51 protein-coding genes and 1 other annotated feature (1 of these 52 running past the window's edge) are annotated in these 57,671 nt (G+C 54.7%); of the genes, 5 read left to right on the forward strand and 46 right to left on the reverse strand.

Going from position 1 to position 57,671, the window contains the following annotated elements:
* Positions 1-325: 325 nt before the first annotated feature.
* From ETR37_RS12465 to ETR37_RS12575, 22 genes are all read right to left on the reverse strand, one after another.
* The gene (locus ETR37_RS12465) at positions 326-1,186 is read right to left on the reverse strand and encodes a site-2 protease family protein (protein ID WP_063193079.1); all 861 of its coding nucleotides are present in this window, start codon (positions 1,184-1,186) and stop codon (positions 326-328) included.
* Entirely contained in the window at positions 1,179-1,946 is a 768-nt protein-coding gene (locus ETR37_RS12470; RefSeq protein WP_060787742.1) for a M23 family metallopeptidase, read from the reverse strand. The genes ETR37_RS12465 and ETR37_RS12470 overlap by 8 nt, the downstream gene beginning before the upstream one ends.
* Positions 1,947-2,206: 260 nt before the next feature.
* The gene (gene minD / locus ETR37_RS12480) at positions 2,207-3,013 is read right to left on the reverse strand and encodes a septum site-determining protein MinD (RefSeq protein WP_014196423.1); all 807 of its coding nucleotides are present in this window, start codon (positions 3,011-3,013) and stop codon (positions 2,207-2,209) included.
* A 2-nt stretch (positions 3,014-3,015) separates the two neighbouring features.
* Positions 3,016-3,708, reverse strand: a complete 693-nt coding sequence (minC, locus tag ETR37_RS12485; RefSeq protein ID WP_013144614.1) for a septum site-determining protein MinC — start codon at positions 3,706-3,708, stop codon at positions 3,016-3,018.
* Positions 3,709-3,748: 40 nt separating this feature from the next.
* Positions 3,749-4,267 carry a rod shape-determining protein MreD gene (gene mreD, locus ETR37_RS12490; RefSeq protein WP_129447329.1) on the reverse strand — a complete coding sequence of 173 codons (519 nt, stop codon included), beginning with the start codon at positions 4,265-4,267 and terminating at the stop codon, positions 3,749-3,751.
* Positions 4,264-5,130 (reverse strand): rod shape-determining protein MreC, encoded by an 867-nt coding sequence (mreC, locus tag ETR37_RS12495; protein ID WP_020278405.1) that lies wholly within the window; start codon positions 5,128-5,130, stop codon positions 4,264-4,266. Before mreC ends, mreD begins: the two co-directional genes overlap by 4 nt.
* Positions 5,131-5,149: 19 nt before the next feature.
* The gene (locus ETR37_RS12500; RefSeq protein WP_011232093.1) at positions 5,150-6,172 is read right to left on the reverse strand and encodes a rod shape-determining protein; all 1,023 of its coding nucleotides are present in this window, start codon (positions 6,170-6,172) and stop codon (positions 5,150-5,152) included.
* Between the two features lie 157 nt (positions 6,173-6,329).
* A complete protein-coding gene (gene radC / locus ETR37_RS12505; protein ID WP_013144611.1) occupies positions 6,330-7,010 on the reverse strand; it encodes a RadC family protein in 681 nt (226 codons plus the stop codon).
* 136 nt (positions 7,011-7,146) lie between these two features.
* Positions 7,147-7,722 (reverse strand): Maf family protein, encoded by a 576-nt coding sequence (locus ETR37_RS12510; protein ID WP_129447330.1) that lies wholly within the window; start codon positions 7,720-7,722, stop codon positions 7,147-7,149.
* A 437-nt stretch (positions 7,723-8,159) separates the two neighbouring features.
* Positions 8,160-9,275 (reverse strand): stage II sporulation protein D, encoded by a 1,116-nt coding sequence (locus ETR37_RS12515; RefSeq protein ID WP_129447331.1) that lies wholly within the window; start codon positions 9,273-9,275, stop codon positions 8,160-8,162.
* A 116-nt stretch (positions 9,276-9,391) separates the two neighbouring features.
* A complete protein-coding gene (locus ETR37_RS12520; protein ID WP_011232097.1) occupies positions 9,392-9,853 on the reverse strand; it encodes a type II secretion system protein in 462 nt (153 codons plus the stop codon).
* A gap of 21 nt (positions 9,854-9,874) precedes the next feature.
* Positions 9,875-10,594 (reverse strand): pilus assembly protein PilO, encoded by a 720-nt coding sequence (locus tag ETR37_RS12525; RefSeq protein ID WP_129447332.1) that lies wholly within the window; start codon positions 10,592-10,594, stop codon positions 9,875-9,877.
* Positions 10,591-11,166 (reverse strand): fimbrial protein, encoded by a 576-nt coding sequence (locus ETR37_RS12530; RefSeq protein ID WP_129447333.1) that lies wholly within the window; start codon positions 11,164-11,166, stop codon positions 10,591-10,593. Before ETR37_RS12530 ends, ETR37_RS12525 begins: the two co-directional genes overlap by 4 nt.
* The gene (gene pilM, locus ETR37_RS12535) at positions 11,156-12,094 is read right to left on the reverse strand and encodes a type IV pilus biogenesis protein PilM (RefSeq protein ID WP_082825830.1); all 939 of its coding nucleotides are present in this window, start codon (positions 12,092-12,094) and stop codon (positions 11,156-11,158) included. The genes ETR37_RS12530 and pilM overlap by 11 nt, the downstream gene beginning before the upstream one ends.
* Positions 12,095-12,115: 21 nt before the next feature.
* Positions 12,116-12,871, reverse strand: a complete 756-nt coding sequence (locus ETR37_RS12540) for a prepilin peptidase (protein WP_129447334.1) — start codon at positions 12,869-12,871, stop codon at positions 12,116-12,118.
* Between the two features lie 42 nt (positions 12,872-12,913).
* The gene (locus ETR37_RS12545; RefSeq protein WP_129447335.1) at positions 12,914-13,444 is read right to left on the reverse strand and encodes a prepilin-type N-terminal cleavage/methylation domain-containing protein; all 531 of its coding nucleotides are present in this window, start codon (positions 13,442-13,444) and stop codon (positions 12,914-12,916) included.
* 85 nt (positions 13,445-13,529) lie between these two features.
* Entirely contained in the window at positions 13,530-14,741 is a 1,212-nt protein-coding gene (locus tag ETR37_RS12550; RefSeq protein ID WP_129447336.1) for a type II secretion system F family protein, read from the reverse strand.
* Positions 14,728-15,783, reverse strand: coding sequence for a type IV pilus twitching motility protein PilT (locus ETR37_RS12555; RefSeq protein WP_041470558.1), 1,056 nt, complete (start codon positions 15,781-15,783; stop codon positions 14,728-14,730). Before ETR37_RS12555 ends, ETR37_RS12550 begins: the two co-directional genes overlap by 14 nt.
* A 12-nt stretch (positions 15,784-15,795) precedes the next feature.
* The gene (locus ETR37_RS12560; RefSeq protein WP_023633503.1) at positions 15,796-17,460 is read right to left on the reverse strand and encodes a GspE/PulE family protein; all 1,665 of its coding nucleotides are present in this window, start codon (positions 17,458-17,460) and stop codon (positions 15,796-15,798) included.
* Positions 17,457-18,827 carry a G5 domain-containing protein gene (locus ETR37_RS12565; RefSeq protein WP_129447337.1) on the reverse strand — a complete coding sequence of 457 codons (1,371 nt, stop codon included), beginning with the start codon at positions 18,825-18,827 and terminating at the stop codon, positions 17,457-17,459. Before ETR37_RS12565 ends, ETR37_RS12560 begins: the two co-directional genes overlap by 4 nt.
* A gap of 16 nt (positions 18,828-18,843) precedes the next feature.
* Positions 18,844-19,623 (reverse strand): PRC-barrel domain-containing protein, encoded by a 780-nt coding sequence (locus ETR37_RS12570; RefSeq protein ID WP_053532384.1) that lies wholly within the window; start codon positions 19,621-19,623, stop codon positions 18,844-18,846.
* Positions 19,613-21,229, reverse strand: a complete 1,617-nt coding sequence (locus tag ETR37_RS12575) for a hypothetical protein (RefSeq protein ID WP_129447353.1) — start codon at positions 21,227-21,229, stop codon at positions 19,613-19,615. Before ETR37_RS12575 ends, ETR37_RS12570 begins: the two co-directional genes overlap by 11 nt.
* 143 nt (positions 21,230-21,372) lie before the next feature.
* Here ETR37_RS12575 and ETR37_RS12580 point away from each other — a divergent pair, with 143 nt between their 5' ends.
* Genes ETR37_RS12580 through ETR37_RS12590 form a run of 3 tightly spaced genes read left to right on the forward strand, consistent with a single transcriptional unit; the run spans position 21,373 to position 24,305 of the window.
* On the forward strand, positions 21,373-21,993 hold the full coding sequence (locus tag ETR37_RS12580; RefSeq protein WP_013144597.1) for a type IV pilus modification PilV family protein: 621 nt from the start codon (positions 21,373-21,375) through the stop codon (positions 21,991-21,993).
* Positions 21,977-22,555 carry a PilW family protein gene (locus tag ETR37_RS12585; protein WP_044744827.1) on the forward strand — a complete coding sequence of 193 codons (579 nt, stop codon included), beginning with the start codon at positions 21,977-21,979 and terminating at the stop codon, positions 22,553-22,555. Before ETR37_RS12580 ends, ETR37_RS12585 begins: the two co-directional genes overlap by 17 nt.
* 43 nt (positions 22,556-22,598) lie before the next feature.
* Complete coding sequence (locus ETR37_RS12590; RefSeq protein ID WP_081132369.1) at positions 22,599-24,305, forward strand: hypothetical protein; 1,707 nt, start codon at positions 22,599-22,601, stop codon at positions 24,303-24,305.
* Between the two features lie 94 nt (positions 24,306-24,399).
* Here ETR37_RS12590 and ETR37_RS12595 read toward each other — a convergent pair whose 3' ends face one another.
* From ETR37_RS12595 to ETR37_RS12605, 3 genes are all read right to left on the reverse strand, one after another.
* Complete coding sequence (locus ETR37_RS12595; RefSeq protein ID WP_129447338.1) at positions 24,400-27,324, reverse strand: VWA domain-containing protein; 2,925 nt, start codon at positions 27,322-27,324, stop codon at positions 24,400-24,402.
* A 68-nt stretch (positions 27,325-27,392) separates the two neighbouring features.
* A complete protein-coding gene (locus ETR37_RS12600) occupies positions 27,393-28,688 on the reverse strand; it encodes a bifunctional folylpolyglutamate synthase/dihydrofolate synthase (protein ID WP_129447339.1) in 1,296 nt (431 codons plus the stop codon).
* Positions 28,689-28,905: 217 nt separating this feature from the next.
* Complete coding sequence (locus tag ETR37_RS12605) at positions 28,906-31,548, reverse strand: valine--tRNA ligase (RefSeq protein ID WP_129447340.1); 2,643 nt, start codon at positions 31,546-31,548, stop codon at positions 28,906-28,908.
* 100 nt (positions 31,549-31,648) lie between these two features.
* Positions 31,649-31,981, reverse strand: a binding site (T-box leader).
* Positions 31,982-32,120: 139 nt separating this feature from the next.
* On the opposite strand from ETR37_RS12605, the gene ETR37_RS12610 reads away from it, so the two are divergent.
* Positions 32,121-32,309 carry a hypothetical protein gene (locus ETR37_RS12610; protein WP_011232115.1) on the forward strand — a complete coding sequence of 63 codons (189 nt, stop codon included), beginning with the start codon at positions 32,121-32,123 and terminating at the stop codon, positions 32,307-32,309.
* A 38-nt stretch (positions 32,310-32,347) separates the two neighbouring features.
* On the opposite strand, the gene ysxE is transcribed toward ETR37_RS12610, so the two are convergent.
* The 8 genes from ysxE to hemA all read right to left on the reverse strand — a co-directional run bounded on the left by ysxE (position 32,348) and on the right by hemA (position 40,783).
* Positions 32,348-33,379 carry a spore coat protein YsxE gene (gene ysxE, locus ETR37_RS12615; protein WP_015375521.1) on the reverse strand — a complete coding sequence of 344 codons (1,032 nt, stop codon included), beginning with the start codon at positions 33,377-33,379 and terminating at the stop codon, positions 32,348-32,350.
* 43 nt (positions 33,380-33,422) lie between these two features.
* Complete coding sequence (gene spoVID, locus ETR37_RS12620; protein ID WP_129447341.1) at positions 33,423-34,478, reverse strand: stage VI sporulation protein D; 1,056 nt, start codon at positions 34,476-34,478, stop codon at positions 33,423-33,425.
* 118 nt (positions 34,479-34,596) lie between these two features.
* Positions 34,597-35,886, reverse strand: coding sequence for a glutamate-1-semialdehyde 2,1-aminomutase (hemL, locus tag ETR37_RS12625; protein ID WP_011232118.1), 1,290 nt, complete (start codon positions 35,884-35,886; stop codon positions 34,597-34,599).
* Between the two features lie 16 nt (positions 35,887-35,902).
* Positions 35,903-36,877 (reverse strand): porphobilinogen synthase, encoded by a 975-nt coding sequence (gene hemB, locus ETR37_RS12630; RefSeq protein WP_013144588.1) that lies wholly within the window; start codon positions 36,875-36,877, stop codon positions 35,903-35,905.
* A complete protein-coding gene (locus tag ETR37_RS12635; RefSeq protein ID WP_020754244.1) occupies positions 36,878-37,645 on the reverse strand; it encodes a uroporphyrinogen-III synthase in 768 nt (255 codons plus the stop codon).
* Positions 37,642-38,574: a hydroxymethylbilane synthase gene (gene hemC / locus ETR37_RS12640; protein ID WP_129447342.1), complete on the reverse strand. Its 933-nt coding sequence runs from the start codon at positions 38,572-38,574 to the stop codon at positions 37,642-37,644. Before hemC ends, ETR37_RS12635 begins: the two co-directional genes overlap by 4 nt.
* 15 nt (positions 38,575-38,589) lie before the next feature.
* Positions 38,590-39,408, reverse strand: a complete 819-nt coding sequence (ccsA, locus tag ETR37_RS12645) for a cytochrome c biogenesis protein (protein ID WP_013144585.1) — start codon at positions 39,406-39,408, stop codon at positions 38,590-38,592.
* A gap of 10 nt (positions 39,409-39,418) precedes the next feature.
* Positions 39,419-40,783, reverse strand: a complete 1,365-nt coding sequence (gene hemA / locus ETR37_RS12650) for a glutamyl-tRNA reductase (RefSeq protein WP_129447343.1) — start codon at positions 40,781-40,783, stop codon at positions 39,419-39,421.
* A gap of 166 nt (positions 40,784-40,949) precedes the next feature.
* Here hemA and ETR37_RS12655 point away from each other — a divergent pair, with 166 nt between their 5' ends.
* Positions 40,950-41,435, forward strand: coding sequence for a LiaI-LiaF-like domain-containing protein (locus tag ETR37_RS12655; protein ID WP_129447344.1), 486 nt, complete (start codon positions 40,950-40,952; stop codon positions 41,433-41,435).
* 41 nt (positions 41,436-41,476) lie between these two features.
* On the opposite strand, the gene yihA is transcribed toward ETR37_RS12655, so the two are convergent.
* From yihA to ilvB, 13 genes are all read right to left on the reverse strand, one after another.
* Positions 41,477-42,064 carry a ribosome biogenesis GTP-binding protein YihA/YsxC gene (gene yihA / locus ETR37_RS12660; protein WP_129447345.1) on the reverse strand — a complete coding sequence of 196 codons (588 nt, stop codon included), beginning with the start codon at positions 42,062-42,064 and terminating at the stop codon, positions 41,477-41,479.
* The gene (gene lon, locus ETR37_RS12665; RefSeq protein WP_031212304.1) at positions 42,061-44,403 is read right to left on the reverse strand and encodes an endopeptidase La; all 2,343 of its coding nucleotides are present in this window, start codon (positions 44,401-44,403) and stop codon (positions 42,061-42,063) included. Before lon ends, yihA begins: the two co-directional genes overlap by 4 nt.
* Before the next feature lie 230 nt (positions 44,404-44,633).
* Entirely contained in the window at positions 44,634-46,307 is a 1,674-nt protein-coding gene (lonB, locus tag ETR37_RS12670; RefSeq protein WP_014196454.1) for an ATP-dependent protease LonB, read from the reverse strand.
* A 143-nt stretch (positions 46,308-46,450) separates the two neighbouring features.
* The gene (clpX, locus tag ETR37_RS12675) at positions 46,451-47,716 is read right to left on the reverse strand and encodes an ATP-dependent protease ATP-binding subunit ClpX (protein WP_011232128.1); all 1,266 of its coding nucleotides are present in this window, start codon (positions 47,714-47,716) and stop codon (positions 46,451-46,453) included.
* Between the two features lie 230 nt (positions 47,717-47,946).
* Positions 47,947-49,233: a trigger factor gene (tig, locus tag ETR37_RS12680; RefSeq protein WP_063193096.1), complete on the reverse strand. Its 1,287-nt coding sequence runs from the start codon at positions 49,231-49,233 to the stop codon at positions 47,947-47,949.
* A gap of 164 nt (positions 49,234-49,397) precedes the next feature.
* Positions 49,398-50,378 (reverse strand): tetratricopeptide repeat protein, encoded by a 981-nt coding sequence (locus ETR37_RS12685; protein WP_033004982.1) that lies wholly within the window; start codon positions 50,376-50,378, stop codon positions 49,398-49,400.
* Positions 50,379-50,582: 204 nt separating this feature from the next.
* A complete protein-coding gene (gene leuD / locus ETR37_RS12690; protein WP_011232131.1) occupies positions 50,583-51,176 on the reverse strand; it encodes a 3-isopropylmalate dehydratase small subunit in 594 nt (197 codons plus the stop codon).
* 96 nt (positions 51,177-51,272) lie between these two features.
* Positions 51,273-52,688, reverse strand: coding sequence for a 3-isopropylmalate dehydratase large subunit (gene leuC / locus ETR37_RS12695; RefSeq protein WP_020754257.1), 1,416 nt, complete (start codon positions 52,686-52,688; stop codon positions 51,273-51,275).
* Between the two features lie 20 nt (positions 52,689-52,708).
* Positions 52,709-53,824 carry a 3-isopropylmalate dehydrogenase gene (leuB, locus tag ETR37_RS12700; protein ID WP_011232133.1) on the reverse strand — a complete coding sequence of 372 codons (1,116 nt, stop codon included), beginning with the start codon at positions 53,822-53,824 and terminating at the stop codon, positions 52,709-52,711.
* 16 nt (positions 53,825-53,840) lie between these two features.
* Positions 53,841-55,388 (reverse strand): 2-isopropylmalate synthase, encoded by a 1,548-nt coding sequence (locus ETR37_RS12705; protein WP_011232134.1) that lies wholly within the window; start codon positions 55,386-55,388, stop codon positions 53,841-53,843.
* Complete coding sequence (ilvC, locus tag ETR37_RS12710; RefSeq protein WP_011232135.1) at positions 55,375-56,400, reverse strand: ketol-acid reductoisomerase; 1,026 nt, start codon at positions 56,398-56,400, stop codon at positions 55,375-55,377. Before ilvC ends, ETR37_RS12705 begins: the two co-directional genes overlap by 14 nt.
* Before the next feature lie 105 nt (positions 56,401-56,505).
* Positions 56,506-57,024 (reverse strand): acetolactate synthase small subunit, encoded by a 519-nt coding sequence (gene ilvN / locus ETR37_RS12715; RefSeq protein WP_013144574.1) that lies wholly within the window; start codon positions 57,022-57,024, stop codon positions 56,506-56,508.
* Positions 57,003-57,671, reverse strand: the end of a protein-coding gene (gene ilvB, locus ETR37_RS12720; RefSeq protein WP_033004993.1) for an acetolactate synthase large subunit. Its footprint extends 1,071 nt past the window's final position; only the last 669 of its 1,740 coding nucleotides appear in the window; the start codon falls outside the window, past its right edge; it ends in the stop codon at positions 57,003-57,005. The genes ilvN and ilvB overlap by 22 nt, the downstream gene beginning before the upstream one ends.

Genomic DNA, 57,671 nt, shown 5'->3' on the forward strand with positions numbered 1-57,671 from the left:
GGGAATCATTCCTGAATGTCACCCACAAATATTTTACTCACACCTTCGTCCCCCGGCGGGCGATGATGAAACGGTGCAAACGACTATATAGATGCCATTTGAAGCTTTCACATTTGCAGCTTTTGCCGAGCATTGGATCGACTGTCGAGCGACCGAACAACGCCGCTGTCAGACCCATGTATGAGTCTGTGAAGCGAGCGGCTGTTCGGCCTCCCGTCACGCCAAGGTGTGACGAGGGCAAGCCTGTGGCTTGCCTTCATCAGTCGAAAAATAGATAAGCGACTTTTCCATCAAGGATATGTGAAACTTTTATATATAGCCACGATCAATAGATGAGAGCGCCAAGCGGCGCATCGGCTTGTTTTTCGGCAAAAAACGCATGCAGCAGCTCGTTTTCATCGAGCGTCGCCCGTTCGCGCCCGTCGCGAACGACGATGATCGCATGCTTTTGTCCGCGGTAAAATCGCTGCAGCACGGCCGAGATGCGTTCGTCCGCCGGCGCCGTAATCGTCCGCAGCTTTGTATAGCCGCCTTTGTTTCCATAATACCGCTCAAGCAAAAAGCGCATGACGACATACGGATGCTGCTTTTGCTCCTGCCAAAGAGCATGCGCCAAAAAGGCGGCGATCGCCCATAAATCAAGCTGGCGCGGCGCCAACACAAACAAAAGAACGACGCCGACAGCAAGCACGGCGGCCGATATGGCGACCGTGTTCCGGTGCGCTTCGCTGAACGGGCGGCGGTAGGACAGCAGCAAAAACAATAGCTTGCCTCCATCCAGCGGCCAGATCGGCAGCAAGTTCAAAGCGAAAATGGCCGCATTGTAGCGAAAAAAGAGCTCCCAGCTCCCGCCATCCATCATGCCGGCCTTCCACAAAAAAAACGCCGCCGCTGTGAGCCACAGATGCTGGGCCGGCCCGGCGAGCGTCACGATCCACTCCTCGCCAAACGGCCGGTTGCCGTGCTCTTCGACTTCCGCCACTCCGCCGAACGGCAGCAGCAAAATCCGCTTCACCCGCCAAGAGAAAAACGCGGCTGCCGCCGCATGGCCGAGCTCATGAACGAGGACGATGAAAAACAGCAGGCAAAGCTGCTTGAAATGGGCGGTAAGCACCGCGATGCCGCCGATCAGCCATAACAGCGGGTGGACGTGCAGCTTCCCGAGCAGCGCCATATACTTATTCAAAGGAGATCACCTGAATCGGATCGATAAATTCATCTCCTTGTTTAATCGCAAAATAAAACAGCCCTTTCTGTTTATTTGCCTCGCTCGCCTCGGCCGTGCCAACTTCCTGCCCCATTTCAACAAAGTCATACAATTTCACTGAAATGGCCCCCAAATGTCCGTACCACGTCTCCGTGCCGTCCGCATGTTGGATGATGACCGTTTTGCCAAGACGGTCTTTCGTACCGGCAAAGGTGACAATTCCTTCTTTCATCGCTTCCACTTTGGCTCCATTCTCGGTTTCGATCATCACTCCTTGCCCGTTTTGGTCAAAGCTCTCCAACACCCGGCCGGAAGCGGGCACAGCGTAGGAAGGCGCCGGTTTCGTCTTCGTTTCTTTTTGCGGTGCAAAAAAAGCGAGCGGCTCACCGAACGCTTTCTCATACCACGCTGAGACAGCCGCAAACTGAAACTCCGTTTCCATCGTCCGGGCAATAAACTGCCGCGCCGGCTCGAGCGAAGCGGAAGGATGCCGGAACACAATGGCCGTCACGAGCACGAGACAAGCGGCGATGAGGGTTTGAAAAAGAAACCACTCTTTGCGAAACAGCGGATGCGGCTCTGATTCAAACGAATAGCGGTCGTACGTGACGACCGGCAGCCCGTACCGCTCCTCATCAGCGGCGCTCCATCTAGATTCTTTTGGAACCTGCCCCTTATATTGACGTTCCCTTCTTCGTTTTTCAATGCGTTTTTTCATCTCACGGACGCGTCGATCCATACGTCCCCCCTCCACCTTTCCAACAACGTTTGTACTAATTTATGAGACAACCTCATGGAATATGAACGAGCGTTTTTCGCCGCGCCTCGCCGAACACGTCCGCGAACAAATCCCTCAAACGGTTTCACACCAACGTTTCGGCTGAGCGCCGCAACCGATCGATACCATCTGCTTCCGTTGTTACAGATCAGGAATTCCAAACAGCACAACAATTATGAATAAAAAAAGAAGGCCCATTCAACGGCCTTCTTGCGCCAACTTCATGATTTCAAACTAAATATTTTCCGAATCTTTGAAAACAGCCCCTTCTCCTCTTCCTCAAGCGGCGGCAGCGGCACCGACTCGCCGAGGATGCGGCGGGCAATGTTGCGGAAGGCGATCGACGCTTTGCTGTTTGGGTCCAGCACAATCGGCTCGCCGCGGTTCGACGCTTTGATCACGTTTTCATCGTCGGCGATAATGCCGAGCAACTCGATCGATAAATGCGAGATGATTTCGTCGACATCCAACATATCGCCGTTTTTCACCATATGGCTGCGAATGCGGTTGATGATGAGGCGCGGCGGTTTGACGTGCTCCTCCGCTTCAAGCAAGCCGATGATGCGGTCGGCGTCGCGGACCGCCGACACTTCCGGCGTCGTGACGACGATCGCTTCGTCCGCGCCGGCGACAGCGTTGCGATAGCCTTGTTCGATTCCAGCCGGACAGTCGATGAGCACATAATCGTATTCCTGTTTCAGCTCCTCAATGAGCTGTTTCATTTGCGCGGGGTTGACCGCCGACTTATCGCTCGTTTGCGCGGCCGGCAACAAATACAAATGGTTATCGAACCGCTTGTCTTTCACAAGCGCCTTCTGCACCGTGCAACGCCCTTCAACGACATCGACCAAATCATAAATAATTCGGTTCTCAAGCCCAAGCACGACATCGAGGTTGCGCAGCCCGATGTCGGTGTCGACAAGGCACACCCGCTTCCCTAGAATGGCGAGGGCCGTCCCAAGGTTCGCGGTCGTCGTCGTTTTGCCGACGCCGCCTTTTCCGGAAGTGATGACGATCGCTTCTCCCACGGTCACATTCTCCTTTCTAAGCGCGTCAAATTCGGCCGCAAATGCATAAGCAGCTGAAGGCGGTCGACAACAATTTGGTTATGCTCATCAATATAGGCGCATTCCATTTCATTTCCTTCATCCGTTTTCGAATCGGGCGCTCGGCTCATGATGTCGCCGATGCGCAGCTGCATCGGTTTCATGACCGATGCAGCGATGATCGCCTGTTTATTGCCGGCATACCCGGCATGGGCGATGCCGCGCAAGGCGCCGAGAATGAAAATGTTGCCTCCGGCAATGACCGTTCCGCCAGGGTTCACGTCGCCGATCAGCAGCAAATCCCCTTCGACATGAAGCACTTGTCCCGAACGGACAATGCGCGAAACGGGCACAATTTCCGTTTTTCTCATCCATTCTATCGCTTCTGCTTTCGACATGACATTGCTTTCGATCGAATCGACGACCAAATTTTTTGAACGGCGGATGAGCGCACGCACCTCTTCCTCTTGGGCAGGCGTCAAATAGCGGTTCCCAATTTTCAGATGAACAGAGACAAGGGGGCTGTCTGGCGCGACGCCAGCTTGTTTGACAAGCCGCTCCTCGATTTCTTTCAATAAATCGTCATACGAGCAGCGGTCGTCGAGATGCAGCGTCAGCCCATCTTTCGTCCCTTTAATCGTCACATACTGCTGCTTTTGTTTCGCCACAACGTTCACCCCAACGAATAATTCTACAAAACGGGCCGTTTTTCCTCTTTTATTCTTCCTGCTCAAACCGGCGAATTTTGGCCAATCGCCGTTCGAGCGGGTACGAAAAGACGAGCAAAAACGCGACGTTCAGAAGCAGCGTCGGCCATAGACGGCGGTCCCAAAAAACAGAAAACGACCAATCGGTCCGCCCGATCAACAGCTGGATGCCGTAGACATAACTGTCAAGCAGCACAATGGAAAGCAGCGACAAGAGCGATGCAACGAACCAGTTTTGGTGGAACCATTTCATCGCTTTGCCCGCCAAGTAGGCGATAAGCGTATAGGCAAACGCATAAACACCGAGCAGCTCTGTGTAGACGCAGTCATACAGAAACCCGAAGATAAACCCGTACCCCATCGCCCGCGTCCCGCCGAAATGCATCGCTGTGAACACGAGAAAAACAAGAAAAAACCGGGGAACAAAAAAATAGTGGACATACAAGTCGCCTTTTGGCCATATATCAACAAAAAGGCTCTCACTCACAAAACATAACACCGCAAGGAAAGGGAGACGCCACTTGTTCACTTTGCCTCCTCCTTTTCCTGCAGTGCTGCATCGATGGTTCGTTTCACAATCATGACGTCGTCAATATCATACAAGTTGGCAAACGGCTTGACATAGACGACTTTCGTCAATCCGTATTGGTCCGGCTTGACTTCAGTCACCTCACCGATCGGCAGCCCTTTCGGAAACACGCCGCCAAGGCCGGAAGTCAACACTTTTTGCCTTTTTTCCACTTTGGCGTCAATCGGAATTTCTCCGAGCAGCAACTCGCGCCGCTTCTCATCGTAGCCTTCGATCAACCCAAACACGTTTTCCTTTCCTTGGATATAAGCGGAAATGCGGTTGTTTTGGTCAAGCGCGCTTAACAGCTGCACAGTGGACGTAAATTGGGAAGCGTGCTGCACCTTGCCGACAAGCCCCGCTGGGGTGATGACGGCCATATCTTTTTTCACGCCGTGTTGCTCGCCTTTGTTGATGATGATCGTTTCCCGCCAACGATCCGGGTTCCGCCCGATCACCGTCGCCTGAATCGAAACAAAATCACGCAAGCTCTCTTTTTTATCGAGCAACGCGCGCAGCCGTTCGTTTTCTTGCCGCAGCGCCTCGACCTCGGTCTCAAGCGCCGCATATTCCTCAAGTCTTGCCTTCAGCAGTTCGTTTTCCTTATATGTACGGCGAAGATCGCTCACATTTTCAAAGAAGCCCGCGACTTGCTGGGCGGGCTTCCCAAACAGAAGCTGAACAAAACCGACCGTATCTTTTACAAACTGCTCCGGCCACGTCAATTCTTCGCGGCTGCGCAGGGAAAAGCCGATCAACATGACAAGGATGACGATGCTGACGAGCAAAAAAATGAGACGCTTATTCCCAAAAAGCTGTGGCATGCGTCACACCTTCTTACCGTCAGCGATGGTCTCTCGCCTTGTTTTTAAACAAGTCGATGTGGTCGAGCGCTTTCCCGGTGCCAATGGCCACGCAATCAAGCGGATTTTCCGCGACGATGACCGGCATGTCCGTCTCTTTGCTGATGACCTTGTCCAAATTGCGCAACAAAGCGCCGCCGCCTGTCAGCACGATGCCGCGGTCCATAATGTCAGCCGCTAGCTCCGGCGGTGTTTTTTCGAGCGTGTTTTTCACCGACTCGACGATCGCATAGACCGTATCGTGCAGCGCCTCAGCCACTTCTTCGGCGCTGATTTCGATCGTTTTTGGCAGCCCAGTGAGCAAGTCGCGGCCGCGAATTTCCATGTTTCCGATTCCTTCCGGATTTCCGGCTGAGCCGATCTCGACTTTAATCGCCTCCGCCGTCCGTTCTCCGATCATCAAATTGTACGTTTTTCGGATGTATTGAATGATCGCCTCATCCATTTCATCGCCGGCGATGCGAATCGACTGGCTCGTCACGATGCCGCCGAGCGAAATCACGGCCACTTCAGTCGTACCGCCGCCGATGTCGACGACCATGCTCCCGGTCGGCTCCCACACCGGCAAATTGGCGCCGATCGCGGCCGCAAATGGTTCTTCAATCGTATAGGCATCGCGTGCTCCAGCCTGGCGAGTCGCATCGATGACCGCGCGCTCCTCCACGGCTGTGATGCCGTACGGCACGCATACCATCACATACGGCTTGCTGGCAAACAACCCTTTCGTTTTGACGGCCTTGCGAATGAAATATTTCATCATCGTCGCCGTCGTTTCATAATCGGCGATGACGCCGTCTTTCATCGGACGAAGCGCCACGATGTTGCCCGGCGTGCGCCCGATCATGTTTTTCGCTTCATTGCCGACGGCGACGATTTGCTTCGTGTCGCGCTGAATGGCGACAACCGACGGCTCGCGCAAAACGATCCCTTTTCCCTTCACATAAACGAGCGTATTCGCTGTTCCTAAATCAATCCCGAGATCTTTCGTCCCAATTCCAAACATATGATCGATCTTCCTTTCCGAAACGAAATGCATATGATTTTCTATTGACAACATGGATCAGATGTCAAGTCATTTATAAATTGTACAACACCGCCCGAACGGATTCGGAAAAACCCATAGTTGATATTATAACTGATTCGACAAAAAATGAGAACCGTCAGACATAGCCTTTTTCTTTCAAACTGATGAATTTTTGATCGCCGATGATGAGGTGATCCAAGAGCTCGATGCCGATGATGCGGCCGCATTCCGCGAGCCGTTTCGTCACATCGATGTCTTCGCGGCTTGGAGTCGGATCGCCAGAAGGGTGGTTATGCACACAAATGACTGAGGCGGCGGAACGTTTGATCGCCTCTTTAAACACTTCGCGCGGATGGACAATCGAGGCGTTTAAACTGCCGATGAACACCGTTTTGCGGTAGATGACTTGATTTTTCGTATTTAAATAAATGGCGACAAAATGTTCTTGCGATAAAAAGCGCATATCTTCCATGACGTATTTCGCTCCGTCTTCCGGGCAACGAATCACATAGCGGTCGGCGCAGCCGGACTGGTGGATGCGTCGGCCGAGCTCGAGCGCCGCCAAAATTTGCACGGCTTTCGTCGGCCCGATCCCTTTGATGTTCGTCATTTCTTCGACCGTTGCGTCTTTGAGCGACCTCAGCCCCTCAAAATGGCGAAGGAGACGCTGGGCGAGCTGCACGACCGACTCCTCCTTCGTGCCCGTGCGCAACAAAATGGCGATCAGTTCATGGTCGGATAAACTTTCTGGCCCTGATGACAGCAGCCGTTCACGCGGCCGGCTGTCTTTCGGCACATCGCGGATCATCCACGCCATCATACTCCCCCTTTTTTGTTTTGCTTCATCGAAAGATGGAGAGGCTTGAACCGCCCCTCGGTACGACAGCAGAATCCGTTTGCGGGGGCGTTCTTTTGCCAAAAAGGCGCCAGACGGCGGCCGCCTGTGCTTTCATCTATGCCGGCGGCCACCCGAGCCGGCGCAATTCCCTCACCGTCCGCGACAGCGGCAGGCCGACGACCGTCAAATAGTCGCCTTCGATCCGTTTGACAAACAGGGCGGCGCGGCCTTGGATGCCATACGCCCCCGCCTTGTCCATCGGCTCCCCGGTCGCAATATAGGCGGCGATTTCCTCGTCTCCCAGCTCCCAAAACGTGACGGCTGTTTTTTCCGCAAACGATGTGATTGATCCATGAGGGAGTGCGATGGCGACGCCGGTCCATACGTCATGCGTTCGCCCGGACAAGAGCCGCAACATGGCGAATGCTTCTTCTTCCGTGCGCGGCTTCCCTAACAAGCGGCCATCGCACACCACGATTGTATCAGCGCCAAGAACGTACGCATCAGGGACAGACGGCGCCACCGCCTCAACTTTCCGGCGGGCAAGCAGTTGAACCGCTTCATCAGGGGGCGTTCCGGGGGCGATCGTCTCATCGGCTTGACTTTCTTGAACGTCAAACGGCCAACCGGCCAGCTCGAGGATCTGCCTGCGGCGTGGGGAGCGGGAAGCAAGCACGAACCGTGGAGGCATCGTTCATTCTCCTTTCGCTCGTTTCGGCTCGGAAGATTCATTTGTATCGTAGCAAATTTTGCGGTGAAAGGCAATTTTCTGTATAGATGCCATTTGAAGCATGAACCGTTGCAGCTTTTCCAAGTCATTTGAGCGACTGTGGGGCGGCCGAACAACGCCGCTTTCAGATTCATGTATGGGTCTGTGAAGCGGGAGGTTGTTCGGTCGTCCAAGCCACAGGCTTGCCTTCGACAGTCGAAAAATGGACAAACGGCTTTTCCGTCAAGGATATGTGAAACGTTTTCGTTGCCATCTATCTATAATAATTTGTTTTACATCCAGCCGGTCACTCGCCACGTTATATCATAGTCGACTTGTATGGAGATAAATGTAGAAACGAAAAAATCGGAAATTCTTTATTGCAACTTATATGCAATAGGCAAAAAAAAACGGGGCTCCTAGCTCCCTAGCGGCACCAATTTGATATAAGCGGCGAGCGCCTCGAGCAGCTGTTGCTGGGCTTTGGCCAACAGCGCTTCATCCCGTTGCTCTTTGTATGCGGCAAGGGCGACATACGCCTGCTTCAGCGCTTCAACATACCGCCCGACTGTTTTGTCGCTTGAAGCGTTGCTTTTTTCTAACGCGTCATACGCCTTTTGGAGCGCCTGCCAGTCATCTTCTCCTGCTTTCCTGCCGCCAAGCAAAGCCGCGGAGACCGCTGCCATGTTTTCATACAAAACCTCCCCTTTTTGGATGGCCTCCGACCGGCGCGCCGCCGCTTCGGCGGCAAACGACAGCTCTTTGACATACGTGCTTGGCACCCTTTGGCGGTATTGGTCGTTGACCGTCCGCAACGTTTCCTTATCCGCGCCGACGGCGATATAGAGCGCTGCCGGTTTTTGCCCCGCGACGACGACCGGCACGCCTGCTGTTTTGATCGATTCGGACGCCTGCTTGGCCGCCGCCGCATTCGAATAGACGCCAGCTTGAATGACCGCAATGGAAAACGGCGCTCGTACGACGCTTTCTCTTCCTTCTTCGCCCGCCGCTGTTTCAGGCTTTGTCAATTCCGTCATCGCTTCAGATGCCGGCGACGAAGCCAATTTTTCCTTCGGAATGATGCGCAGCACCGTCATGCCAAACGCCATGCCGACCAACGCAGCGACCAACGCGGCGGCGAGCAGCGACTTGGCTTGAGCCGGCAGCCGCCATGTCCGACGTCTGGCGCTTTTCTTTTGTTGCATCGCCTCGGAAACGGAAATGACCCGTTCATCCGCCTCAAGGGCGGCCGCCTCTTCCCAACCCGTCGTTTCAACATCTTCTCGAACTTGCCCATCCTCCACAACCCACAGGCCTGTTGATGGCTTGCCTGCGGATGGCCCGCCTTCTTGAAACGCGCTCACTTGGCGGCTGTCATCCGCCTCGTTTTTGGCTCGCTGTCCTTTCCCTAGATGGCTGTCCACCGGATATCCACCCGACTCCTCGGACGGCCGTCCTTCCGACGAACGCTCCACGGTAAATGGGCGGGGCTTGCCGTTGATATTCACCATAATGCGCATGCGCTGCTTGTCCATTTGGCCACCGTCCTTCTTCATGCTTCGATTTCTTTCGCCTATCTTACCACAAACGGAAAAAAAAAGAACAAGACATTTGTCGTCTTGTCCCCGCTTCTGTTCTTCATTTTCCGACATCAACGGTTGCGAATCGCCTCGGTCCCCAGCGCTTCGACAGGAATCGGCTGCTCGCGCCCCTCATAGGTGCAAAGCTGCTTTGTCTCGCCTTTTAAGCAAACGGCATAATCGATCCCGCCGTCTTCCCGCTTCGTGGCAAGCACGTACGATGGATTCGTTTCCGGCGGCAATACATTTCCGGTAAACGGATCTTCGATTGGATCCAGCAAACCGTTGCCCACCAATTCTCCATACGACAATATGGCAGAAGAACGGGCTGGCAAAAATTCCACTTTCTCGGCGCCGACATACAGCCGCGCCGCTTCATATAGTCCATACGCATCGGAAACAAACGCCCGCTCGCGCGCACGGTCGATCACCGTCCACATGGCAAGACCGACGATCATCGCCACAATACCGATGATGACGAGCACAGCCAAAAGCTCAATGAGGGTCATCCCCCGCTTCATGCGAATGAGCATATCGGCCTTCCACCATCCCCGCTACCGTCCCGAAGGCGGCGCCACTTCCACGAGCGGATTGTCTTTGCCGCTTGGCGGAGGGACATCGCGGATGGGAATGAGCTGCTTCCATTTCTCAAGCTGCGGCGCGTAAAAGGCGCGGACATTGATGGAATAGGCGAGCGGTTGCACGTCGACAGCGGTGGACGTCAACTCCGGCGGGCCGGTAAACGTCAATCCTTCCACCGCCAAAATGCGCTCAGAGTGCTCAAGCACCTCTAAAAACCGTTCAAGCTGATAATAGGAGGGAGATTCCACCGTCAATTGGGCGGTAATAGACTGGATGCCGCTTGGAGGAATCAACGCCTTGTCTCCGGACGCCTTGCTTTCCGCTCCATTCGCGTTCCCTTGCGAAGGAGATTCTCCGGTTCCTTGCCCTTCAGCGAAGCTGACGCTCAATAACCGGCTGTCAGAAATATATTCCGCTTTTTGAAACGCCAGCAACAGTTGGTCGGCGAACGGGCGCACCGGCACTTTCCTCTGCAAAGCCGCCAGGCTCTCTGCCGTTTCTTCTCGATTCCCCGCCGCCTGCTTTTTCATTGCAGCCAACACGTTTTTCTCGCTTTGTACGACCGACTCGAGCCGATCCATTTGTTCGTAGCGCGGCATGAGCACAAAAACATAGAAAGCGGCAAACAAAAGAGCGGCAAGAAGAAACACCCCGGTAAACACGAGCGGCCATTTGCCAAAACGGCCCATCATTCGTTGTCCCCCTCTTTTCTTGTCGGCTGAAGTTCCAGCTCATATTGCGCGATATACCGCGGCACGATCGTTTCCCCCTCTGCCCCGCCGCTTTCGCCGCTGGCCGAGATGCCGGTCAATTTGACGGCTTTGACCAAATGAACTTCCTCAAGCCGATCTAAATAATAGGCCGCTTCTTCCGCCGCATCAAACTGCACTGTCATCGTCACCGTCTTTTGACCGGCATACGAAAAGTTCATGATAAAGCCGCGCTCCGGCAGTTGTTTGGCCAACGCACGCAACAGCGGCACCGTTTTGAGCGGATAACGGTTCGCCCATTCGACCGCTTTAGCAAGCTCTTGCTCAGCTTGCTGCTGCTCCGTCGTTTTTCCCTTCGCCTCCATCGCCGCCTGCTCGGCGCGCACTTGCCGAAGCTCCCCTTCAAGCGCCGCGAGCCGTTGATTCGCACGCTCCATCAGCCAGTAGCCTCCCCCAGCGCCAAGCAGCAGAAGCAAAACGGCGAAGGCCGCCAGCACGGCGCCCGCCGCACGGCGCGGCTCTTTGCGCGGCAGCAAGTTGATGTCAACGATCATGGTCAGCCATTCCTTCTTTCAACGCCAATCCCCAGGCGAGATGATAACGGTCCGGCAACGGATCAAGCGAGCGAGAAAGCCGCTCCGGCGGCACATCAAGCCGCTCTGACATAACGGCAAACACATCGTCAAGCCGCGGATGGTCGCCGGTGAGGAAGAGGCGCGTAATTTGCTGTTTTCCTTGCTGGATGGAAAACGAATAAAAGCTCATCATCCGCTCGATTTCTTTATACACGTCAATAAACGGGTCGACGATCGCCGCCGTCGGCTCCCCGGGCGCCTCAAGCGGCACATGGCGCATAAACTGCGGCAAATGGCGGTGGAAGACGCTCAAATTGACAGCCGATTCGTCAAACTGGACAAGCAAAATGTGGTCGTCCGCCGCGGCTTGTCCGGCAACAAAAAACGGGCGATAGGCGCAAAGCGGGGACACATCGGCCGCCACCGGGCGCAGGCCGGCGTCTTCCAAGAGCGCCGCATATTCGGCCACCGCCTCTTCCGGCGCGGCAAACAACAGCACGTTCAGCACCTCGTTTGTTCTCTCGGCCACGACGTAGTCAAACACCGGATCGGCGAACGGAAGCGGGATCGATTCGCCAAGCTCCATAAACAAATAGCCGCGGATGTCCTCGTCCGGCAAATGAGCGGGAAGCGGCAAATGGCGGATCATCACAAACGGATCGGGAACGACAAAGCGGACACGCCGCCCGTCAAGTTTCCATTCGTCAACACATTCGTCCAAAATCATCGCCAACGTTTCCCGATCGGCGATTTTTCCATCGCGGATGATGCCGGGCGGCAAGGCTCGCTCGCCCCATCGCCTCGCCTCGGGCGGCTGCCCCGGCTTTGCTTCCACATAGCGCAGGACATGATCTTTGATGATGATGTTCGCCTGTTTCGCCTTTCGCCGCCATAACGCCATCTTCATTCCGCTTCCTTTCTGCCGTCTTTACATCATGAGTGAAATATACGCGCGCACGATCGCTTCTCCGAAGAAAAACGCGGTCAACGCCCCGAGTGCGATCGCCGGCGCAAACGGCATCGGCTTGCCGCGCCGCACGCGGCCCAACGCCATGCCGACAAGCCCGATCACCGTTCCGTACAACGTCGCCAAGAAAAACGCGAGCAACACCATTTTCCAACCGAGCACAAACCCAAGCACGGCAAACAGCTTCACATCGCCGCCGCCCATCCCGCCTTTGGACAAAACGGCGATCAGCCATAAAAGCGAAAATCCGACCGCCGCCCCAAGGAGCATATCGGCCCACGGCAAAAACGGAATCACAAGCCGCTCAACCAAAAACAAACCGGCAAACACCAAAAGCACCCGGTCGGGGATGAGCATGTAGCGAAGATCGGAGACGACAATGATGGCAAACAAGCTGATCAACGTCCACGCCACAACGAGCCGCCCGCTCCAGCCGACCCACATCGGCGCGGCCGTAAACAAGGCAGCGGTGGCCAATTCCATCGCCGGGTAAAGGGGAGAAATGCGCCCCCCGCACCCTTTGCACCGCCCGCGCTGCACGACATACGACACAACCGGAATGAGCTCCCCCGCCGATAGCGTCCGTCCGCACGCCGGACAATGCGACCGCGGGCGGACGATCGACTCCCCGACCGGCACCCGCAGCCCGACAACGTTGAAAAATGAGGCGAGGAGGAGGGAGTAGAGGAAAACCAAAGTTAAGGCAATTTGATTCATAGATATTAATTCCTAACGCTTTTTCTATTTCCAGCTATCTTCTTAACTTCCACTTGCGTTGTTGGTCGTCGCAGGCCCAACTACACTGCGTTTAAGATTTTGTTCTTCGACAGCTGCCCCACTATTATGTACCCCCCGTTCATTGTTAATTAATTTGACAAAGTAACTTAGTTTATTATTATTATTTTTGATAAGTACGTAAGAATAATCAGCCTTAGGATCACTACTCAAGCCTGTCTGCATTTGCTGTGCACCTGTACCTTTTTCATACGAATTGGTGCCTCCATCCGGGTCTTTTACTGTTTCTAAATATCCCTTATCTTCTAAGTATTCAAGCGTAACAAGTGTATACTTCCCATTCGCCGGTATCAAATCCTTATCCGCCGTCACGGCGATTTTCGCTGCATTGATCATTTGTTGCGCATTCGAAACGTGCGCGTCTTTTTTCGAATTGTCAATCAACCCCCCGATCGCCGGAATGGCAATCGCCGCAACGATCCCCAAAATGACAATGACGGCGAGCAGTTCGATGAGCGTCAAGCCGCGCTCGTTTTTCAACATCCGTTTGAACATGGTTCACTCTCCCTTTCTTTCATTTTTATCTTGTTTTCTCTATTATTCTACAACATAGGAAGAAAAATAGGAATATATTCTTATCTTATTGTTGAATATGGTTGAAAATATCATACATCGGCACGATGATCGAAGTGACGATCGTCCCGACGATGCCGGCGAGAAGCACGATCATAAGCGGTTCGATGAGCGATTTCAATCGGTCGGTGGCCGCATCGACTTCCGCTTCGTAAAAATCGGCGACTTTGCCGAGCATGGCGTCAAGCGCACCGGTCTGTTCGCCGATCGTGATCATTTGCGCAACAAGCGGCGGAAACGCCCAATGGCGGCGGAGCGGCTCCGAGAGCGATTGCCCGCGCTCGAGGGAGGTTCGCGCTTCAGCCAGCACAGATGCGATCACTTCATTTTCCACGACGCGCCCGGCGATAGAAAGCGCCTCTAAAATCGGCACCGAGCTTGCAACAAGCGAGCTGAGCGTCCGCGTCAGGCGGGCGAGCGCCGCCTTTTGCACGAGCGTGCCAAAAATCGGCATCCGCAGGGCGGCATAATCCAAATAGTACTTCGTTGTCTTTTGCCGCCGAAGAACCACAAACGATGCGTACACGCCGGCAAAAAGCAGGACGACGGCCCACCAATACCGCTGCATCACACTGCTTGCTTTGAGCACAAACTTCGTAATCGCCGGCAGTTCAGCGTGGAACTCGGCGAACATCTCGACGAACGTTGGCACAACGGCGACAAGCAAAAAAATAACGACCGCGGTGGCAATGATGGCAACAGCAATCGGATAGGCGAGCGCCGAGGCGATTTTTTGCCGCGTCCGATGCATTTTTTCAAAATGATCGGCCAAGCGGTCAAGCGTCTCGTCAAGCGTCCCGCTCGCTTCACCGGCGCGCACCATGTTGACAAACAGCGGCGGAAAGATGCGCGGATGATTCGCCGCTGCCGCTGAGAGCGGGTTCCCGCCGCGCAATGACTGTTCGATGTCAAGAAGCGTCTTAGCGAGCGGCTTGCTTTCCGTTTGCTCCGCCAAAATGCGGATCGAATCGACGATCGTCACTCCGGCGCGCACAAGCGTTGCGAACTGGCGCAAAAAGATGACAAAGTGCTGCAGTTTGACGGCGCGGCCAAACGAAATTTCTTTGTTCCATATGGACGGCGGCACTTCGGCAAGCGCCAGCGGGCGAATTCCTTTTTCCCGAAGCTTTGCCGCCGCCTCGCGCCGCGAAACGGCAGTGATCACCCCAGCTTTTTTCCGTCCGCTTCGGTCGCGCCCCTCGTACTTAAACTGCGCCATCGTCCCCACGCTCCCCTGCCAAATACACTTCAGCCGCCAGCGGATCGATGCGTCCAGCGGCTGCAAGTTCCTTAACGCTCATTTCCATCGTCTGCATGCCGAGGCTGCGGCTCGTTTGCATAATATTGATGATTTGATGTTCTTTTTCGTTGCGGATTAAGTTGGCGACGGCCGCATTGTTCACTAAAATTTCCAGCGCTGCCGTCCGCCCGGTTTTGTGTCTGTTTGGAAACAAGCGCTGAGCGATGATGGCCACGAGCACGGAAGCAAGCTGCAGCCGGATTTGCGCCTGCTGGGCCGGCGGAAAGACGTCAATCATCCGCTCAATCGCCGCCGGCGCGCTCGCCGTATGAAGCGTGCCAAGCACTAAATGGCCCGTTTCCGCGGCGGTGATTGCCGTTTGGATTGTTTCCAAATCGCGCATTTCCCCGACTAAAATGACGTCTGGATCTTGACGAAGCGCAGCACGCAATCCGGCGGCAAAACTGCCAGTGTCGAATCCCACCTCGCGTTGGTCGATGATCGATTTCCCGTGTTTATGCAAATACTCGATTGGATCTTCCAGCGTGATGATATGTTTCGACATCGTTTTGTTCATATAGTCGATCATCGCCGCCAATGTCGTCGATTTGCCGCTGCCGGTCGGTCCGGTGACAAGCACGAGTCCGTGCGGCTTTTCGGCGATGCGCTTTAAAACATCCGGCAGGCCAAGCTCCTCCAGCGTCGGGATGCGCACCGGGATGAGGCGCACGGCGAGCGACACGCATGACCGCTGTTTAAACACGTTTAAGCGAAAGCGGGAAACGCCGGCAATGCCATACGAAAAATCAAGCTCTCCGGTTTCCTGAAACTGCTGCCAAAGCGGCGCCGGAATGACGGCTTTCGCCATTTGCTCTGTTTCCTCCGGGTGCAGGCGCTCATGGCCGTAAGCTCTCAACTCCCCGTTCACGCGAAAAATCGGCGGCGCACCGACGGTCAAATGCACGTCGGAAGCGCGGCATTCAAAGGCCGCGCGCAATAACGCCTCAAGCTTTTCCTTCATCCGTCTCACCCATCAATGCAAAATGGCCACTTTCAGCACTTCTTCAAGCGTGGTCAACCCTTGCTTCACTTTCAACAGCCCATCATCCAGCAAAAAAATCATTTTGTTTTGCAGGGCAAGCTCTCGCAATTTCGAAAACGGCTCGTTGTTTAAAATGACGCGCCGCATCTCATCGGTGACAACAAGCAGCTCGTGAATCGCCAGCCGTCCGCGGTAACCGGTCATGTTGCACATCGGGCAGCCGCGGCCGCGGACAAGTTGATGAACCTCAATGCCGCGGCGGGCGAAAATGTCCCGCTCCCGCTTCGTCGGCTCATACACCTCTTGGCAGTCGCGGCAGACGCGGCGCACAAGCCGCTGCGAGACAACGCCGGCGAGCGATGTGGCCACTAAAAACGGCTCAATCCCCATATCGATCAGGCGGGTGATCGTGCTTAATGCATCGTTCGTATGGAGCGTGCTCAACACTAAATGACCGGTGAGCGAAGCGCGGATCGCCACTTCCGCCGTCTCGCGGTCGCGAATCTCCCCAACCATGATGATGTTCGGGTCTTGACGCAAAATCGAGCGGAGCCCTTGGGCGAACGTCAAGCCGACATTCGGGTTGACTTGAATTTGGTTGACGCCCTCGATCTGATATTCGACTGGATCTTCAATCGTAATAATGTTCACGTGCTCGCTGTTTAAATGGTTGAGCGCCGCATAGAGCGTCGACGATTTCCCCGAACCGGTCGGTCCGGTGATCAAGACGATGCCGTTCGGCCGCTCGATCAAGCGGATGAACCGATCTAAATTGACCGGGTTGAAACCAAGTTTATGAATATCGTTTAAAGCTGCGCCCAAGTCGAGGACGCGCATGACGATTTTCTCACCGTATACGGTCGGCAGCGTTGAAACGCGCAAATCGACCGGATGAAAATCGATGTCCATTTTGATCCGCCCGTCTTGCGGCACGCGGTGTTCGGTGATGTCCATATTGGCCAAAATTTTAATTCTCGCCGTCAACATGCTTTGCATATGTTTCGGCAGCGCGCGTTCGGTGCGAAGCAGGCCGTCGATCCGATAGCGGATGAGCACTTTCGTCTCCTGTGGATCGATATGAATGTCGCTCGCCCGCTGTTCAACAGCAAGCTGCAAAATTTGGTTCACCAAACGAACGATGGGAGAATCGTCCTCAGCAGCCCGCTCGTCGTCGCGCACCTCAGGCGGCGGCGTTTGCAAAAAATCCTCAAATGCTTCGTCGATGTCGTAATATTTATTGATCGCCCGCAAAATATCGTCTTTTGAAGCGATCGCCGTTTCAATTTGAAACCCGGTCGACAGGCGCAAATCGTCGATGGCAAAAAAGTCCATTGGATCGGCCATGGCAACGAGCAACCGATCGCCTTCCACCTTGAGCGGCATGACCATATGGCGGCGGGCAAACTCTTTCGGCACGAGGTTTGTCGCTTTCGGATCGATCGGGTACCGGTACAAACTGACGTGCGGAATGCCGAGCTGAAACTCGAGCGCCTCAATCAGCTGCTGTTCGGTGATGTAGCCGCGCTGCAACAAGGCGTCGCCGAGCTTTTGCCCGGGCGCCTTCTCGCGCAGCGCCTCGGCCAGCTGGCTTTCGGTGATCAATCCCGCTTCGACAAGCAAATCACCAAGCCGTTTCCGTTCCTGCTTTTTGCTCATTTTTCCTCCCCTCCGCCCGCATCCGTCTTCTCTTCACTGCCAGCGGCGGGGGCCGATTCCCCGTTGCTCGCCTCATCGCCTTTCTTTGACGCGGTCCCGCTCTCTATATTCCCGCCGCTGTTTTTCGCAGTCGAATTCGGTTGGTTCGCCGCTCCGTTGTTTTCCGTCACCCCATTCGCCGGCTCCATCGTTCCGCCTTCTCCGTCGCCGCTTTGCCCAACATTGCTTTCCGGCACTTCAAGGCCGCGCACGTGAATCGTATACGTTGGCGGATAAAAATCTTCGCTCACCGTTTCTTTGCGCACGAACCGAGCGCCGTCGCGCACTTCGCGTTCCACCGTCACAACCAGCCCCGGCCGCCCGATCTGTTCCGTCCTCTTCTCGCCCGGCGCCAGGCGCGCGTCATAGCGGACGATGACACGCGGTTCGATAGACTCCGCCTCGCCTAGGCGAATGATATATTGATAGGCAAACGGCAACCCGATAATGGCAACACGCACCTTTCGTCCATCATGCCGGAGAAGAAGCGTGTAGTCGGTCGTGTTTGGGTTGAACCATTCCAAATCGCGGCCGCCGCTAATGGCCGCCTCAAAACCGGGCGTCACTCCATCCGGCAACATACGGCTCGTATAGCGCTCCACGACAGTGAAATTGGTCGCCAGCACCGCCCGGTACACCGCTGAAGCGATCGCATCGGCCGCTTCATCGGACAAATCGGCCTTCACCTTTTTCATATAATCGCCAAACGAAAACAGCTGTTTCGCTTTGATCACCGCGCGCCGCTCGCCAGACAGCCAGCGGACGGCCGAAGAGTCAGGCACCGATGCGGCCGCTTCGCTGACGACCGGCTGCCGGCCGTTTGCAAACGATATGTAGCGAGCCAAGTCGATCGGAGATGATGGCTTTTGCAGCTGAGCCGCCTGTCCCTCTAAATCCGCCCCAAGCTTCTTGATGTCAAGCGCCGATAACGCCGCCGGCGGAACGATGGATGCCGCCGCTTGGAGGCATTTTTCTAAATCAGCGATCACAAACAGCGGCGTGCGCCTCCCGTCGACAAACCGCTTCGTGCTCTCGGCAAGACGGAACGCAAACGCGTCCGCCGGCAGGTCAATGCGCTTTTCTTGGTACTGCAAAGAAATGGAAGCGGTCGCCCGCCACTCATTCACCCGCTCGACAACCGCCTGTCGGGCTCTTTCGGGCGTCATGCCGGAGAGTGACACCGGACCGACCGCCGTGCCCGGGCCAAGGCGGCCGTCATCCGGGGCCAAAACATCATAGGCGAAGGTGCCCAGATGCGAAAAAGCGATAAAATAAACGGTGCAAACAGCCATGACAACAAACAATTTCCACGCGGCAGCCTTTTTCACCGCCGACCCTCCTCCATTACGCCTCCACATTCATCGAGACATCGACGATGACGCTTGGCCCCGCCTCTTGCGCCTTGCGCACATCCTCTTCGCCAAGCAGAGTGCCCGCTTTAAACAGCAGGCGGCCGTCTGCATCATAAATATCTTTTGTCAGCCGTTTTCCAGCCAACAGCGCAACTTGTTTTTCCCTCAGCGACTGCAGCGCTTCAACATTTTCCGCGCTTTCGGCCATCGCCTCCATTTGCGCGGAAACGTCCTCTTCCGCCATAACGCTGGTTGGCTCGATGCTCTCTGCCTTCAACAACTGCGCCGGGTCATCAAGAAGCGACTCGTTCGCTCCGTCGTTGATGATCAAAATATCTTTGCCGTACGTCAACACTTCCGAGGCCGGCAGCACCGCTTCCCCTTTCTCGAGCTGAAGAGCGATGCCGACAATATCCCCTGACTCTTCATCAACAAAAAACTCGCGGGCTTCGCCGAGCAGCTGCCCTTTTCGCGTGATGGCTTTCGTATTTTTAATCCGGATTTGCTTATTGACGAGCTGATTGGCGATCGGAATTTCCGAGAGGTCAATCACATCGTGCCCTTGCTCCACCGTCACGGCAAACTCGCCGATGCCGACGACTTTTTTAAACGGAATGGCCTTTAAACTGAGTTGCACATCGTCTTGTTCGACGGTCAAAAAATCGATCGATCCTTTGTCCGGGTTGATCACCAAACTTTTCACCGTGCCGATTTGTGCACCGTCAGCAATGCTGATGATCGGCAGCCCAATGATTTGCGCGCTAGCTTTCATCTTGTTCACCCCAACTGTTTAGTGTTGCGGCAAACTGCCGCCAAAGCGCCAACTCTTCGGCCACAGCCGGATAGGCGCGAAAACGGTCAGCGAGCTCCTCGAGCCACGCTGCGAGCTTGCCGTACTGTTGTTCTACTACATAATGTTCCATTAACAAACGGGCCAATACGTAATAGTCGCGGTCAGAAAGCGGAGCGTCCAAACAGCGGCGTATGCAGCGCTCGTAATCGGCGGCGCCCAAACGACGGCGGTTGAGGCGCAATTCAAGAACGACCGCCTGCACGACTTCCGGACCGATCATTCGCGCTGGCCGTTCGCTCTCTTCCTCCCGCCGGCTTTCCGTTTGCCCATCTTCTTCCGGCTCGCGGCGCTCGGTTGATTGTTCGCCTTCCGACCGGCCATGCTCCGCTCGTTGCCCTTCCTGCCTGTCAGGCTCTGCTTTCATCGCGTCCTCCTGACGGGGCGGTTCGGCAGCCTCGTCCGTTTCCGGCAGCGAACAGTCGACAATACCCGGCATTGCTTCTTCCAAAAGCGCCCCTTCACGCGGCATTGCCTGGCCGGAAGGCAGCCCGTTTTCTACAGCAGAAACGCCCGCCGAGCTAGAAGACATGAACGCGGAAAGTTGCCCCTCCTCTTCTTCATGGCTGAGATCAAGCGCCTGCAACAGGCCGCGGCCGTCGGCGGCCGCTCCCGCCTGCAGCACCGCCGCTTCGATGTCTGGCGTCATCGAGACAGGCAGCTCATCGAGCCAATCGCGCAGACGGCGCGCCGGCTCAACATTCAGCCCGCCACCGTCACCCGTCATGGCGGTCGGCTCTACTGCATCCAAATCCAAGGCGGACAACTTCTCCAGCTCCACACGATCCGAATCCAACGGGAAAAACTCCTCTTGCTCGGCATCGTCTCGGTCCACGGAGCGCATTTTTTGCTCCGCATCGGCCGAATCCAACGAAAGCAGCTCCTCCGGCTCGGTTTGATCCGCTCCGGGATCGGAAGCGGCTTCCTCTATGCCATCCATCGATCGAAGCAAGAAAGCAGTCTGTTCTTCCCAGGGCTCCTCGCTGGATTTCGGCGCCCGCTCCGTCTCTCCCGAAGCTGCTTCCGACTCTGCAGGCGACGCTCCTGAAGCGGTGTTACCGGTTTCCTGCACGTGCGATCGCAACGCCTCCCCACCCGAGTCAGCGCCTTGAAATTCCCTAGAAGCGCCGTTTTGTCCAAAAGCTGCCGGCCAGGCCGAATCGACTAGATTTTCCGTTGCATTCTGGACCATCGTCCCGTACCTATCGCCCGCTGCCGTCCGGTCGCCACTCCCTTTCCATCCTCCCTTTCTCCGTTCCCCAGCTTCCTCCGTCTCCACCGACCGGTAAAGAAGCGGACCGAACCAACGATCAAGCAAATACGAGCCCGCCAACAGCAAAAGCCCGACGAGCAGGACGATTTGCCATAACGGAATCGCCGATTCGGCCAACTGCGCCAGCCCCGCAGCCAAAAAGGCAGCCGCCACCACCGCCGCGCCCCCGGCCCTGCTGAAGCCAAGCGGCAGCAGCCAAACGGCCAACAGCGCCACTATGAATGCAACAACGTAAACAACCGCCTCTTTCCACATGCCCACCCGTTCCTTCCCGGCGTATCATTGGCAATAACGCGACAAATATGCCATTGCTCGTTCTCTTATCCTAAAATTCTACATGGTTCGACTCGAAAATATTGTATAATAAAGTTACATATTTTGAAAGAAGGTTATGACAAATGGCGGGAAGCAATTTTCCTCTTCCTAGTCGTCAAGCAGGATTTACGTTGATCGAAACGTTGCTGGCCATCACTCTTTTATCGGGCGTCGCGATCGGTTTGTTTTACTTTTTCACGAATGCGATGATGCATACGTCTTACAACCAAGGTCGGACGGTGGCCGTCAACGTCGCCCGCGGCGTCGCTGTCTATTTTGAAAAAAACGCAGATTTCTCCCGGCTAAAAGAGTATATGGAAGACCATCAAACACCGTTTCTTGAGCTAACAAAAGACGATTGCGGCAACGAATCGTTGGCGGCGCTGTTTTTTCCCGGTGAATCTGGCCAACTGCATACGGTATGCGAAGCGCAGTTCGCCCCGAAAATCAACAATGTCCGTTACGAAGCTTCCGTTTACCTTGTCCGATACGACAAGGAGGCATGGGATGCATTCACTTCATCGTCGGAATTCACTTCCTTGCCTGCGCCGCTGCAGGCGCGCATCCGCGCTGAAACGGAAAAAGCAGCCGAATCAAACGCCGGCGGCTACATGATCAAATTATACACCTCCGTCCGTTGGGGCGAGCGCACGAACGAAACGGCGTGGGTCGAAGGGGTGATCACCGATGAAACAATCCGCTAGAAGCGAAGCCGGCATGACGATGATCGAGCTGTTGGCCGCCGTTTCCATTTCTTTGCTCATCATCGGCGCTATCTACACGGTGTTTTTAACCGGCATTCGCGCCTACGAGCGCATCGGCATCGAAAACGACTTGCGCAGCGAAGCGGACTACGCCATGGCCCGAATAATGAACGAGCTGTACACGCTCTCTCCGGATGGAATGGAAAGTCAAGAAGAAAACAAGCCGTTAACGGCCGTCACTTTTGTGAAAAACCAAGAATTCAAAGCCGATGCGGACACCGGGCTTGTCTCCCGTGAAGAGAAAAAGCCGGAAAGCATCGAGCGGATGACGATGTCCATCCAAGACGGCGCGCTCGCGATCAATGGCGAAACGATCACCTCTTCCCGCTTTTTGCTGGACGACTCTTCATCGTTTTCATTCCGTTGCGCACGAAAAGAAGGCAACCTGTGCCGCAGCGGCGTCATGACGATCCGTCTCATTGTCTCCGACCGTCGACACGCCGATCCGAGTGGTTGGCTGTATGTGCCGCCGTTTACATTAACAACAGAATTCGGCTTTTAAGTATTGCGTTCCGAAATTTTGTCCTATGAAGGGAGGGGCCGCGATGAACCGACTGCGCTTGAACGCTGCTGGCTACAGCTTGGTGACAACAATGCTCATGATCACCCTCTTTTTTTTGCTCGGCTTGACGATTTTAACAGTCGCCGTCCAGCAAGCGCGATTTACCGCGGTGCGCGTCGAGAACATCGAATCGTTTCATGAAGCCAAAACAGCGCTTAATGAAGCAATTGCTGGACTTAAAGCTGAGCTTTCAGACGACGATTTTTTTGTTCGTCATGACATTTTCACCCCCAGTCAATGGGATGCCTTTCTCGGCATTAACGAGGACACCCCCGGCCCGGATACGATCGCCGGCAAGCTGAAAGCGCGCTACGGCGTGGAGGTGGAAGACGTGTCCTATCGCTTGTACAACATTCCGACGAACAAAGTGTTCCTCCGCGCGCTCGATTTGTCCAAACCGTTTACGGACGGCCATCGCGAGCGGAAAGTCAAACGGCTCGTCTTTTTAACAAATACGCCAAGCTTTCTCAAATACGCGCTCGGATCAAAAGAAACCGTCATCTTAAACGGCGGCGTCTACGTGGAGCAAGGAAACGTATACGCCGGACAAAGCGCTTACATCAGCAACGCGGCAAACTACGTGAAAAAAAGCGGCGAGTTAACGATCGCTCCTATCGATGCCGGACTGCCCGCATCAATGAGCGATTCGATTTGGCACATTCATGACAAGCTGCTGTTTTCATGCACGCAAACGAGCAGTTGCTGGAAGACTGGCGGCCGAGCTTTCCAAATGGAAGAAGGTCTTTTCTTCCCAGGATGGCCGGACGATGGCGGCCCTCTCATTCAACAAGAGACGGACGATTTCATCGATACTGATTTCGAGCGCACCGTGAAAGATAAATTGCTTCAAGCAGCCGGTCTCTCGCCGTTGTCGCCTGAAACCCAACAAGCGTATATCGAGCGCATTGAAAACGATCACCAGGCGCCGCTCGATGTAGCGCGGGAGCTTTATCAAGAAGGGAATTTGGCTCGGGTCGTGACAGACGACGAAACGCCGTATGAACAATCCATCAATCAGATGCCAAAAGACAAGCCGCTTTGGTTGGACGCAGAAGGGAAGGAGATCACCCTTTATCGCGACATTGACGTGCGGCAAAATGGCCAAAACCAATGGCTCATTGTCAATGGCGATCTCCGCATTGAAGGACCGACAAAATCAACAGCGGCTGTACGCGGCAATTTGATCGTGTTCGGTGATTTGACGCTCACCGGAAACTTGGCGTTGAACGCGAGCATTTACGTCACTGGCAAGACGACCATTTACAACAGCCATATCGACGGAGCGGATGGAAAAGGGCTCGTGTTGTTGTCCAAAGGCACGCTCGATATCGCCCGCATCAATGAATTTCAAGACTCAAGTGAAATCCCGAACTTAAAAGGGTATTTTTATACGGACAGCAGCGCGACGATTTATGCTGTCGGATCGTATTTGTACATTGAAGGCGGGTTGTTCGCCCGCGGGAACGGAGCGGCTGCTCCGGATACAGACATCAACGGGCTCGTCATCAACGCCTTTCGCGGCCGGATCGAGCCAAAAGACGGTGAGCCGGGGAACTTCATTCCAAGCTCTGACATGCAACAATCCCGTCTGATCGTCAAATATAATCCACGGGTGTTAGTCGAACAAGGAACAGGATTGCCGTTTGTCAATCAAATCTCGCTCGTCGCCGACCGGCTTGAAGTTGAATGAACGAAGACGGCTAAATTCCCTCTCTCATCCTCTCGATCCCCTGGACAAACGAAAAAAAGCGGCTCTCCAATTCAGGAGGCCGCTTTTTTCATCATTACCAACGCCCACCGTTGCTGCCGCTTCCCCCCTCATCTTCACGCGGTTGGACAAAGACCCACACTGAGGCTTGAATTGGCCTGCCATCCGGCGTTCTCGCATTGGCGGTCGCCGTCACATACGCATAGCCGACATCCACTGCTTCCAAATACCATCGTCCATTTTCTTGGACGACGTCGACAAATCGGAAGTCAGACGATGTCACAGAGCGGAGCGTTTTATCCGTCGCATTTTCCGGGATAAAGCGGAGCTGCCCCGCCACTTCGAGCGGAGGATCGTCCAGATTCATATAGATCACCGGTTTGTGGAAAGCCATGCCTGTGAGCGCTACGTACGGATCAATCACACGGATGGACGCCGATGCCGACGCGTTGCCGCCATCGGTCGCGCGGACGGTGATCGTAACCGTTCCCGGTTTGTTTGCTGTTACAACACCGTTATGGCCGACAGAAGCAATATCCGGGTCGCTTGATTCCCACATAAGCGTTTTGTTTGTCGCATCATCCGGTTCAATGATCACCGGAATCGTTTGCGTTTCGCCAACGTTCATTTCCCGCCTGTAATCGCCGAGCGTCAAATTGCGAATAAGCTTCATATAACGGAACGACACGCTCGTTGTTCCATCGCCGCGCGTCAACCCGCCGCTCGAACGCACGGCAACCGTATATTCGCCGTCATCAGCAACCGAAATGACATGCGGCGGACCAAGCAGCTGCCAATCGGACGACGAGCCGTTGCGCGCGATTTCGTATTCATACGTCACCCGTTCGCCGGCGACAAGCTCGGTCACGCGAACCGTCGGCGCTTCCGTCACCGTCGCGCCGCTTTCTGCTTCGCCATTTGATGTGGTGATCGACAAACGCGGCTTCAAATATATGCGCACCGTTTCGTCGTTGCGATAGGTGACAAGCAGCACGCCGTCATCATTCGGGTCATACTCCAGCGCTTTAACAGGCAACGGCAACAATCCATATGAATTAGGATTCGCCCGTCCGACAGTGTCGTCTGATAAAGCAGAAAATTTGTGTTTTGTAATAGTACCCGTTCCATCCCCTTCGTAGTAAAAATTCGGAAAATCATCCAAACGAACTGTCATGCCGATTCGTTCCGCCGGCGGAACGAGCGTCGATGTTTTGGCGCCATAACGGCTGTCGGTGAATGTCACCGAAGCTGGCGGCAATTGAACACTGTTCATGGCAAAGTCAGCCTGCATCACCCATTGCGCCGAGAGCATCAGCTTATTCAATTGGCTGTAGTCGAACGTCTGGTTGGCAAATGACCATTGTGCATAACGCTTCCCATTTTCCTCGTACGTCACCACTTTGCCATCGGGGACGACAGAGATGCCGTCAGGAAGCTCTTGAACGATTTTTACGTTGCTGATCGTCCCAGTCGCATTGCCGACATACCCGACAAGCGACAACGAATACGTGGCCCGGAAGCGGTTGTCTTCCCCATCAGCCGTTCCCCGCTTGATCAAGCTATCAACCTTATTGACCAATCCTTGCAATTTCACCGTGCCTGTAAAGGACGGCGGCGCTTCATCCTTGACCGTAACCGTCACCGATTTCGTCATCGACGGCTGCAGTTGGCCGTATACATCCCGATAGGTCAATTCAGCATTGAACGTATACGTCCCTTTCGCCTTAAACGAAACCGGAATGGAAACCGTGACGGGCGGAGGAGCGCTTTGTCCGACTTGATACGGAATGGAAAAGGAAATATAGGCGTTTTGCTTCGTTTCATCCAGCCACACTTGGCCGTTTTCCTCAATGGTGACATTGCCGCCGAATGACGAAAGCGGGATGCGCACTGTGCCTGTAAGCGCCGGCGTCGTAGCGAGCTGGGAAAAGCGCTGGAACAAAGCGGTCAAATTTTGCACCGTTCCTTGCCGCGCCTCGCCGCCGGCAGTCGCGGACAGCGTTTGCAAAAAGCTCATATCAACTTCATCGTTGCTGCCAAAACCGATCGAATAAAGCGTAATATTGTTCATTCCGAGCACCTTAGCCACGTTGATGGCATGATCACGAATTTTCTTCTCTATGCTGCTGTAACTAAATGGATAGCCGCTCCGGCCTAAAGGGACATCAGCATCGTTTACATAATCCCATCCATCGCTTGTAAACAGGCGGGAAAAGCCACGCTTGTCAGTAAAACGAATGCCGGCCGTCCCGTTTGTATATAGTTCATACGTCAGCGGCAACGGCGCCGTGATTTTTTCTCCTGTATAGTAGTAGAACCAAAGAATCCGTTCGACTTCCCGATAGGTGATTGTTTCTGTTGCGTTAAGGGTGGTCGGCATCCCGTCTGTCAAGAAAATTACATACTTTTTGCGCACCGGGTCGTTAAAATACGACTGCGCAAGCGACAGCGCCGCCGAATAGTTCGTGCCGCCTCCAGCGGTCAAACTGTCGCCGACCGTCCGAATTTTCTCGAGTTGGGCGGCGACATTCGGCTGATCCCCAAACGGCACGATATCTCTCACCGAGTCAGAAAATGGAATAAGGGCAAAACGGTCATTCGGATGCGAATGAGCTTTAAAGTAATCGACAGCCGAGCGGAGCGCCGTCTTGGCGCTCGAAAGCTTCTCCCATGTCATCGAGCCGGAGACGTCAAACACAAACACAACGTCGATCGGCGGACGGACGGGCGACGAAACGGCCCCTTGTGGAATGAGCGTCACATCGAGCCGTCCTTCGGCATTGCCGTTCGGCGGCTTGGCGTATTCCGGCTGTGAAAACGAAAGGGAAAAATCCAATTTAGCCGTGCTCGCCTCAGTTTGCCTCGTATATTGATAAGGCGTCTGTGGGAACGAAAAATACACATCCTGATCGGCATACACAACACCTGCTTTCATCGGCCATAGGCTTGCCATCAGCCAAAACAACATTCCCCATAAAAGCCAACCGCGCCACCGCTTCATGCGCCTCCCCTCCCGCGCCAAAAGAACTATCTTTCTTCCATTATATCAATCCTTTTCATCGCTTGGCATTATTTTTTTAAACGTTTTCGCACTTCAGATATAAAGTAAAGCGATCCTGTAATGAGCATCAACTCATCACTTCCCATTTGGTTTTTCTTTTCACCGATCCAGCCGATCCAATCACCTGTCACCGCTTTCTGCGGATGGGACGAAAGGTCCGCCAACTGTTCCGCCGCTGCCGCGCGCGGAAAATCAAACGTGGTAAACGTGATTGTATCCGCGAGCTCATCAAGCAGCTGAATCATCCGCTCAAGCGGCTTGTCTGTCAGCGCGGCGAACAAGACATGGACGCGCTTGTCGGGATAATGTGCGCGCACCGTCTCCACGAGCGAGCGAATCCCGGCTTCGTTATGGGCGCCGTCAAGGATGATGAGTGGATGGTCGCTCACCCGCTCAAACCGGCCGGGCCAAGCGGCTGTGGTCAGCCCATCGGCGATATGCTCCGGATCGATCAAAAACGAATAGCCAAGGCGCAACAACTCTGCCGCCATCACCGCCACCGCCGCGTTTTCGACTTGATGGGCGCCGGGCATTTGAATGCGCAAATCGCGATATTCGGCAAACGGCGTGACAAGCGAAAACTGCTCCCCTTCCACCGTCGTCTGCCGGTCGGAAACGGTGAAATCGACGCCGAGACGATATGTTTTTGCTTTCCGCTCCGCCGCCGTCTTGGCGATCACTTCCCACGCCTCCGGTTCCTTCACCGCCGTCACAAGCGGCACGCCCGATTTGATGATTCCGGCTTTCTCCGCGGCGATTTGCCCAAGCGTATCGCCTAAGATGTTCATATGATCGTAGCTCACGTTTGTAATGACGGAAACGAGCGGATAAATGATGTTGGTTGAGTCCAAGCGGCCGCCAAGCCCGACTTCGACGAGCACGATGTCTTGAATGTTTTGTTTGCCGAAATAATACAGCATCATCGCCGTGATCACTTCAAACTCGGTCGGTCCGCCAAGTTCTGTTTTTTCCAATTCATCCGCAAGCGGTTTGATCGTTTGCACGAGCTCGACGATCTCTTCATCGCGAATCGGTTGGCCGTTTATGCTGATTCGTTCGTTAAACTGCTCGACATACGGCGAGGTGAACGTGCCGACCGAATAGCCCGCCGCCTGCAAAATGGAGCGCAAATAGGCGACCGTTGACCCTTTGCCGTTCGTTCCCCCGATATGGACGGCGCGGACGCGGCGTTCCGGGTGGCCAAGTTGTTCCATCATCCATTCCATCCGTTTCAATCCCGGTTTTATGCCAAGCCGCAGCCGCCCGTGAATCCAAGCGACCGCTTCTTCATACGTTCGAACCATGTTCATCGTCCTCCTTTTTCCATTGGTGTCTTGCCGCCCCCTGCCGGCTTCATGCGGCAGATGCGCCACACATCGAGAAGCCTGGTGAAAGCGAGTATATGTTGACAACAAACCTCTTCTCAGAATATGACAAACCTTCTATCATGATCCATCGAAAAAGACGAATCCACAAGAAAGCGGATTCGTCTTCATCATAATCAACCGCAAGATCGTTTGTCTACCGTTTGAGCTCGGCGAGGCGCGCCTTGACGGCTTCGCGTTTTTCGATGTAATCTTGCCGCTTGCGCCGCTCTTCTTCGACGACATGAGCCGGCGCTTTCGCCAAAAAGCCTTCATTCGCCAGTTTCTTTTCGACGCGCTCGACTTCTTTGTTCCATTTGTCAAGCTCTTTTTCAAGCCGCTTAATTTCTTCCTCAATATTGATCAATCCTTCAAGCGGCATGATGAGCTCGGCGCCGGTGACGACCGCCGTCATCGCTTTGTCCGGCGCGGGAACGTTTGTATCAATCAAGAGCTCGCTCGGGTTGCAGAACCGCTCAAGATAGGCGCGGTTTTTCATGAGCACCGCCCGCACTTGTTCATCTTTCACCTTAATATAGAGCGCAATCGGCTTGCTCGGCGGCGTGTTCACTTCGGCGCGGACGTTGCGGACGGCGCGGATGATGTCGACGAGCATCCGCATTTCTTCCGCGGCTTCTTCGTTGGACAGCTCAGGGCGCACTTGCGGCCACGGAGCGACGGTGATCGATTCGCCTTCATGCGGCAAGTTTTGCCAAATTTCCTCGGTAATGAACGGCATGAACGGGTGAAGCAGGCGCATCGTGTTGTCGAGCACATACGCCAACACGGAGCGCGTCGTCTTTTTCGCCGCTTCGTCGTCGCCGTAAAGCGGCAATTTCGCCATTTCAATGTACCAGTCGCACAAGTCGTCCCAAATAAAGTTGTACAGCGTGCGCCCCGCTTCGCCGAATTCGTATTTCTCAGCGAGCTTCGTCACCGTATCGATCGTTTCGTTGAGACGCGTTAAAATCCAATGGTCGGCGACCGTTTTTTCGCCGCTCAAATCAAGCTCCTCGTACGTCATGCCGCCCATGTTCATCAAGGCAAAGCGCGAGGCGTTCCAAATTTTGTTGGCAAAATTCCACGTCGCTTCGACTTTTTCGGTGCTGAAGCGCAAGTCTTGCCCCGGCGAGCTGCCCGTCGCTAAGAAATAGCGGAGCGCATCGGCGCCGTATTGGTCGATCACATCCATCGGATCGACGCCGTTGCCGAGCGATTTGCTCATCTTCCGCCCTTGGGCGTCGCGGACGAGGCCGTGGATGAGCACGTCTTTGAACGGGCGCTTCCCGGTGAATTCGAGCCCTTGGAAAATCATGCGCGACACCCAGAAGAAAATGATGTCATAGCCGGTGACAAGCACATCAGTCGGGTAGTAGCGCTTGTAATCCGGCGAGTCGGTATCCGGCCAGCCCATTGTCGAGAACGGCCAGAGCGCCGAGCTGAACCATGTGTCGAGCACATCGGGGTCTTGTTCCCAGTTTTCGATGTCTTTGGGCGGTTCATGGTCGACGTAAATTTCGCCCGTTTCTTTATGGTACCACGCCGGAATCCGGTGCCCCCACCAAAGCTGGCGTGAAATGCACCAGTCGCGGATGTTCTCAAGCCAATGCAAATACGTTTTCTCAAACCGCTCCGGCACGAACTGCACTTTGCCGTCCGTTTGCTGGAGCTTGATGGCGGCTTCGGCGAGCGGCTTCATTTTCACAAACCATTGCGTCGACAAATACGGCTCAACGACCGCGCCGCTCCGTTCGCTATGACCGACTGAGTGCACGTGCTCCTCGATTTTAAAGAGGACGCCTTGTTCTTGCAAATCGCGGACGATCTGCTTCCGGCATTCAAACCGGTCAAGCCCCTGGTATTGCATGGCGTTTTCATTCATCGTGCCGTCTTCGTTCATGACAAGAATGCGCGGCAAATTGTGGTGGTTGCCGATTTCAAAATCGTTCGGGTCGTGCGCCGGCGTAATTTTGACCGCTCCGGAGCCGAACTCCATATCGACATATTCGTCGGCAATGATCGGTATTTCGCGGCCAACGATCGGCAGTTTCACCATTTTGCCGATCAAGTGCTTGTACCGCTCGTCATCGGGGTGCACAGCGACGGCCGTATCGCCGAGCATCGTTTCCGGACGGGTCGTCGCCACTTCAATGCAGCCGGAGCCGTCGGCGAGCGGATAGCGCAAATGGTAGAGCGCGCCTTTCACTTCTTTATAAACAACCTCAATGTCCGACAAAGCGGTTTTCGTCACCGGGTCCCAGTTGATGATGTACTCGCCGCGGTAAATAAGCCCTTTCCGGTAGAGCGAGACGAACACTTCGCGCACCGCTTTTGAGAGCCCTTCATCGAGCGTGAACCGCTCGCGCGTGTAATCGAGGCCAAGCCCTAACTTCGCCCATTGGCTGCGAATATGGCCGGCGTATTCTTCCTTCCACTTCCACGTTTCTTCTAAAAATTTTTCCCGGCCTAAATCATAGCGCGACAGCCCTTGCTGGCGCAGCTTCTCTTCCACTTTCGCCTGGGTGGCGATGCCGGCGTGATCCATTCCCGGAAGCCACAAAACGTCATACCCTTGCATCCGCTTCATGCGGGTAATGATGTCCTGCAGCGTCGTATCCCACGCATGCCCCAAATGCAGTTTGCCGGTGACGTTCGGTGGCGGAATGACGATCGTAAATGGTTGTTTGTCCGGATCGCCGGTCGCTTCAAAAAACTTGCCTTTCAGCCACCATTCGTAGCGCCCCGCTTCGACCGCGCGGTGGTCGTATTTGGGCGGCATCGACACTTCGTGCTGTGCCATGTTTCATTTCCCTCCTTCAACATAATGGACAATGCGGCCGACGGCGGCTTCCCACTGAGCAATGCCGCGCAGCCGGCAAGCAAAAAAGCCCCTTTCATCCAAAAAGGACGAAAGGAGCTGCTTTCGCGGTACCACCTTTTTTCTTAAGCCTAGAAGGCTGGTGATGGAAAGGTCTGCAACACGGCCAAACCACCGGTGAAAAACCGGCTTCGTTTGGCGAGCCAAAAGGTTGAGTTGACCGACCTTCTAGAAGCTTAAGCGCTTCATTGGCATAACGGCATGACGCCGGCTTCCTCTACTCGGCAGCAGCGCCTTTCAAAGAAGCAGCTCAAGGGCGACCTTCCAGCAGCCGTCATCCTAGGAAATCTCGCAGCTTCTGATTTCCCTCTCTGCAGGCGCGGACCGCTGTACTCCTCCCCGTCTTCGCTTTTGTCATCATGGTTTGATTATTATACTACCATTGTCCATCATCTTTGCCAAGTTTTTATTTATTTATTCCATCCGTGTGCATTTGGTGACAAACCATCGCACGTTTCATATTGTATAGTAAACCGGAGAAGGAGGGAATGTCGATGCGGCGATTCAACCCGTATTCGTGGCCGCCGTGGCTGAGGCAAGTGCGCGCCGTCTGCGCCCAAGTGATCATCCCGCTCACCATTTTTCAAGCGATCCGCACCATTTTTCTGCCAACGACGTTTGATGTCATTTTATTGGCCATCTTCGTTTTCATTGCCGTGGCGCTCCATCTGGAATGGATTTAGTGCGACGCCGTTTTGTTTGGGCTGCATTCAAAACCCATTTAATCATTGCTGCTTTCATCCGCCGGCGGTTCGTTGTCTACCGCTTCTTCCTGCTGCCGCACGGCGTCGCGTTGGACAAGGTGCATAACGAGCGCCTCCATATTTTTGAACGCCAAATAACGACGCTGCAACGCGGCCACATATTCCCGTTCGTTCCGCTCGTTTCGCGAAGCGGCCTCATACCGCTCCAAACAGCGGACAAACCCACGCGGCTCCGCCAAATGGCTGTATAAAAACGCCCGCTCCCCGTCGGACAGCGGCAACTCCTTCTCGTACTCCTCCATTCCTTCAAGCCACTCGCGCCCAAGCGGCGGCATTGTCTGTACATGAAAACGGAGCGCGGCGATCACATCAAAGAGCGGCGAATTCCAATGCGCCCGCTCCCAACTGATCCAATACGGCGGGATATAGTGGGAGAGGCGCGCTTTGCCGTGCACCCAAGCGATGCGCCATTGCTTCGTCTCTTTGAGCGTCTCTTCCCACACATCGAGCCGTTCTTCAGCGAACGAGTATGCGCGCATCACCTCATGGAAATAGGTGCAGCATTGGAGCTGAAACGGAGACATGTACCACGCCGCTTCGTACCGCTCAATTCGTTCTTCCCACACCGTCCGCGCCCGTTGCCATTCGTCCTTTTTTTTCTTTCGGTACGCCGCCGCCTCTTCCTCACTCACCTCGATCGTGCGGACGGTGGTGCGATGGAGGCGGGCGAGCTCGCGAAAAAAGGCGTCCACGGCATCCTTCTCCACCTTTGATTCGCCGTCATGCCATGCTTGCAAATAATAAAGACGGCCGCCTTCTGTGGCAAACAGCGACCGCCGCCGCGTCAGGTAAAGCGGGAGACAACGGGGGCCGCCATGCTGAAGAGACTGCCAAACGGCGGCGGCTTCTTGCTCGCTTTCAAGCGTCTTTAAAGCGAAAACGCCGCGGTTCGTGTATACCTTGACGGCTTTGCCTCGCTGCTCCATGCGCACTGGACGAAGCCCATACTGGACGAGCACAGCATCATATCGGTCAGACTGTGCGGCCATCGTTACGCCCCCTTATCGGCAAAAGAAACGGAAAGCGTCCCTTTTATGAGAAAGGACGGCTTCCCGCCATGGCCGGAATATACAAAAGCTGCCCCTCGTGCACGTCATCTGGGCTTTCCAAATCATTGGCGCGCAAAAGCTGCGAGACGGTCACATCATACCGTTCGGCAATCTTGTCCAATGAATCTCCTTGCTGGACGATGCAAATTTTCAGTTTCGTAAACTCTTCCGCCTCGCTTTTCGCAAACAGTTTCGTCAAGTAAAGCGCATTTTCGCTTTTTGTTTTCGTTTCTTCTTCCTCTTCTTCCTCAACCGCCTTTTTCGCCGCCCCGATCGATACCTTCGCCTCAGTTGGCGGCAGCAGCGAAGCGATGTCTTCCTCCGTCTGTGCGCTGACCGTCTTCGTTTCCGTCTCAAGCGGCAAAAACGGCTCTTTGGCCTCCTCTTCTTCCTCAGCCTCCGTTTCTTCATGACGCATGGCGGCCGGCTCCATGACGGAAACCGTCGTTTCGCCGGCGGCAAAAGCCGGCTGTTCAGCCGCCTCATCGGCGAGATCATCCGCCGAAGCAAACGCTTCCTCACCGGCCGCTTCCTTGCGGGCGATCGATTCAAACGGGGCAAACAGCGGCTCATCGTCCTCCTCATCGTCCGGCAAATCATCGTCAAGCGGCGCTTCACTGATCCCACTGATCGAAATGTCGGCAGTGATCAGCAATCTTCCGTTTTCATCCAAATCATAATCAAACGATTCAACCGTCACGTACACATCCTCAAGGGAACGAATGCGGTTTTTTGGAATCGTAATATCGATTGGAAAGCGGTGCGACAGTTCGCTGATCCCGTCTTCGCGCACCGAAATGTGCTGAATGAACCGATAACCAGCCAGCTCAAACACGTCGTCATCCGCTTCAGCCTGCCCTTCGCCCGCTTGGCGGAATTCGCCGCTCAACTCAAGCGCGCCGCGGATCGTAATATATTGGTCGTACTCATCGACGGAAATGACCGGATCAAGAGAAATGGATAAAAACTCGGCGACTTCCTGTCCTCTTTTAAACCAGACCGATTCTTCCAATGAAAAACGCAAATACGATTGCTCCAACCGGGCCTCCTCCTTCCGTCCCTTCGGCAAATGGTTTCTATGACATTATCCATTGTATGAACGGAAACGAGGCGGTATGATAAAAAATTGGGCTGCCGACGGTCGGCAGCCCCTTTCCTTATCCGCGCAGACGGGCAAACACCCGCTCAGCAGCGGCAATCGTATATTCAATATCATCATCACTGTGCGCCGTCGACAAAAACAGCCCTTCAAATTGCGACGGCGGCAGGAAAATGCCTTCATTCGCCATTTCCCGATAATAGGCGGCAAACAGCTCCAAGTCGGACGTTTTCGCTGTCTCGTAGTTGACCACCGGCTCGTTCGTGAAGAAAAAGCCGATCATCGACCCAGCGCGGTTGATCGTATGCGGGATGTCGTATTTCTCTGCTGCCTGATGAAGCCCATCCGCAAGGCGCGCCGCTTTGCGGCCAAGCTCTTCGTACGTTTCCGGCGTCAGCTGGCGGAGCGTCTCGTACCCGGCCGTCATGGCGAGCGGATTGCCGGAGAGCGTGCCGGCTTGGTACACCGGCCCGCTCGGCGCGACAAGCTCCATGATCTCGGCTTTGCCCCCGTACGCCCCGACCGGCAAGCCGCCGCCGATCACTTTGCCAAGGCACGTCAAATCCGGCTCAATGCCATAATACCCTTGGGCGCAGTGGTAATCGACGCGGAACCCGGTCATGACCTCGTCGAAAATCAATAAGGCTCCGTATTGTTTCGTCACCTCGCGCAGCCCTTCCAAAAAGCCAGGCACTGGCGGAACGACGCCCATATTGCCGGCGACCGGTTCGACGATCACCGCGGCGATGTCTTCGCCAAACCGCTCAAACGCATAGCGGACGCTGTCCAAATCGTTGTACGGCACCGTGATGGTATGCTGGGCGACCGATTCCGGCACGCCCGGGCTGTCCGGCAGGCCGAGCGTCGCCACGCCGGAGCCGGCTTTAATGAGCAGCGAATCGCCGTGGCCGTGGTAGCTGCCTTCGAATTTCATGATTTTGTTGCGCTTCGTGTAGCCGCGCGCTAAGCGGAGGGCGCTCATCGTCGCCTCCGTACCGGAGTTGACCATCCGCACGATTTCCACCGACGGCACCCGCTCAATCACGAGCTTGGCGAGCTCATTTTCAAGCAATGTCGGAGCGCCAAAGCTTGTGCCTTGTTCCGCCACGCGCTTCAACGCTTCCACGACCTGCGGGTTGGCATGCCCTAAAATGAGCGGACCCCATGACAGTACGTAATCAATGTACTCATTGCCGTCAATATCGTAAATTTTCGCTCCTTGGCCGCGCGCCATGAAAATCGGCGTCATCCCGACCGACTTGAAGGCGCGCACCGGGCTGTTCACCCCGCCCGGCATCAATTTCACCGCTTCTTCGTAAGCGGTTTTTGACCGTTCGTAGCTTCGCATGCTTCCGCCCTCCTCTCTATTCAGCCAGCCAGCGGGCGACATCTTTGGCAAAATACGTAATGATCAAATCCGCGCCCGCCCGTTTCATCCCTGTCAACATTTCCATGACGACCGGCTTCTCATCGATCCAGCCGTTTTGCGCCGCCGCTTTGACCATCGCATACTCGCCGCTCACGTTATAGGCGACAAGCGGAAGCGGAAAACGGTTTTTGACGTCGCGGATAATATCCATGTAGGCAAGCGCTGGCTTCACCATCAAGAAATCAGCGCCTTCTTTGACATCCGACTCCGCCTCGCGAAACGCCTCAAGGCGGTTGGCCGGATCCATTTGGTACGTCTTCCGGTCGCCAAACTGCGGCGCGCTGTCGGCGGCATCACGGAACGGGCCGTAAAATGCCGAAGCGTATTTGATTGCATACGACATGATCGGCACATACTCAAACCCTGCTTCATCAAGCCCACGGCGAATGGCGGCGACAAAGCCGTCCATCATGTTCGACGGCGCGATGATGTCGGCGCCGGCTTGCGCTTGGCTCACCGCCGTTTTGGTGAGGAGCTCGAGCGACGGGTCGTTCAGCACGCGCTCGTTTTCGACGACGCCGCAATGGCCGTGGCTCGTATATTCACATAAACACGTATCCGCAATGACGACTAGATCTTTGTGTTCAGCTTTGATTTGGCGGATCGCCCGCTGAACAATCCCTGTTTCGCAATACGCCTGCGAACCGACTTCATCTTTTTCATTCGGCACACCAAACACCATGACGGCGGGAATGCCAAGCTTGGCGATGTCGTCCACTTCCTCAGATAAACGGTCAAGCGATAAATGGTAAACCCCTGGCATCGACGGCACTTCCCGCTTAATGCCGCTTCCCTCGACCACAAACAGCGGATAAATGAGATCCTCGACGCGAAGATGCGTCTCACGCACCATCGCCCGAATCGCAGCCGTTTGCCGCAAACGGCGATGGCGGTCAAATGACAGTGCCATTCATCGTCCCTCCATGGAAAAATATTGTTCCATCGCTTTGATTATACCATCCGTGGTGTAATCCGTCGGACAAATATGGACCGGAATGCCCGCCCGCTCGGCCGCTTCTTTCGTCACCGGTCCGATGCAGGCGACCGCAACACCGGAAAGAAGGGCATCCACTTCTTTGTCGAGAAGGCGGACAAGGCTGTCAACCGCCGACGGGCTCATCAAGGTGACCGCATCAAGCTCCCGCCGGCGCAGCAGCGACAACAACCGCTCCCGGCCGTTTTCATCAGGCTCGGTCTCATACACCGTGAGCTCGTCGACCGCGGCGCCGGCGTTTCGCAACGCCTCAGGCAAGGTCGGGCGCGCCAAATTGCCTTTGACAAACAGCACCCGGTCGCCTTGTTTGACGCGCGGCATGAGCAAGTCAGCCAGCCGTTCAGCGGTGTAATCATCCGGCACAAGCGCCGGGGAAAGACCATGCTCGGCGAGCGCCGCCGCTGTTTTCCGGCCGACGACAGCCATCTCCGGCAGCGGCCGCGGCAACGAAACGTGCGGAAAAAAGAAGCGGACGGCGTTCGCGCTTGTGAAAACGAGCCAACGGTATTCGCCAAGCCGCTCAACCATAGAAGCGATTTCTTCCGGCGCCGCCGGTCGGATGGCAATGAGCGGGATCTCGACCGGCACGGCGCCGACAGCGCGCAGCTTGGCAGAAAACGATGCCGCCTGCTCTTTGCCGCGCGTCACAAGCACCGTTTTGCCGGCGAGCGCGCTGTGTGTCATGATTGGCTCAACTCCTGTTTCACCCGCTCGATGAGCGCTTTCGCCCCTTGTTCGATCAAGACAGCGGCCGCCTGCCGGCCGACGGCCTCCGGATCGGCGCCCGTGACCATTTCTTTATACTTTTCTTTGCCATCCGGGGAGGCCACAAGCGCAGTAAGGCGCACCGCCCCCCCTTCGACTTCCGCATAGCCGGCAATCGGCACTTGACAGCCGCCTTCCATTTGCTGCAAAAAGGCGCGCTCCGCCCGAACAGCCCGTTCGGTTCGCTCATCGTTCAGGCGGTGTAACCATTCGCGCAGCTCCTCATCGTCTTCACGGCATTCCACAGCGAGCGCCCCTTGGCCGACCGCCGGGACGCAAATGTCCGGCGACAAGTAGTCGCTGATCACCTCATCGCTCCAGCCCATGCGCGCCAGGCCGGCGGCCGCCAGCACGATCGCATCGTACTCTTCGCTTTCGAGCTTCGCCAGCCTTGTGTCAATATTGCCGCGAATCCATTTGATCGTCAAATCCGGGCGATAGGCAAGCAGCTGCGCCGAACGGCGCAAGCTGCTCGTGCCAATGACCGACCCAGGCGGCAAGTCGGAGAGCATCCGGTTTCCTTTGCTGACAAGCACATCGCGTGCATCTTCGCGGCGCGGAACCGCACCGATCACCAAACCTTCGGGCAGCACAGCCGGCATATCTTTCATGCTATGGACCGCCATATCGATGCCGCCGGTGAGCAGTTCATGCTCGATCTCTTTCACAAACAGCCCTTTTCCGCCCACTTTGGAAAGCGTGATATCAAGGACGCGGTCCCCTTTTGTGACGATTTCTTTCACCTCAAACGTAAACGGCGCCCCGAGACGCTTCAATTCGGCGATGACCCAGTTTGTCTGGGTCAAGGCAAGCTTGCTGCGCCGCGAGCCAACGACAATGTTCCGCATCTCGTTTCACCTCAATTACGAATACCAAAAATGAAATTTTGACAAACTGCCAAACAAGAAAAAGTTGACAAGCAAAAATAAAAACGAACCGATATTCCATAGCGCGATCGCCTTCCCTTGCATCTGCCGGACGGCTCGCTTGTAAAAATAGACGCCATAGACGAGAAGAACGACAAACGACCCGAGCACTTTCGCATCATACCAATGGAAATGGTCGATTTGAATATACGCCCAAATCACGCCAAGAATGAGCCCTAATAACAACATAGGCAAGCCGAGCGCATTTAAAACATACGACAAAAAATCAAGCCGCGACAAATCCGCCATGCGCCAAAGGCGCGCCCCCCACTTTTTCTTTTTCAGCAAACTGTACTGCAACATGTAAAGCACCGAAAACAGAAACGACAGCGTAAACGCCGCATACGCTCCGAGCGAAAGGGTGATGTGGATGATAAGCAGCTCCGAAACGAGCCGCTCCGCAACAGCCGGCGACTGAGAAGACGGTGCGAACGTATGAATGGCCAAAATAAAAAAAGCAAGCACGTTCGTAAAAAAGACGATGAAATCGACGCGCAGCAGCCGATTGATGACGAGCGACAGCGTAATGAGCAGCCAAGCGTAAAAATAAAGCCCTTCCGACATCGTTAAAATCGGAAAGCGCTTCGTCTCCATGATGCGGGAAACAAACGTCACGGTCTGCAAAAGCCACACAATAGAAAGCAACCAGAAGGCGATGTCGTTCGCCTTCCGGTTTTGTTGCAAAAAATCGATGAAATAGAATAGGATCGAAGCGATGTAAAGCAAAATAGACAACTCATACAACAGCGCCACCATCCATCCCACCTTACAGCTGCCATGATGGGCGGGCGGCACGGACCGCTTCCGCGTCTTGTTCATCGCATTGCACGGATTTCGCCTGCTCTATATGCCGCTCGGCTTTCACCGCATCTTCGATATTGAAAATTTTCATAAACAGCAAAAGCGCCTCCTCGGCATTCGGGCCGGCGGCGAGTTCCTTCGCCTGCAAAATCGGATCGCGGAGCAGCTGGTTAATAATGCTTTTCGTATGCTTATTCAACACTTTCCAGTCGCGCTCCGACAAATGCGGCAGTTTCCGCTCCAAACTTTTCATCGTTTCCGCTTGGATGGCCAGCGCCTTTTCGCGCAATGCGGCAATGACTGGCACGACGCCGAGCGTCTGCAGCCATTGGCTGAACGCCATCAGTTCCGCTTCGATCATCATTTCAATGCGAGCCGCTGCCTTTTGCCGTTCCGCCAAGTTGGCCGCCACCACATCTTGCAAATCGTCAATGTCGTACAAAAACACCGTTTCCAAATCAGCCAACGCCGGATCCAAATCGCGCGGCACCGCGATGTCAACCATAAAGAGCGGGCGGCCTTTGCGCATTTTCTCAAGCGGCGCCACCATTTCCTTCGTCAAAATATAGCCTTTGGCTCCCGTCGAGCTGATGACGATATCCGCTTCCAGAAGCGCACACGACAGCTCACTGAGCGGCTTCGCTTCGCCGGCAAACTGCTTCGCAAGCTGTTTCGCTTTTTCAAGCGTCCGGTTGACGACTGTGACTTTGCCAACGCCGCTGCCGTACAAGTTTTGCGCCGCCAGCGTCCCCATTTTGCCGGCCCCGATAATCAAGACGTGCTTGCCGGCAAGGCGGCCGAAAATCTTCTTCGCCAGCTCAACCGCCGCATAGCTGACCGATACAGCGTGCGCACCGATGCCCGTTTCCGAGTGGGCGCGCTTCGCAAACGTCACCGCCTGCTTGAACAGATGATTGAAAATCGTGCCGCTCGTCCCGACCTCTTGAGCGAGCAAATAGCTGTCTTTCACTTGCCCTAAAATTTGCGTTTCCCCAAGCACCATCGAATCAAGGCCGGCCGCCACGCGGAACAAATGCTTTATGGCCGCTTCTCCTTCAAGCACACGCAAATACGGAGCAATCGCTTCCACTTTGACGCCAAACCATTCGGCTAAAAATGCTTTCATATAGTAACGGCCGGTATGCAGTTGATCAACCACTGCATAAACTTCCGTCCGGTTGCACGTCGAGACGATCACATTTTCGAGCACGCTTTTTTGCTTGGCGAGCTGTTTCATCGCCGCACCGAGTTCCGCTTCCGCAAACGCGAGCTTTTCGCGGATTTCTACAGGGGCGGTTTTATAGTCGACGCCAACGACTACGATTTGCACGATGCCAACCCCCTTATTGACCGAATCCCTTTTATCATTATATCACAACCGTCCATCGTTCTGGTTTGAAAAAATTGTGAACATGCCTTCAAAGCTATGCTAAACTGTAGACAGTGATCATTCTATCATAAACATGTCCAAAAGGGAAACGGAGGACGCGACGATCATGAAAACCCGAACGGTATTCGCCGGCATCTTATTCATTGGTCTCGGACTGTATTTTCTCGCCGGACAGATGGAATCCCCCCTTTTCCATTTCTTCCAAGGGTGGCCGGCCTTGCTTGCCATTTGCGGCGCGGCTTTGCTTGGCCAGGCGCATTCAGCGCGCGAATATGCTTACCTTTTCCCCGGCTTTCTTTTACTCGGATTTGGCGTTGAGTTGCTCCTTGCGAGTGCATTTTCGGCCTGGCCCCGCGGCGTGAACATGTTTTTTTTCCTCATCGCGCTCGCTTTTTTCGCCAGCAGCCGCAAACAAAAAGGCGGGGCCAGCTTTGGCGTGCTTTTTTTGCTTCTCGCTGTCGTGCTGACGTTTTCCGGGCGCGGCCAGCCATTCTTTCACCTCGTCCAAGCCGGACTTTCCTCTGTCTGGAAGTTTTGGCCGCTCGGACTCATCGCCATCGGTGTCTATATATTATGGACTAGGCGAAAATAACCTTGGAAGTGAAAACACCAGCGGAATCGCTGGTGTTTTCGTCATGAGGCCACAAACGGCAAAAGCGCCGCCCATGCTTCGTCTTTCCCTTGTCCGGTCTCGGCGGAAAACAAAATGAGCGGGTCGCCGTCCGCCATCCGCAGCGTCTCGCGCGCGATTTTCACGTGTTTTTGATGCTTGCCGCGCGGCACTTTATCCGCTTTCGTCGCAATGACGATCACCGGGATCTCGTAATGTTTTAAAAACTCGTACATCATCACATCGTCTTTCGTCGGCGGATGGCGCAAATCAACGAGCAGGACCGCCGCCTTCAGCACCTCGCGCGTCGTAAAGTACGTCTCCATCATGTTCCCCCATTTTTGCCGCTCCTGCTTCGACACGCGGGCGAACCCATAACCTGGCACGTCCACAAAGTAAAACGAGTCGTTAATCAAATAAAAATTCAACGTTTGCGTTTTCCCTGGCTTTGAGGAGGTGCGCGCCAAGTTTTTCCGGTTGATCATTTTGTTGATGAATGATGATTTGCCGACGTTCGAACGGCCGGCGAGCGCCACCTCCGGCCGTCCGCCGTCCGGATATTGTTCCGGCTTGACGGCACTGGTCACAAGCTCTGCTTTCTTCACATTCATCGCTTCCACCCCACCAGCGCGTGCGGCAGCACCTCATCGAGATGAGAGACAAGCACAAAGCGCAAGTCGCGCTTCACCGTTTCCGGAATGTCAGCCAAATCTTTTTCATTGTCTTTCGGCAAAATGACGGTTTTCAATCCGGCACGATGGGCGCTTAACGTTTTCTCTTTCAGCCCCCCGATCGCAAGAACGCGGCCGCGCAGCGTAATTTCCCCGGTCATGCCGACAAAGCGGCTCACCGGCTTGCCCGTCAAAGCGGAAATGAGTGCGGTCGCAATCGTAATGCCGGCCGATGGCCCGTCTTTCGGCACCGCTCCTTCCGGAACGTGGATGTGAATATCATATTTCTCATGGAACTTCGGATCAATGTCAAGCTCCTCAGCGCGCGACCGCACGTAGCTGAACGCCGCTTGCGCTGATTCTTTCATGACATCGCCGAGCTTGCCGGTCAGCACGAGTTTCCCATTGCCTGGCGCGAGCGACACTTCGATGGCGAGCGTATCGCCGCCAAACGCCGTATACGCCAGCCCGGTCGCCACGCCAACTTGGTCTTCCGCCTCCGCTCGGCCGTAGCGGTATTTTCGCTTCCCTAAAAATTCCTCAAGATTGTTTTCTGTGATCACAACCCGCTTTTTCTCGCCGGAAACGATGAGGCGGGCCGCTTTTCGGCAGATAGCGGCGAGCTGCCGCTCAAGCTCCCGCACCCCGGCTTCGCGCGTATAATGGCGGATGATATCGAGCATCGCGTCATCGCGAATTTGCAACGCCGCCTTTTTCAGCCCGTGCTCGGTGATTTGTTTCGGCAGCAAATGCCGCTTGGCGATATGCAGCTTCTCCACTTCTGTGTAGCCTGGTATGTGGATCACTTCCATCCGGTCCAAGAGCGGCTGCGGAATCGCCGCCAAATGGTTGGCCGTGGCGATAAACATGACTTTCGATAGATCGTACGGCTCTTCAATGTAATGGTCGCTGAACGTATGATTTTGCTCTGGATCCAGCACCTCCAGCATGGCCGCCGATGGATCGCCGCGGAAATCGCTCGACATTTTGTCGATTTCATCAAGCAAGAAGACGGGGTTGATCGTGCCTGCTTTTTTCATCCCCTGGATAATGCGTCCCGGCATGGCGCCGACATACGTGCGGCGATGGCCGCGAATTTCCGATTCGTCGCGGACGCCGCCGAGCGAAACGCGGACGAAGCGGCGGCCGAGCGCTTTGGCGATCGAGCGGGCGAGCGACGTTTTGCCGACCCCCGGCGGTCCGGCGAGGCAAAGAATCGGACCTTTTAACGATTTCGTCAGCTGCTTGACGGATAAAAATTCAAGCACCCGTTCTTTCACTTTATCGAGCCCGTAATGCTCCTCGTTTAAAATCGCTTCCGCCCGCTTAATGTCGTGGATGTCTTCCGTTTCTTTCGACCACGGCAAGGCGATGAGCCAATCGAGGTAGTTGCGAATGACTGCGCTTTCCGCTGAGGTCGCCGGAATTTTTTCATAGCGGTCAAGCTCTTTCAATGCCGTTTGTTTCACATGCTCCGGCATGCCGGCCGCCTCGATTTTTTCTTTCAGCTCCTCGACTTCGCCCGTTTTTCCTTCTTTTTCGCCAAGCTCTTTTTGAATCGCCTTCATTTGCTCGCGCAAATAATACTCTTTTTGCGTCCGCTCCATCGACTGCTTGACGCGGGCGCTGATCTTTTTCTCAAGCTGGAGCACTTCTTTTTCGTTGTGCAAAATTTGGATGATTTTATTGAGGCGCTCTTTCACGTCGATCGTTTCTAAAATGCGCTGCTTTTCCTCAAGCTTAAGCGGCAAGTGCGAGGCGATGATGTCCGCCATTCGCCCCGGCTCATCGATGTCGACGATCGAGGCGTAAATGTCGACCGACAGCCGCTTGGACAAGTTTATGTACTGCTCGAAATATTCAAGCATCGTCCGCTTGAGCGCCTCATCTTCTAAATCTTTCGCCGCCCGATCAGCAAACTTTTCGACTTTGACGAGAAAGTACGGCTCCTCGCTGATCACTTCCGTAATGAGCGCCCGAGCGACGCCTTCGACAAGCACGCGGAACGTGCCGTTCGGGAGTTTTAGAAGTTGCTTGACGCGCGCGATCGTTCCCATTTTATATAAGTCATCCATGTCCGGTTCGTCGATGGCAACGTCTTTTTGCGACGTCAGCAAAATCATATGATCCTCAACCATGGCTTGTTCGAGCGCTTTGACCGATTTCTCGCGCCCGACATCCAAATGGAGCACCATCGTCGGAAACACGAGCAGCCCACGCAGCGGCAAAAGCGGAACGACCGTCTCCTTTTTCTTTCCGTTCACGCCGAACACCTCCATCTCTCGCTTCTATTCGTTTATTGTATAGTACGGCAGCAGGGTTTGTAAAATTTGACGAACGAAAAAGCGCGCGGCGCTCCGTCTGCAGGCAAAGAAAAACCGACTTCAGCGACGATCCGCTTGCGCCGAAGCCGTACATAAAAGAGAGGCCGGGCGAACCGCCCGACTCGGTTACAAGCGGACCGCCCGCTTTCGTTGCCAATCGTTCGCCTTGCCGCCGTTTCCTTTGGCTAGACGAGCTTTTTCTCCGAGCGGTCCATAGCCGCTGGCAGCAGCGCGGGGCCGCGGCGGAGCGCCTCTTCGCCGAACACATGGACGAGCACTTCCTCGAGGCGGCGGACGGCGATGATTTGAATGCCGCTGACTTCGCCTAGCAACGATTGCATATTCTCAATCGGGATGATGACTTTTTTCGCCCCGGCTTGTTTGGCCGCTTTGATTTTGGCGAACACGCCGCCGACCGGTTTCACGCAGCCACGGATGCTGATTTCTCCGGTCATCGCGACCGTATGATCGACTGGCAGCTGGTAGATGGCGGAATAAATGCCGACGGCAATCGCCACCCCGGCTGACGGGCCGTCAACCGGCACCCCGCCCGGAAAGTTGACATGAATGTCGTAGCGGTCCGCTGGCACGCCCATCGCCCGCAACACCGTAATGACGTTTTCCGCCGAGCCGCGCGCCATGCTTTTGCGCCGCACCGATTTTTCTGCACTGCCGATGCTTTCCTCCTCGACAATGCCGGTGACATTGATCGACCCTTTCCCTTTGGCCGGCAAAGCGGTCACCTCAATTTCCAACAGCGCGCCGGTGTTCGGGCCGTACACGGCAAGGCCATTGACGACGCCGACCGCCGGAGCGGAAGCGATTTTCTTCTCATAGCGCGGAGTCATTTGGCTCGATTGAATGACCCATTCAATATCTTTGTCCAAAATGTGTTCTCGGTTTTCCGTGATGGCTAGGCCAGCGGCAATTTGCATCATGTTGACCGCCTCCCGCCCGTTGCGCGCATAGGCGGCAAGGAGGCGAATGCCGCTTTCTGACACGTTCAAGCGGATTTTTTCCGCCGCCTTTTTCGCGATGAGGGCGATTTCATCTTGGTCCAATTCACGGAAAAATACTTCCAGGCAGCGAGAGCGAATGGCCGGAGGAATTTCGTTCGGCGTGCGCGTCGTCGCCCCGACAAGACGGAAATCAGCCGGCAGTCCATTTTGGAAAATATCGTGAATATGGCTTGGGATTTGCGGATTTTCTTTGCTGTAATAGGCGCTTTCAAAAAATACTTTCCGGTCCTCAAGCACTTTCAACAACTTGTTCATTTGGATCGGATGAAGCTCGCCGATTTCGTCGATGAATAAAACGCCCCCGTGGGCGTTCGTCACCGCCCCTTGCTTCGGCTGAGGAATGCCGGCTTGCCCCATCGCCCCGGCCCCTTGGTAAATCGGGTCGTGCACCGAGCCGATGAGGGGGTCGGCGATGCCGCGCTCGTCAAAGCGCGCCGTCGTCGCGTCAAGCTCCACGAATACCGCATTTTTCTTAAACGGGGAGAGCGGATTTTTTTTCGCTTCCTCAAGCACGAGCCGAGCAGCTGCCGTCTTGCCGACGCCGGGCGGCCCGTAAATGATGACATGTTGCGGGTTGGGGCCGCATAAAGCAGCTTTTAACGCCTTGATGCCGTCTTCCTGACCGACGATGTCGTCAAAACTTTTCGGCCGCACTTTTTCCGCCAGCGGCTCGGTGAGCGAAATCGAACGCAGCTTGCGGAGTTGTTCCATCTCTTTGCGCGACTCTTTATCAATCGAAACTTTTTGCACACGCTGCCCTCTTAGCAAATTCCAAAAATAAAGGCCGATGATGACCCCGAAAAACAGCTGGATGACCAGTACGATGTTCGTCCAATCCATGCCCCGATATCCTCCTGCCTTTAGATGGTATGTAGTATGATAGTATCTCCGCGAACTGGCGGGAATAAACCAAAAAAGCGCCAGCGGGCGCGCGGGGCATGGGCGGCAAAAAAAGAAACCGCCGAAAAAAGGCGGTTTTCCCATCAGGCAGATGTTTTCCGTTCCAGCTCGATGACGGTGCCATCATGACGGATCAGCGTCGGCGGCTTTGTGCCGCGCACCGTGTCGAGCGTGATGATGCACTTTTGCACATCTTCGCGCGACGGCAGCTCAAACATCACATCGAGCATAATGCCTTCGATGATCGAGCGAAGGCCGCGCGCGCCCGTTTTCCGCTCAATCGCTTTTTTCGCGATTTCACGGAGCGCCGCTTCTTCAAACTCGAGCTCAACGCCGTCAAGCTCCAGCATTTTTTGGTATTGCTTCACAATGGCATTTTTCGGTTTCGTCAAAATGTCGATCAACGCCTGTTCGTCGAGCGGCTCGAGCGTCGTAATGACCGGCAGACGGCCGATGAACTCCGGAATAAGTCCGAATTTGAGCAAGTCTTCCGGCAGCACTTTCGACAACAAGTTTTTCTCGTCGACATCCGTCTGGTTCATTTCCGCGCCAAAACCGATCACTTTTTTGCCAAGACGGCGCTTGATGATCGGCTCAATGCCATCAAACGCTCCACCGCAAATGAACAAAATGTTCGTCGTATCGATTTGAATGAATTCTTGATGCGGATGTTTGCGGCCGCCCTGCGGCGGAACGCTGGCAATGGTGCCTTCTAAAATCTTGAGCAGCGCCTGTTGCACCCCTTCGCCGGATACGTCGCGAGTGATGGAAGGGTTTTCCGATTTGCGGGCGATTTTGTCAATTTCATCGATGTAAATAATGCCTTTTTCCGCCCGTTCGACGTCATAATCAGCCGCTTGGATGAGCTTTAACAAAATGTTTTCGACGTCTTCGCCAACATAGCCGGCCTCTGTAAGCGAGGTGGCATCGGCGATGGCAAACGGCACGTTCAAAATGCGCGCCAGTGTTTGCGCCAGCAGCGTTTTCCCGCTCCCGGTCGGCCCGATCATCAAAATGTTGCTTTTCGACAGCTCGACATCATCGATTTTGCTGCCGGAATTGATCCGTTTATAATGATTGTAAACCGCAACGGCGAGCGATTTTTTCGCCTCATCTTGACCGATGACGTACTCATCTAGAATTTCCCGAATTTCCAACGGTTTCGGCACGTCTTTAAATTCAAATTCCTCTTCATTGCCGAGCTCCTCTTCAACAATTTCCGTGCATAGCTCAATGCACTCGTCGCAAATGTAAACCCCCGGACCGGCAACGAGCTTTCGGACTTGGTCTTGTGTTTTGCCGCAGAACGAACATTTCAATTGCCCTTTTTCATCATTAAACTTAAACATGTCATTTCACCCCTTGCCAACGAAATCGCGCCTGCTTATGTATCCATGTCCGCCATCTCTTATGTCGTAAAAATGTATGTATTCGCTATTTTACCATACATGTTCCTGAGAAAGCGAATGAAAAAACCGTCGTCCATTTGGAAAAGTTTGAAAATTGCCGTTCAGGCGCCATGGTTGTGGATAAAGAACAAGGCACGAAGTCTCGCGCCTTGTTCCTTCCTTAAGATATATTATGCCGCAACCTTGCTGTGCTCTACAAGAAAATCGACTGTTTTCCGCCATTTCAAATCTTCTTTGACGCCATCTAAGCTGCCGAGCAGCTCTTTCAGCTTGTCCACGCTCAGCTTGTAGACTTCCGCCATTTTTTCGAGCTCTTTGTTTACTTCCTCGTCGGTTACTTCAATGTTTTCGGCCTTCGCGATCGCTTCAAGCGTCAACGCCGCGCGCACCCGTTTTTCGGCATCTTCTTTCATTTGCTCGCGCAACGACGCTTCATCTTGGCCGGAGAATTGGTAATACAACTGCAAGTTCAGACCTTGCATTTGCAGGCGTTGGTCAAATTCGCGAAGCATCCGGTCGGTTTCATTTTTGATCATGACCTCTGGAATATCCATTTCGGCGTTGGCTGCCGCTTTTTCGACAACCGCATTGCGCAAGGCAGTCTCCGCCTCGTTCTTTTTCTCCTCTTCCAAACGGGCGCGAATTTTCGCCTTCAGTTCGTCAAGCGTTTCGACTTCTTCATCGACGTCTTTGGCAAACTCATCGTCAAGCGCCGGCAACTGTTTCGCTTTCACTTCATGCACTTGCACTTTGAACGTCGCCGGTTTGCCGGCCAATTGCTTCGCGTGGTATTCATCCGGGAATGTGACTTGGATTTCTTTTTCCTCGCCGGCTTTCATGCCGACAAGCTGTTCTTCAAACCCCGGAATGAACGTTCCAGAACCGATTTCAAGCGAATAGTTCTCCGCCTTGCCGCCTTCAAACGGCTCGCCGTCGACAAATCCTTCGAAATCGATGACGACCGTATCACCGTTTTCCACTGTCCCGTCTTCTTTCACGACAAGTTCAGCGTAATCTTCTTGCAGGCGTTTCAGTTCGTTTTCGACATCTTCGTCCGTCACGGTTGTATCCATTTTTTCCACTTCAAGCCCTTTGTATTGACCGAGCTTCACTTCCGGCTTTACGGTCACTTTCGCTTTGAAAATTAAGCTTTTGCCTTTTTCCATTTGCTCAATGTCAATCTCCGGCATTGACACCGGTTCGATGCCTGCCTCTTCGACGGCTTTGGCATACGCCTCTGGCAGCAAAATGTCGAGCGCATCTTGATAGAGCACTTCGACGCCGAAGCGTTTTTCAAACAGAACGCGCGGCACTTTCCCCTTGCGGAAGCCCGGAAGCGTGATGTTTTTCACCACTTTTTTAAACGCGGCGTCCAAGCCTTTGTTCACTTTCTCGGCGTCGACCTCAACGGTCAATACGCCTTCGTTCCCTTCAAGCTTTTCCCATTTGACTGACATCCTTGTTCCCTCCACCTGAAATCATTGCTCGGACCATAGCGCACTCCGCTTGTCCAGATCTTTTTATGATGCCCGATTATGTAGACAAGTATGCGAAAACAGATACATAGCACAGCCATTATATTATACCATACAACAGCCATGTTTCAACAGAGAACGAGCCATTAGAGGGAGGAAAGTTCCTCTATTTCATATAGTTTTTGGCAAAGCCTTGCCATCTCCGCCGCCTCCACACCGTAGCGGTCGGCCAAGGCGGCCGCGTCAGCATCCAAGCCTAAAAACCGGCTCGCCATCCAATGGAGAGCAGCAAGCCAGGCCGCTGCATCCGCCGGCTCCGGCGGAAACGGATACAACACATATGCATAGCGAAGCCAAATTTCCGCCGCCGTTTCGTATAAGCTCGGGCTTTCCGCCGCGAGCTGCTGCTCAAGCCGGCCCAGCAGTTCGGAAGCAAATGCCGTTTCCGTCTGTTCGTCCAACGCTGACGGGACGACCTCCATGCAACGGCCAAATTTTTCAACCGTCACCGTTTCATTGACTCGCTTCCCTGTCAACAGGCGAAGAAGCATCGTTTTCGCCATCGGGCTTTTTTCCGGTGCGCGTAAATATTGCTTGAGCAACGGCAGCACCGGATCGATGTCTTCTTTTTCCAGTTGTTTAATCAGTTGCAGCTGCTCAGCAATGTCCCCGGACTCAAGCAGCCGTCTCACCCGCTTCCACTCCGCGGGCGGAAGCGTGCGGGCATTCATTTTTTCACTGAATCGAAGCAGCTGGTGAAGCTGTTCGCGCAGCGAAACGGATAGCGACGGACGGCGCAAGGCGTGGCGGATCACGGTTTCGGCCTTGCTGTATCGATTCGTTTGCAACAATATGGCAATATACATTTGCAACAGTTCACCGTTGCCCGGTTGCTCGTCAAGCAAACCGGCAAGACGCCGCTCCGCCTCATCATATTCCCCAAGCTCATAGCAACAGACAGCCAGCCCAAGCCGAACCGGAAAGCTGTGGTCGCCAAGCTGTTCGGCGGCGCGCAAAAAGCGGAGCGCTTCTTTATATCGCTTCGCCTCGAGCGCAGCAAACGCCTCTTCCATAAGCCGTTCTTTTGTTTGCGGAAACATGATGATTTTTCCTTTTTTCCCAGCCATCTTCGCCCGCTCCCATTTGCATTTACCATCAGTGTAACAAGTTTTCCCTCGCGAAACAACCCGCGTCTTGCTGGGTAACACAAGCCGCTTGTTTGCCGAAAAGCAGCCGGCCTCTGGACGCAGACGCCGTCAAACGCGAAAAAGGCTGCTCCCGCCGATTGGCAGAGCAACCCATCTCTCCTTGCCGCCCGGAACACATGGCGCTTACGGCCGTGGACAATGCCGTCGTTCGTAGGCGGCGATATGCGCTTCGTACACAAACGTCAAATCAATTTCGTCCCATCCTTTTAGCAACAGCTGTTTTCGATACGGGTCGATGTCAAACGGACGCGAAAATCCTTCATCGTCAAATACCCGCTGTTCTTCAAGCGAAACCGTCAGTTCATAGTCTGCGCGCTCGCTTTGGCGCAGCAAGTAGCGGACATCCTCTTTATCCAGCCGGATCGGCAACAGTCCATTTTTTAAGCAGTTGTTGTAAAAAATGTCGGCAAACGATGGGGCAATGATTACGCGGAATCCGTAATCTTGCAGCGCCCACGGCGCATGTTCGCGCGATGAGCCGCAACCGAAGTTTTCATCGGCGACTAAAATCGTCGCCCCTTCGTTTTCCGGGCGGTTGAGCTCAAACTCCGGATTTGGCGTGCCGTCGCTCAAATACCGCCAATCGTAAAAGAGAAACTGGCCAAAGCCGGTGCGTTCAATCCGTTTCAAAAACTGCTTTGGAATGATTTGATCGGTATCAATATTCGCCCGATCGATGCCAGCGGTTTTTCCGCGATGGATCGTAAACGGCTTCATCGTCCTTTCCCCCTTCCGTTATGGATGTCACTGATGGCAAAGGAGCTCGGTTTCCTAGGATGCCGCGCCGCCTCTTTTGCCATCACGATCGTCAATTTAACAGACCGGCTCGGCTTCAAGCTGGCGCACATCGACAAAATGTCCGTAAATCGCAGCCGCCGCCGCCATCACCGGGCTGACGAGATGCGTGCGCGCCCCTTTTCCTTGCCGCCCTTCAAAGTTGCGGTTCGACGTTGACGCACAGTGCTCGCCTTCTGGGATGATGTCCGGGTTCATGCCCAAACAGGCGCTGCAGCCGGAGTCGCGCCATTCAAAACCGGCGTCGATGAAAATTTGTGCCAACCCTTCCGCTTCGGCTTGTTTTTTCACTTGCTGCGATCCAGGCACGACGAGCGCCCGTACACCAGGAGCCACTTTTTTCCCTTTCACGATGCTCGCCGCCGCGCGCAAATCGCTGAGGCGTGAGTTGGTGCACGAACCGATGAAGACGTGCTGCACCGGAATATCCGTAATCGGCGTGCCCGGTCTAAGCCCCATGTACTCAAGCGCCCGGCGCACCGCGTTTTGCTCTGTTTTGCTTTCAAATTGCTCGGGATGCGGCACGACGCCATCGACGGAAGTGCTCATCGCGGGGTTCGTCCCCCACGTCACCATCGGAGCGATCGTCGACGCATCGATTTCAATCGTTTTATCGTATTTTGCCCCCTCATCGCTGGCTAACGCCCGCCACCGTTCCACCGCCTTGTCAAACTCCTCGCCTTTTGGTGCATATTTGCGGCCGCGCAAATAGGCGAACGTCGTTTCATCCGGGCTGATGAGGCCGGCTCTCGCCCCAGCTTCAATCGACATATTGCAAATCGTCATTCGCTCTTCCATCGACATGCGTCGGATCGCTTCGCCTGTAAATTCGATAATATAACCGGTGCCGACGCCAACGCCATAGCGGCCGATAATGGCCAAGATGACGTCTTTGGCGGTCACTCCTTTGCCGAGGCGGCCGTTGATGCAGATTTGCAGCGTTTTCGGCTTATGCTGCCAAAGCGTTTGCGTCGCCAATACATGCTCGACTTCGCTCGTGCCGATGCCAAACGCCAAGGCGCCAAACGCCCCGTGCGTCGACGTATGGCTGTCGCCGCAAACGATCGTTTTTCCCGGCTGGGTCAACCCGAGCTCTGGGCCGATGACGTGAACGATTCCTTGCTCTTCGCTGTTTAGGTCGGCGAGCGGAATGCCGAACTCGCGGCAGTTGCGCTCAAGCGCAGCGATTTGGTTGCGCGCCACTTCGTCGGTAATCACAAATCGGTTAACGGTTGGCACGTTATGGTCCATCGTCGCAAAGGTCAAATCCGGCCGCCGCACCTTCCGTCCTTTTTGCCGCAACCCTTCAAACGCTTGCGGCGAGGTCACTTCATGCACTAAGTGCAAATCGATGTACAATAAATCCGGTTTGCCCTCCTCACGGTAGACGACGTGGTTTTCCCAAATTTTATCGATGATCGTTTTCGGCTTCATTGGCTTTCACCTCGCACGTCTTAGGCATAAACGGTCATAATTTGAGCAATGGCCGTATAATCCAGCACCGCTGTTTTGATTTCTTCGACCATTTCGTTCGTTGATACGATGCGGCCGCCGCTTGGCGCCAAGTCGGCAGTGCGCAAACCTTGATCGAGCGCCTGCCGCACCGCGTGCTCGACCGCCTCCGCTTCCGCGGTGAGCCCGAACGACAGGCGAAGCATCATCGCAGCTGACAAAATCGCCGCAATCGGATTGGCTTTGTTCATGCCGGCGATATCAGGCGCTGAACCGTGCACCGGCTCATACAAGCTCGGACCGGAAGCGGATAAGCTGGCTGACGGCAGCATCCCGAGCGAACCGGACAACATGGAGGCTTCATCGCTTAAAATGTCGCCAAACATGTTTTCTGTCACAATGACATCAAACTGCTTCGGCGCACGGATGAGCTGCATCGCGGCATTGTCAACAAGCATATGCTCAAGCGTGACGTCCGGAAACTGCTTCGCCACCTCTTCGGCCACTTCCCGCCATAGACGGCTTGACGAAAGGACGTTCGCCTTGTCGACCGAAGTCACTTTTTTCTTCCGCCCGCGTGCGAGTATAAACGCCATGCGGACGATCCGCTCAATTTCTTCCTTTTTATATAGCAAGGTGTCCACTGCTTTTTCTTCGCCGTTTTCGACGACGCGGCCGCTCGGCTGGCCGAAGTAAATGCCGCCGGTCAGCTCGCGGACGATGACAAAATCGACGCCTTGCACGAGATCCGGTTTTAACGGCGAAGCGGAAACCAAACTGTCATAGCAAACAACCGGCCGCAAGTTGGCATATAAGTCGAGCTGCTTGCGAATGGCAAGCAATCCTTTTTCCGGGCGCAAATGCGGAGGGTTGTCATCCCACTTCGGACCGCCGACCGCCCCAAGCAGCACCGCATCGCTTTCTCGGCAAAGGCGGAGCGTTTCCTCGGGGAGCGGCGTCCCCGCCTCATCGATCGCCGCTCCACCGATCAATCCATATTCAAACGTAAACTCGTGGCCAAACCGGATGCCGACCGCTTTCAATACCTCGACCGCTCCGGACGTCACTTCTTTGCCGATGCCATCCCCTGGCAAGACGGCAATCCGATAGTTTCCCATTCTGAATCCCCCCGTTTTATGGTGTTGCCACTTTCTCGTTTTCGCCGCGCATCGCTTCGATCATAAACACACGGTTGATGGCGTTGATGTACGCTTTCGCCGATGCTTCCAACACGTCTTGTGCAGTGCCGCGCCCGCTCGTCTCGATGTCATGGGCGCGCACTTTGACGAACACTTGGGCCAACGCATCGCGGCCGCCGCCGACCGATTCGATCCGGTAGTCAAGCAGCGTCACCGGCGTTTGGAAGCAACGTTCCAATGTATTGTACAGCGCCTCGACGCTGCCCGCGCCGGTCGCCGCTTCTTGGATTTCATTCCCCTTCCCGTCTTTCAGTACAACGACCGCTGTCGGAATTTGATTCGTCCCGTATTGCACTTGGATGGAAGACAATTGGTAAAAATCTTTAAAGTGGTCGAACTTCTCTTCGAAAATCAACGCGATTAAATCATCATCGGTAATGTCCTTCTTTTTGTCAGCCAATTCTTTAAAACGGACAAACAGCTGATTGATTTCTTCATCGGACAACGTGTAGCCGAGCTCCTCGACCCGGTTGCGAAGCGCATGGCGGCCGGAATGTTTGCCGAGCACCATCGAATTCGACGGCACGCCGACGAGCTCCGGCGAAATGATTTCGTATGTCGTTTTTTCTTTTAAGACGCCGTCTTGATGGATGCCCGATTCGTGGGCAAACGCATTTTTGCCGACGACCGCTTTGTTGGGTGGAACGACGACCCCGGTCAGCTTGCTGACAAGATTGCTTGTGCGCTTAATTTCCTGCAAATTGAGGCGCGTTTCCACTTGATAGTAGTCTTTGCGGATGTGAAGGGCCACAGCGATTTCCTCAAGCGCCGCATTGCCGGCCCGCTCGCCGATGCCGTTGATTGTGCACTCGACCTGCGTCGCTCCATGTTCAATGGCCGATAGCGAGTTCACCACCGCCATGCCCAAGTCATCATGACAATGAGCGGAGAGTGAAACATTTTCAATATTCGGAACATTGTTTTGCAAATAGAGGAAAATTTCCCCGTATTCTTTCGGCGTAATATAGCCGACCGTATCCGGAATGTTGATCACCGAGGCGCCGGCTTTGATCACTTCGGCGACGATTTTCGCCAAAAACGGCAACTCGCTTCGGCACGCATCTTCCGCCGACCATTGGACGATCGGGAAAAAGCGCTTCGCGTATTTCACCGCCTCAACCGCCGCTTCAATCACTTGTTCCGGCGTCATCCGCAATTTATGCACCATATGGATCGGCGAGGTGGCGATGAATAGGTGGAGCCGCGGCTCCGCGCCGCCTTTTAACGCCTCCCACGCCGCATCAATATCGCTTCGGACCGAGCGCGACAGCCCGGTGACCGAGCATGTTCTCACCGTTTCGGCGATTTGTTTGACCGCCTCAAAATCGCCTTTCGATGAGGCGGGGAAACCCGCCTCGATGATGTCAACCCGCAGCCGTTCAAGCTGACGGGCAATTTCCAACTTTTCTTGCAAATTCAAGTTCACACCAGCAGATTGTTCCCCGTCACGCAATGTGGTATCAAAAAACTTAATTTTTCGCACCTGGCACCACCGCCTCGACTTGTTTTGCCTTCACAAACGGCATCATGCTTCGCAGTTCGCGTCCGACAATCTCAATCAAATGCTCATTCTCACGCCGGTTGATGGCGTTGAACTCCGGACGGTTCGCTTGGTTTTCCAAAATCCAGCTCTTCGCGAATTTGCCCGTTTGAATGTCATCGAGCACCTTTTTCATTTCCGCTTTCACAGCGTCGTTAATAATGCGCGGGCCGGTGATAAAGTCGCCCCATTGCGCCGTATCGGAAATCGAATAGCGCATCCACGACAAACCGCCTTCGTAAAGGAGATCGACGATGAGCTTCATCTCATGCAAACACTCAAAATAGGCGACTTCCGGCTGATACCCGGCTTCAACGAGCGTTTCAAACCCGGCTTTGATGAGCGCCGTCAGCCCACCGCACAGCACCGCTTGTTCACCGAACAAGTCGGTTTCCGTCTCTTCTTTGAACGTCGTCTCCAACACCCCAGCTCGAGCAGCGCCGATCGCTTTCGCGTAGGCGAGCGCCGTTTCTCTCGCGTGTCCGGTCACATCTTGGTAGACGGCGATGAGCGCCGGCACGCCCGCTCCTTCCGTATATGTGCGCCGCACGAGATGGCCTGGGCCTTTCGGCGCAACCAAGAAGACGTCAACATGATTCGGCGGGACGATTTGGCTGAAATGGATGTTAAAGCCGTGCGCAAACACAAGCGCATTGCCTGGCTCGAGTTCCGGCTCGATTTCCTCTTTGTACACGGCCGGCTGCTTCTCATCCGGCAACAGCACCATGACGATATCAGCCTGCTTCGCCGCTTCGCGGACGGAATACACCTCAAACCCGTCTTGCTCTGCTTGCTCCCACGATTTTCCTTTTCGCAGCCCGACGATGACGCGGACGCCGCTGTCGCGCAAGTTTTGCGCATGGGCGTGGCCTTGTGAGCCGTAGCCGATGATCGCGACCGTTTTCCCTTGCAAATATTGTTCGTTTGCATCCCCGTTATAGTAGACTTTTGCCATGATTACCCTCTCCTTTGTCCTGTAGATAAATGTTGGTCAAGAAACAGCGCAAATGCTGCGATGGCGCCATGACTGCGCATGGGTGCGGTTTTGTATTGATGGTTGTTAAATGATAAACGCCGTTTTCTGGTTCGTGGTCGCTTTTTGCGCCCCGCGGGTGAACGCGGTTGTTCCCGTGCGCGCCACTTCCTTAATGCCGTACGGGCGCAATAGTTCAATCAACGCCTCGACTTTCTCCGGCTCGCCGGTCACTTGAATGACGAGGCTGTCTTTGCTTACGTCGACGATCGAGGCGCGGAACGGCTCGATGAGCGTGTAAATTTCCTGGCGGACCGCCGGAGGAGCGGCAACTTTAATGAGCGCCAGCTCGCGGGCGACGATCGCTTGGTCGGTGATGTCATTCACCTTCAACACATCAATCTGCTTGTTCAGCTGCTTAATGATTTGCTCCGCCGTCCGTTCATCGTCAACGTTGACGACGAACGTCATCCGCGAAACGCCCTCGATTTCCGTATGCCCGACCGTAATGCTTTCGATATTGTAATGCCGCTTCGTAAACAGCCCGGTAATGCGGTTTAACACGCCCGGGCGGTTGTTGACCGTCATCGTGATAATTCTTCGCACGCTTTCACCCCCACCATTTCATGAAGCCCTTTGCCGGGCGCCACCATCGGATACACGTTCTCGTCGGCGCGGACATGGAAATCAAGCAGCACCGGCCCATCCATCGCAAACGCTTGTTTTAACACTTCAGCTGCTTCCGCCTCCGTCTTCGCCCGCAGCCCCGGTATGCCGTATGCTTCAGCGAGTTTTACAAAATCCGGCTGATTCGGGATGAGCGAATGGGAGTACCGTTTTTCGTAAAACAGCTCCTGCCATTGCCGCACCATGCCGAGCGCCTGGTTGTTGACGATGACGATTTTAATTGGCAACCCCAGCTCTTGAATGACCGACAGTTCTTGGAACGTCATTTGGAAGCCGCCGTCGCCGACGATCGAAACGACCGTAGCGCTCCGGTCGGCGAGCTGGGCGCCGATCGCTGCCGGAAGCCCGAAGCCCATCGTGCCGAGCCCCCCGGACGTCACCCACCGGTGCGGTCGATTGAACTTGTAATATTGCGCCGCCCACATTTGGTGCTGGCCGACGTCCGTTGTGACGATCGCTTCGCCATTTGTCAATTCGTAAATCATTTCGACAAGCTTTTGCGGCTTGATCGTCCCGGCTTCCGGCTCGTAATGGAGCGGGAAGCGCCGCTTCCACTCATTGAGCTG

The sequence above is a fragment of the Geobacillus sp. PK12 genome (assembly GCF_004123125.1).
GTDB lineage: Bacteria > Bacillota > Bacilli > Bacillales > Anoxybacillaceae > Geobacillus > Geobacillus zalihae.

What these genes read in the sequence shown, in the direction of transcription:
- ETR37_RS12470 (WP_060787742.1), bottom strand. Translation starts at nt 1,946, where the DNA reads ATGGATCGACGCGTCCGTGAGATGAAAAAACGCATTGAAAAACGAAGA.
- mreC (WP_020278405.1), bottom strand. Translation starts at nt 5,130, where the DNA reads ATGCCACAGCTTTTTGGGAATAAGCGTCTCATTTTTTTGCTCGTCAGC.
- ETR37_RS12500 (WP_011232093.1), bottom strand. Translation starts at nt 6,172, where the DNA reads ATGTTTGGAATTGGGACGAAAGATCTCGGGATTGATTTAGGAACAGCG.
- radC (WP_013144611.1), bottom strand. Translation starts at nt 7,010, where the DNA reads ATGGCGTGGATGATCCGCGATGTGCCGAAAGACAGCCGGCCGCGTGAA.
- ETR37_RS12510 (WP_129447330.1), bottom strand. Translation starts at nt 7,722, where the DNA reads ATGCCTCCACGGTTCGTGCTTGCTTCCCGCTCCCCACGCCGCAGGCAG.
- ETR37_RS12515 (WP_129447331.1), bottom strand. Translation starts at nt 9,275, where the DNA reads ATGGACAAGCAGCGCATGCGCATTATGGTGAATATCAACGGCAAGCCC.
- ETR37_RS12520 (WP_011232097.1), bottom strand. Translation starts at nt 9,853, where the DNA reads ATGCTCATTCGCATGAAGCGGGGGATGACCCTCATTGAGCTTTTGGCT.
- ETR37_RS12525 (WP_129447332.1), bottom strand. Translation starts at nt 10,594, where the DNA reads ATGATGGGCCGTTTTGGCAAATGGCCGCTCGTGTTTACCGGGGTGTTT.
- ETR37_RS12530 (WP_129447333.1), bottom strand. Translation starts at nt 11,166, where the DNA reads ATGATCGTTGACATCAACTTGCTGCCGCGCAAAGAGCCGCGCCGTGCG.
- pilM (WP_082825830.1), bottom strand. Translation starts at nt 12,094, where the DNA reads ATGAAGATGGCGTTATGGCGGCGAAAGGCGAAACAGGCGAACATCATC.
- ETR37_RS12540 (WP_129447334.1), bottom strand. Translation starts at nt 12,871, where the DNA reads ATGAATCAAATTGCCTTAACTTTGGTTTTCCTCTACTCCCTCCTCCTC.
- ETR37_RS12545 (WP_129447335.1), bottom strand. Translation starts at nt 13,444, where the DNA reads ATGTTCAAACGGATGTTGAAAAACGAGCGCGGCTTGACGCTCATCGAA.
- ETR37_RS12550 (WP_129447336.1), bottom strand. Translation starts at nt 14,741, where the DNA reads ATGGCGCAGTTTAAGTACGAGGGGCGCGACCGAAGCGGACGGAAAAAA.
- ETR37_RS12555 (WP_041470558.1), bottom strand. Translation starts at nt 15,783, where the DNA reads ATGAAGGAAAAGCTTGAGGCGTTATTGCGCGCGGCCTTTGAATGCCGC.
- ETR37_RS12560 (WP_023633503.1), bottom strand. Translation starts at nt 17,460, where the DNA reads ATGAGCAAAAAGCAGGAACGGAAACGGCTTGGTGATTTGCTTGTCGAA.
- ETR37_RS12570 (WP_053532384.1), bottom strand. Translation starts at nt 19,623, where the DNA reads ATGAAAGCTAGCGCGCAAATCATTGGGCTGCCGATCATCAGCATTGCT.
- ETR37_RS12575 (WP_129447353.1), bottom strand. Translation starts at nt 21,229, where the DNA reads ATGTGGAAAGAGGCGGTTGTTTACGTTGTTGCATTCATAGTGGCGCTG.
- ETR37_RS12580 (WP_013144597.1), top strand. Translation starts at nt 21,373, where the DNA reads ATGGCGGGAAGCAATTTTCCTCTTCCTAGTCGTCAAGCAGGATTTACG.
- ETR37_RS12585 (WP_044744827.1), top strand. Translation starts at nt 21,977, where the DNA reads ATGAAACAATCCGCTAGAAGCGAAGCCGGCATGACGATGATCGAGCTG.
- ETR37_RS12590 (WP_081132369.1), top strand. Translation starts at nt 22,599, where the DNA reads ATGAACCGACTGCGCTTGAACGCTGCTGGCTACAGCTTGGTGACAACA.
- ETR37_RS12595 (WP_129447338.1), bottom strand. Translation starts at nt 27,324, where the DNA reads ATGAAGCGGTGGCGCGGTTGGCTTTTATGGGGAATGTTGTTTTGGCTG.
- ETR37_RS12600 (WP_129447339.1), bottom strand. Translation starts at nt 28,688, where the DNA reads ATGGTTCGAACGTATGAAGAAGCGGTCGCTTGGATTCACGGGCGGCTG.
- ETR37_RS12605 (WP_129447340.1), bottom strand. Translation starts at nt 31,548, where the DNA reads ATGGCACAGCACGAAGTGTCGATGCCGCCCAAATACGACCACCGCGCG.
- ETR37_RS12610 (WP_011232115.1), top strand. Translation starts at nt 32,121, where the DNA reads ATGCGGCGATTCAACCCGTATTCGTGGCCGCCGTGGCTGAGGCAAGTG.
- ysxE (WP_015375521.1), bottom strand. Translation starts at nt 33,379, where the DNA reads ATGGCCGCACAGTCTGACCGATATGATGCTGTGCTCGTCCAGTATGGG.
- hemL (WP_011232118.1), bottom strand. Translation starts at nt 35,886, where the DNA reads ATGCGAAGCTACGAACGGTCAAAAACCGCTTACGAAGAAGCGGTGAAA.
- hemB (WP_013144588.1), bottom strand. Translation starts at nt 36,877, where the DNA reads ATGGCACTGTCATTTGACCGCCATCGCCGTTTGCGGCAAACGGCTGCG.
- ETR37_RS12635 (WP_020754244.1), bottom strand. Translation starts at nt 37,645, where the DNA reads ATGACACACAGCGCGCTCGCCGGCAAAACGGTGCTTGTGACGCGCGGC.
- hemC (WP_129447342.1), bottom strand. Translation starts at nt 38,574, where the DNA reads ATGCGGAACATTGTCGTTGGCTCGCGGCGCAGCAAGCTTGCCTTGACC.
- ccsA (WP_013144585.1), bottom strand. Translation starts at nt 39,408, where the DNA reads ATGGTGGCGCTGTTGTATGAGTTGTCTATTTTGCTTTACATCGCTTCG.
- ETR37_RS12655 (WP_129447344.1), top strand. Translation starts at nt 40,950, where the DNA reads ATGAAAACCCGAACGGTATTCGCCGGCATCTTATTCATTGGTCTCGGA.
- yihA (WP_129447345.1), bottom strand. Translation starts at nt 42,064, where the DNA reads ATGAATGTGAAGAAAGCAGAGCTTGTGACCAGTGCCGTCAAGCCGGAA.
- lon (WP_031212304.1), bottom strand. Translation starts at nt 44,403, where the DNA reads ATGGAGGTGTTCGGCGTGAACGGAAAGAAAAAGGAGACGGTCGTTCCG.
- lonB (WP_014196454.1), bottom strand. Translation starts at nt 46,307, where the DNA reads ATGGATTGGACGAACATCGTACTGGTCATCCAGCTGTTTTTCGGGGTC.
- clpX (WP_011232128.1), bottom strand. Translation starts at nt 47,716, where the DNA reads ATGTTTAAGTTTAATGATGAAAAAGGGCAATTGAAATGTTCGTTCTGC.
- tig (WP_063193096.1), bottom strand. Translation starts at nt 49,233, where the DNA reads ATGTCAGTCAAATGGGAAAAGCTTGAAGGGAACGAAGGCGTATTGACC.
- ETR37_RS12685 (WP_033004982.1), bottom strand. Translation starts at nt 50,378, where the DNA reads ATGGCTGGGAAAAAAGGAAAAATCATCATGTTTCCGCAAACAAAAGAA.
- leuD (WP_011232131.1), bottom strand. Translation starts at nt 51,176, where the DNA reads ATGAAGCCGTTTACGATCCATCGCGGAAAAACCGCTGGCATCGATCGG.
- leuC (WP_020754257.1), bottom strand. Translation starts at nt 52,688, where the DNA reads ATGAAGCCGAAAACGATCATCGATAAAATTTGGGAAAACCACGTCGTC.
- leuB (WP_011232133.1), bottom strand. Translation starts at nt 53,824, where the DNA reads ATGGGAAACTATCGGATTGCCGTCTTGCCAGGGGATGGCATCGGCAAA.
- ilvC (WP_011232135.1), bottom strand. Translation starts at nt 56,400, where the DNA reads ATGGCAAAAGTCTACTATAACGGGGATGCAAACGAACAATATTTGCAA.